General features: G+C 42.6%; 60 protein-coding genes and 1 pseudogene (2 of these 61 only partly in view). 31 read left to right on the plus strand and 30 right to left on the minus strand.

Annotated features, from left to right (window positions below; all coding sequences use genetic code 11):
* Nucleotides 1-1,417: the 3' portion of a TonB-dependent receptor gene (locus tag A587_RS0110495; protein ID WP_017217550.1), read on the plus strand. The gene continues 1,184 nt to the left of window position 1, outside the view; the window shows 1,417 of its 2,601 coding nt (coding positions 1,185-2,601); its start codon lies off the left edge, out of view; it ends in the stop codon at nucleotides 1,415-1,417.
* Here the strand turns inward: A587_RS0110495 and A587_RS0110500 are convergent.
* Nucleotides 1,400-2,305 (minus strand): LysR family transcriptional regulator, encoded by a 906-nt coding sequence (locus A587_RS0110500; protein ID WP_010379313.1) that lies wholly within the window; start codon nucleotides 2,303-2,305, stop codon nucleotides 1,400-1,402. The genes A587_RS0110495 and A587_RS0110500 overlap by 18 nt on opposite strands.
* 96 nt (nucleotides 2,306-2,401) lie before the next feature.
* On the opposite strand from A587_RS0110500, the gene A587_RS0110505 reads away from it, so the two are divergent.
* The 4 genes from A587_RS0110505 (at nucleotide 2,402) to A587_RS0110520 (ending at nucleotide 6,817) form a co-directional block, all read left to right on the plus strand.
* Nucleotides 2,402-2,707, plus strand: a complete 306-nt coding sequence (locus A587_RS0110505; RefSeq protein WP_017217551.1) for a hypothetical protein — start codon at nucleotides 2,402-2,404, stop codon at nucleotides 2,705-2,707.
* 134 nt (nucleotides 2,708-2,841) lie between these two features.
* Nucleotides 2,842-4,896, plus strand: a complete 2,055-nt coding sequence (locus A587_RS0110510; RefSeq protein WP_017217552.1) for a S9 family peptidase — start codon at nucleotides 2,842-2,844, stop codon at nucleotides 4,894-4,896.
* A gap of 174 nt (nucleotides 4,897-5,070) precedes the next feature.
* A complete protein-coding gene (locus tag A587_RS0110515) occupies nucleotides 5,071-5,667 on the plus strand; it encodes a GNAT family N-acetyltransferase (RefSeq protein ID WP_332306257.1) in 597 nt (198 codons plus the stop codon).
* 229 nt (nucleotides 5,668-5,896) lie between these two features.
* Complete coding sequence (locus A587_RS0110520) at nucleotides 5,897-6,817, plus strand: acetoacetate decarboxylase family protein (protein WP_017217554.1); 921 nt, start codon at nucleotides 5,897-5,899, stop codon at nucleotides 6,815-6,817.
* 44 nt (nucleotides 6,818-6,861) lie between these two features.
* Here the strand turns inward: A587_RS0110520 and A587_RS0110525 are convergent, their stop codons facing one another.
* The 3 genes from A587_RS0110525 to A587_RS0110535 form a co-directional block, all read right to left on the minus strand.
* Entirely contained in the window at nucleotides 6,862-7,113 is a 252-nt protein-coding gene (locus tag A587_RS0110525; RefSeq protein ID WP_082086201.1) for a TIGR03643 family protein, read from the minus strand.
* 80 nt (nucleotides 7,114-7,193) lie between these two features.
* On the minus strand, nucleotides 7,194-7,331 hold the full coding sequence (locus A587_RS25165) for a hypothetical protein (protein ID WP_017217556.1): 138 nt from the start codon (nucleotides 7,329-7,331) through the stop codon (nucleotides 7,194-7,196).
* A gap of 78 nt (nucleotides 7,332-7,409) precedes the next feature.
* Nucleotides 7,410-8,291 (minus strand): LysR family transcriptional regulator, encoded by an 882-nt coding sequence (locus A587_RS0110535; RefSeq protein ID WP_017217557.1) that lies wholly within the window; start codon nucleotides 8,289-8,291, stop codon nucleotides 7,410-7,412.
* 124 nt (nucleotides 8,292-8,415) lie between these two features.
* Between A587_RS0110535 and A587_RS0110540 the strand changes: the two genes are divergently transcribed.
* The 4 genes from A587_RS0110540 to A587_RS0110555 all read left to right on the plus strand — a co-directional run bounded on the left by A587_RS0110540 (nucleotide 8,416) and on the right by A587_RS0110555 (nucleotide 10,331).
* Nucleotides 8,416-9,030, plus strand: a complete 615-nt coding sequence (locus A587_RS0110540; RefSeq protein ID WP_017217558.1) for a glutathione S-transferase family protein — start codon at nucleotides 8,416-8,418, stop codon at nucleotides 9,028-9,030.
* Between the two features lie 7 nt (nucleotides 9,031-9,037).
* Nucleotides 9,038-9,406, plus strand: coding sequence for a nuclear transport factor 2 family protein (locus A587_RS0110545; protein WP_017217559.1), 369 nt, complete (start codon nucleotides 9,038-9,040; stop codon nucleotides 9,404-9,406).
* 10 nt (nucleotides 9,407-9,416) lie between these two features.
* Complete coding sequence (locus A587_RS0110550) at nucleotides 9,417-9,629, plus strand: tautomerase family protein (RefSeq protein WP_017217560.1); 213 nt, start codon at nucleotides 9,417-9,419, stop codon at nucleotides 9,627-9,629.
* A gap of 255 nt (nucleotides 9,630-9,884) precedes the next feature.
* Nucleotides 9,885-10,331: an Hsp20 family protein gene (locus A587_RS0110555; protein WP_017217561.1), complete on the plus strand. Its 447-nt coding sequence runs from the start codon at nucleotides 9,885-9,887 to the stop codon at nucleotides 10,329-10,331.
* A gap of 338 nt (nucleotides 10,332-10,669) precedes the next feature.
* On the opposite strand, the gene A587_RS0110560 is transcribed toward A587_RS0110555, so the two are convergent.
* The gene (locus tag A587_RS0110560) at nucleotides 10,670-11,098 is read right to left on the minus strand and encodes a MarR family winged helix-turn-helix transcriptional regulator (protein WP_026000958.1); all 429 of its coding nucleotides are present in this window, start codon (nucleotides 11,096-11,098) and stop codon (nucleotides 10,670-10,672) included.
* A gap of 94 nt (nucleotides 11,099-11,192) precedes the next feature.
* Between A587_RS0110560 and A587_RS0110565 the strand changes: the two genes are divergently transcribed.
* Nucleotides 11,193-11,636: a DUF2798 domain-containing protein gene (locus A587_RS0110565; RefSeq protein ID WP_017217563.1), complete on the plus strand. Its 444-nt coding sequence runs from the start codon at nucleotides 11,193-11,195 to the stop codon at nucleotides 11,634-11,636.
* Between the two features lie 14 nt (nucleotides 11,637-11,650).
* Nucleotides 11,651-12,088, plus strand: coding sequence for a cupin domain-containing protein (locus tag A587_RS0110570; RefSeq protein ID WP_017217564.1), 438 nt, complete (start codon nucleotides 11,651-11,653; stop codon nucleotides 12,086-12,088).
* 430 nt (nucleotides 12,089-12,518) lie between these two features.
* Here A587_RS0110570 and A587_RS0110575 read toward each other — a convergent pair whose 3' ends face one another.
* The 6 genes from A587_RS0110575 to A587_RS0110600 form a co-directional block, all read right to left on the minus strand.
* Nucleotides 12,519-12,740, minus strand: a complete 222-nt coding sequence (locus A587_RS0110575) for an EF-hand domain-containing protein (RefSeq protein WP_017217565.1) — start codon at nucleotides 12,738-12,740, stop codon at nucleotides 12,519-12,521.
* Between the two features lie 57 nt (nucleotides 12,741-12,797).
* Nucleotides 12,798-13,019, minus strand: coding sequence for an EF-hand domain-containing protein (locus A587_RS0110580; protein WP_017217566.1), 222 nt, complete (start codon nucleotides 13,017-13,019; stop codon nucleotides 12,798-12,800).
* A 58-nt stretch (nucleotides 13,020-13,077) separates the two neighbouring features.
* A complete protein-coding gene (locus tag A587_RS0110585) occupies nucleotides 13,078-13,299 on the minus strand; it encodes an EF-hand domain-containing protein (protein WP_017217567.1) in 222 nt (73 codons plus the stop codon).
* A gap of 57 nt (nucleotides 13,300-13,356) precedes the next feature.
* Entirely contained in the window at nucleotides 13,357-13,578 is a 222-nt protein-coding gene (locus A587_RS0110590; protein WP_017217568.1) for a calmodulin, read from the minus strand.
* Between the two features lie 65 nt (nucleotides 13,579-13,643).
* Nucleotides 13,644-13,865 (minus strand): EF-hand domain-containing protein, encoded by a 222-nt coding sequence (locus A587_RS0110595; protein ID WP_017217569.1) that lies wholly within the window; start codon nucleotides 13,863-13,865, stop codon nucleotides 13,644-13,646.
* A 43-nt stretch (nucleotides 13,866-13,908) separates the two neighbouring features.
* Nucleotides 13,909-14,130 (minus strand): EF-hand domain-containing protein, encoded by a 222-nt coding sequence (locus tag A587_RS0110600; RefSeq protein ID WP_010369619.1) that lies wholly within the window; start codon nucleotides 14,128-14,130, stop codon nucleotides 13,909-13,911.
* A 373-nt stretch (nucleotides 14,131-14,503) separates the two neighbouring features.
* Between A587_RS0110600 and A587_RS0110610 the strand changes: the two genes are divergently transcribed.
* From A587_RS0110610 to cspE, 8 genes are all read left to right on the plus strand, one after another.
* Nucleotides 14,504-15,874: a sensor histidine kinase gene (locus A587_RS0110610; RefSeq protein ID WP_017217571.1), complete on the plus strand. Its 1,371-nt coding sequence runs from the start codon at nucleotides 14,504-14,506 to the stop codon at nucleotides 15,872-15,874.
* Nucleotides 15,871-16,407, plus strand: a complete 537-nt coding sequence (locus tag A587_RS0110615) for a hypothetical protein (RefSeq protein ID WP_010369621.1) — start codon at nucleotides 15,871-15,873, stop codon at nucleotides 16,405-16,407. Before A587_RS0110610 ends, A587_RS0110615 begins: the two co-directional genes overlap by 4 nt.
* Nucleotides 16,404-17,732 (plus strand): sigma-54-dependent transcriptional regulator, encoded by a 1,329-nt coding sequence (locus A587_RS0110620; RefSeq protein ID WP_017217572.1) that lies wholly within the window; start codon nucleotides 16,404-16,406, stop codon nucleotides 17,730-17,732. The genes A587_RS0110615 and A587_RS0110620 overlap by 4 nt, the downstream gene beginning before the upstream one ends.
* Before the next feature lie 182 nt (nucleotides 17,733-17,914).
* Entirely contained in the window at nucleotides 17,915-19,867 is a 1,953-nt protein-coding gene (locus A587_RS0110625) for a methyl-accepting chemotaxis protein (RefSeq protein ID WP_017217573.1), read from the plus strand.
* Between the two features lie 115 nt (nucleotides 19,868-19,982).
* Nucleotides 19,983-22,151 carry a S9 family peptidase gene (locus tag A587_RS0110630; RefSeq protein ID WP_017217574.1) on the plus strand — a complete coding sequence of 723 codons (2,169 nt, stop codon included), beginning with the start codon at nucleotides 19,983-19,985 and terminating at the stop codon, nucleotides 22,149-22,151.
* A gap of 288 nt (nucleotides 22,152-22,439) precedes the next feature.
* Nucleotides 22,440-23,237, plus strand: coding sequence for a substrate-binding periplasmic protein (locus A587_RS0110635; protein ID WP_017217575.1), 798 nt, complete (start codon nucleotides 22,440-22,442; stop codon nucleotides 23,235-23,237).
* Between the two features lie 76 nt (nucleotides 23,238-23,313).
* A complete protein-coding gene (locus A587_RS0110640; RefSeq protein ID WP_017217576.1) occupies nucleotides 23,314-24,174 on the plus strand; it encodes an MBL fold metallo-hydrolase in 861 nt (286 codons plus the stop codon).
* 357 nt (nucleotides 24,175-24,531) lie between these two features.
* Entirely contained in the window at nucleotides 24,532-24,744 is a 213-nt protein-coding gene (gene cspE / locus A587_RS0110645; protein ID WP_010369631.1) for a transcription antiterminator/RNA stability regulator CspE, read from the plus strand.
* A 57-nt stretch (nucleotides 24,745-24,801) separates the two neighbouring features.
* Here the strand turns inward: cspE and A587_RS0110650 are convergent, their stop codons facing one another.
* From A587_RS0110650 to A587_RS0110675, 6 genes are all read right to left on the minus strand, one after another.
* A complete protein-coding gene (locus A587_RS0110650) occupies nucleotides 24,802-26,136 on the minus strand; it encodes a magnesium transporter (protein ID WP_017217577.1) in 1,335 nt (444 codons plus the stop codon).
* A gap of 3 nt (nucleotides 26,137-26,139) precedes the next feature.
* Nucleotides 26,140-26,961 carry a magnesium transporter MgtE N-terminal domain-containing protein gene (locus A587_RS0110655; protein WP_010369637.1) on the minus strand — a complete coding sequence of 274 codons (822 nt, stop codon included), beginning with the start codon at nucleotides 26,959-26,961 and terminating at the stop codon, nucleotides 26,140-26,142.
* Nucleotides 26,962-26,970: 9 nt separating this feature from the next.
* Nucleotides 26,971-27,828 (minus strand): mechanosensitive ion channel family protein, encoded by an 858-nt coding sequence (locus tag A587_RS0110660; protein WP_010369641.1) that lies wholly within the window; start codon nucleotides 27,826-27,828, stop codon nucleotides 26,971-26,973.
* Between the two features lie 216 nt (nucleotides 27,829-28,044).
* Complete coding sequence (locus A587_RS0110665) at nucleotides 28,045-28,509, minus strand: pyridoxamine 5'-phosphate oxidase family protein (RefSeq protein WP_010369644.1); 465 nt, start codon at nucleotides 28,507-28,509, stop codon at nucleotides 28,045-28,047.
* A 62-nt stretch (nucleotides 28,510-28,571) separates the two neighbouring features.
* On the minus strand, nucleotides 28,572-29,126 hold the full coding sequence (locus A587_RS0110670) for a type 1 glutamine amidotransferase domain-containing protein (RefSeq protein WP_010369647.1): 555 nt from the start codon (nucleotides 29,124-29,126) through the stop codon (nucleotides 28,572-28,574).
* A gap of 173 nt (nucleotides 29,127-29,299) precedes the next feature.
* Complete coding sequence (locus tag A587_RS0110675) at nucleotides 29,300-31,303, minus strand: alpha-amylase (protein ID WP_017217578.1); 2,004 nt, start codon at nucleotides 31,301-31,303, stop codon at nucleotides 29,300-29,302.
* A gap of 265 nt (nucleotides 31,304-31,568) precedes the next feature.
* Between A587_RS0110675 and A587_RS0110680 the strand changes: the two genes are divergently transcribed.
* Entirely contained in the window at nucleotides 31,569-32,528 is a 960-nt protein-coding gene (locus A587_RS0110680; protein WP_017217579.1) for an MBL fold metallo-hydrolase, read from the plus strand.
* A gap of 32 nt (nucleotides 32,529-32,560) precedes the next feature.
* Here A587_RS0110680 and A587_RS0110685 read toward each other — a convergent pair whose 3' ends face one another.
* Nucleotides 32,561-33,295, minus strand: coding sequence for a substrate-binding periplasmic protein (locus tag A587_RS0110685; RefSeq protein WP_017217580.1), 735 nt, complete (start codon nucleotides 33,293-33,295; stop codon nucleotides 32,561-32,563).
* Between the two features lie 297 nt (nucleotides 33,296-33,592).
* Here A587_RS0110685 and A587_RS0110690 point away from each other — a divergent pair, with 297 nt between their 5' ends.
* Nucleotides 33,593-36,199, plus strand: a complete 2,607-nt coding sequence (locus tag A587_RS0110690; protein WP_017217581.1) for an ExeM/NucH family extracellular endonuclease — start codon at nucleotides 33,593-33,595, stop codon at nucleotides 36,197-36,199.
* 178 nt (nucleotides 36,200-36,377) lie between these two features.
* On the opposite strand, the gene A587_RS0110695 is transcribed toward A587_RS0110690, so the two are convergent.
* The 5 genes from A587_RS0110695 to A587_RS0110715 form a co-directional block, all read right to left on the minus strand.
* Entirely contained in the window at nucleotides 36,378-36,887 is a 510-nt protein-coding gene (locus tag A587_RS0110695; RefSeq protein WP_017217582.1) for a GrpB family protein, read from the minus strand.
* Nucleotides 36,888-36,938: 51 nt separating this feature from the next.
* Nucleotides 36,939-37,403 (minus strand): GNAT family N-acetyltransferase, encoded by a 465-nt coding sequence (locus A587_RS0110700; protein WP_017217583.1) that lies wholly within the window; start codon nucleotides 37,401-37,403, stop codon nucleotides 36,939-36,941.
* Nucleotides 37,404-37,466: 63 nt separating this feature from the next.
* Complete coding sequence (locus A587_RS0110705) at nucleotides 37,467-37,937, minus strand: energy transducer TonB (RefSeq protein WP_017217584.1); 471 nt, start codon at nucleotides 37,935-37,937, stop codon at nucleotides 37,467-37,469.
* 152 nt (nucleotides 37,938-38,089) lie between these two features.
* Complete coding sequence (locus A587_RS0110710; RefSeq protein ID WP_082086199.1) at nucleotides 38,090-38,617, minus strand: GNAT family N-acetyltransferase; 528 nt, start codon at nucleotides 38,615-38,617, stop codon at nucleotides 38,090-38,092.
* Nucleotides 38,618-38,700: 83 nt separating this feature from the next.
* The gene (locus A587_RS0110715) at nucleotides 38,701-39,867 is read right to left on the minus strand and encodes an MFS transporter (protein WP_026000962.1); all 1,167 of its coding nucleotides are present in this window, start codon (nucleotides 39,865-39,867) and stop codon (nucleotides 38,701-38,703) included.
* A 101-nt stretch (nucleotides 39,868-39,968) separates the two neighbouring features.
* Between A587_RS0110715 and A587_RS0110720 the strand changes: the two genes are divergently transcribed.
* Nucleotides 39,969-40,856 (plus strand): LysR family transcriptional regulator, encoded by an 888-nt coding sequence (locus A587_RS0110720; RefSeq protein WP_017217587.1) that lies wholly within the window; start codon nucleotides 39,969-39,971, stop codon nucleotides 40,854-40,856.
* 166 nt (nucleotides 40,857-41,022) lie between these two features.
* A complete protein-coding gene (locus A587_RS0110725; RefSeq protein WP_017217588.1) occupies nucleotides 41,023-43,314 on the plus strand; it encodes an InlB B-repeat-containing protein in 2,292 nt (763 codons plus the stop codon).
* Between the two features lie 332 nt (nucleotides 43,315-43,646).
* Here A587_RS0110725 and A587_RS0110730 read toward each other — a convergent pair whose 3' ends face one another.
* Complete coding sequence (locus tag A587_RS0110730; RefSeq protein WP_017217589.1) at nucleotides 43,647-44,285, minus strand: LysE family translocator; 639 nt, start codon at nucleotides 44,283-44,285, stop codon at nucleotides 43,647-43,649.
* 93 nt (nucleotides 44,286-44,378) lie between these two features.
* On the opposite strand from A587_RS0110730, the gene A587_RS0110735 reads away from it, so the two are divergent.
* Nucleotides 44,379-45,245, plus strand: a complete 867-nt coding sequence (locus A587_RS0110735) for a LysR family transcriptional regulator (protein WP_017217590.1) — start codon at nucleotides 44,379-44,381, stop codon at nucleotides 45,243-45,245.
* Between the two features lie 33 nt (nucleotides 45,246-45,278).
* On the opposite strand, the pseudogene A587_RS25260 reads toward A587_RS0110735, so the two are convergent.
* A pseudogene (locus tag A587_RS25260) lies at nucleotides 45,279-45,571 on the minus strand (transposase); the annotation flags it as partial.
* A 265-nt stretch (nucleotides 45,572-45,836) separates the two neighbouring features.
* Between A587_RS25260 and A587_RS0110740 the strand changes: the two are divergent.
* Together A587_RS0110740 and A587_RS0110745 are read left to right on the plus strand one after the other, a co-directional pair.
* A complete protein-coding gene (locus A587_RS0110740) occupies nucleotides 45,837-46,976 on the plus strand; it encodes a S8 family serine peptidase (protein WP_017217591.1) in 1,140 nt (379 codons plus the stop codon).
* Nucleotides 46,977-47,138: 162 nt separating this feature from the next.
* A complete protein-coding gene (locus tag A587_RS0110745; protein ID WP_017217592.1) occupies nucleotides 47,139-47,828 on the plus strand; it encodes a DUF4386 family protein in 690 nt (229 codons plus the stop codon).
* A gap of 59 nt (nucleotides 47,829-47,887) precedes the next feature.
* On the opposite strand, the gene A587_RS0110750 is transcribed toward A587_RS0110745, so the two are convergent.
* The 3 genes from A587_RS0110750 to pdxR are packed head-to-tail and all read right to left on the minus strand — an operon-like array spanning nucleotide 47,888 to nucleotide 50,077.
* The gene (locus A587_RS0110750) at nucleotides 47,888-48,292 is read right to left on the minus strand and encodes a lysozyme inhibitor LprI family protein (protein WP_017217593.1); all 405 of its coding nucleotides are present in this window, start codon (nucleotides 48,290-48,292) and stop codon (nucleotides 47,888-47,890) included.
* Nucleotides 48,293-48,309: 17 nt separating this feature from the next.
* Entirely contained in the window at nucleotides 48,310-48,627 is a 318-nt protein-coding gene (locus A587_RS0110755; protein ID WP_017217594.1) for a hypothetical protein, read from the minus strand.
* Complete coding sequence (gene pdxR / locus A587_RS0110760; RefSeq protein ID WP_017217595.1) at nucleotides 48,620-50,077, minus strand: MocR-like pyridoxine biosynthesis transcription factor PdxR; 1,458 nt, start codon at nucleotides 50,075-50,077, stop codon at nucleotides 48,620-48,622. The genes A587_RS0110755 and pdxR overlap by 8 nt, the downstream gene beginning before the upstream one ends.
* Before the next feature lie 96 nt (nucleotides 50,078-50,173).
* On the opposite strand from pdxR, the gene A587_RS0110765 reads away from it, so the two are divergent.
* The 5 genes from A587_RS0110765 (at nucleotide 50,174) to A587_RS0110785 (ending at nucleotide 53,564) form a co-directional block, all read left to right on the plus strand.
* Nucleotides 50,174-50,749 (plus strand): GNAT family N-acetyltransferase, encoded by a 576-nt coding sequence (locus A587_RS0110765; RefSeq protein WP_017217596.1) that lies wholly within the window; start codon nucleotides 50,174-50,176, stop codon nucleotides 50,747-50,749.
* Entirely contained in the window at nucleotides 50,746-51,327 is a 582-nt protein-coding gene (locus tag A587_RS0110770; protein ID WP_017217597.1) for an FMN-binding negative transcriptional regulator, read from the plus strand. The genes A587_RS0110765 and A587_RS0110770 overlap by 4 nt, the downstream gene beginning before the upstream one ends.
* 71 nt (nucleotides 51,328-51,398) lie before the next feature.
* Nucleotides 51,399-52,412, plus strand: coding sequence for a DUF5924 family protein (locus tag A587_RS0110775; RefSeq protein ID WP_026000964.1), 1,014 nt, complete (start codon nucleotides 51,399-51,401; stop codon nucleotides 52,410-52,412).
* Between the two features lie 98 nt (nucleotides 52,413-52,510).
* Nucleotides 52,511-52,954, plus strand: a complete 444-nt coding sequence (locus tag A587_RS0110780; RefSeq protein ID WP_017217599.1) for a DUF2000 domain-containing protein — start codon at nucleotides 52,511-52,513, stop codon at nucleotides 52,952-52,954.
* 52 nt (nucleotides 52,955-53,006) lie between these two features.
* Nucleotides 53,007-53,564 (plus strand): hypothetical protein, encoded by a 558-nt coding sequence (locus tag A587_RS0110785; protein WP_010603642.1) that lies wholly within the window; start codon nucleotides 53,007-53,009, stop codon nucleotides 53,562-53,564.
* 279 nt (nucleotides 53,565-53,843) lie between these two features.
* Here the strand turns inward: A587_RS0110785 and A587_RS0110790 are convergent, their stop codons facing one another.
* Together A587_RS0110790 and A587_RS0110795 are read right to left on the minus strand one after the other, a co-directional pair.
* Complete coding sequence (locus A587_RS0110790) at nucleotides 53,844-55,619, minus strand: FAD-binding oxidoreductase (protein ID WP_017217600.1); 1,776 nt, start codon at nucleotides 55,617-55,619, stop codon at nucleotides 53,844-53,846.
* On the minus strand, nucleotides 55,612-57,109 hold the 3' portion of the coding sequence (locus A587_RS0110795) for an alpha-keto acid decarboxylase family protein (protein ID WP_017217601.1). The gene runs 266 nt beyond the window's last position; only the last 1,498 of its 1,764 coding nucleotides appear in the window; its start codon lies beyond the right edge, outside the window; it ends in the stop codon at nucleotides 55,612-55,614. The genes A587_RS0110790 and A587_RS0110795 overlap by 8 nt, the downstream gene beginning before the upstream one ends.

Raw genomic sequence — 57,109 nt, forward strand, 5'->3', positions numbered from 1 at the left:
CGTCACGTCACAGTTTTCTGCTAATACCCGTTTTCACGTTGATACGTCAATGCGAAAAAATATCGTCGCAAGTTATGGGACTTCACCGTTAGATGCGGCGAGTTGGTTTATCACCGAAGCTCGAAATGACAGCCAAGATGGCAAAGATAAATCATACTTCGCGCAAGCCGATTTTGCGTACGATATCGACTTTAAACAGGTCGACGCGATTAAATTTGGCATTAAACTCAAGGATCATCAACGGGACTTTTTGCGCTATCGCTCCAAAGATGGAGGGCTTGATGGTTTAGCCGGCGAGCTTGGCACTACACTGGCCGCCTATCCGGGCACTTTTGTGGATGATTATTTGCGCGGCGTAGGTAGTGCAAACACCTTAAAAAACTACAGTTATGCCGATATTACGCTGCTCGCCAAAGACTTCGATACGCTCAATTTTGAACAAGAGATAGAAAAGGCCAGTCGTTTTCATATTACAGAAAAAACTGCCGCCGCTTACGGTCAAATGCAACTCGCTGGTGAATCCTATGCAGCCAACATTGGGGTACGGGTGGTCAAAACCTTTCAAGACTCTGCCGCATTTAAACGTGTCGCCTCCCCCATCGAAGCGCCCGACAGCTATGTTTGGCATGAAGAATCCCGGGATTACATCGATATTCTACCCAGCGCCAATATCAAGTTTGATTTAAGCGAGAGTCTAGTTGGCCGTTTTTCCGTTGCGCGCGTCATGTCACGAGCGCAATTTCACCACCTTATGCCCTCAACCAATTACAACGTGACCCAAGCTCAAGGACAAGGTGGTAACGCCAGCCTAGATCCATATAGAGCGGCGCAGTTTGATGCCAGCCTTGAGTGGTACTTTGACGATGCCGGACTCGCCTCAATCGCCTTATTTAATAAGGATGTGGAGTCTTTTATTGAGTTTGAGCGGAAACTTGAGCGTCACGAAGGCATTTTGATGTCTATCGATAGACCCAGTAATGGCGCTGGCGGCAGTATCCGTGGCGTTGAACTAAGCTACCAGCAAACACTTGCGTACGGATTTGGGTTAATCGCCAATTACACCTACGTTGATGGCGAACGTGACAACGCTGACGTTGGCTTACAGGACAAAGTGCCAGGCACCTCAAAACACAGCGCTAATCTCACCGCTTACTACGAGAACCACCAATTTAGCGCACGGCTTAGCTATAATTATCGAACCCAGTTTGCCACCGGTGTAGGAGAGACCATGATGGATAATTACGGCCAATTAGACGGCAGCCTCACGGTGAAATTAAGTGATAACCTTGATGCGCAATTTGAGTTTATTAATTTAACCGACGAACAAATCTATACCTATGATCGCAATGAGTACGCACCAACAGGGGTATATGTGAATGGTCGGCGCTACTACGCGGGGTTAAGATACCAATTCTGATTTGCATGATAATTGCGCCTGTACAAACCCTAAGAATAGGTCCAGCTTTGCAGAATGCTCTCGTTTCACTTTATATATGGCATGCAAAGTAACTTCGGGTCTATTTTGCTCGGGGAACAGTTCAACCAAAGCGCCCGAATCGATATCTCGTTGGCAGAAATAAGACGGTAGCATGGCAATCCCCAATCCTGCCAACACCGCCTCTCGAATGTGAAAGCGACTGTTCGCTATCAAATTACCTTGCAGAGCATAACTTCGAGCTCCGTCATGCCAACTATCTTCAACATGATTAAGTTTAGATAACAACATGTTATGCCGACTCAGTTCGCTCAATTGCTCGGGCTTCCCGTGCGTGGCCAAATAGCTCGGCGTGGCTACAAAAGTCGAGTTTATATTGATTAATTTCAAAACATAAAATTGACTGTCTTTGAGTGCAGCAGACAGCCTAAAAGCCACATCAATCTCATCTTCGATAAGATCCTGATTTGCTGCGGTAAACATCAGCTCTAACTTTATTTGTGGATAGCGCTTTTGAAAATCGATACAAATTTGGCTCAGTAGCATACGCCCTATCGTATTTGGAAAGGTTATTTTTAGGTGACCAGATTGATGCACTCCAACCTGTTCGACTTCTTCTTCCAAATCGCGTAGCGCACGAAGGATCTTTTTCCCTTTTTCGTACACCAACTTACCGGCATCAGACAATGCGAGTTTACGGGTTGTTCGATTTAAAAGTACTTGTCCATAAGATGACTCTAGCTGAGCTATCGATTTACTCACCGCTGATGTCGTGGTACCGAGCTGCTCTGCAGCTCGGCTGAAGGAGTGCTGCTCAGCGACACAACATAATATTTTAAGTAAGTGAAGTTTATCGTATTCCTTTCTCATTATTTCCTCTTAGGAAAAAGTCTTTACACCAAATGAATATATATTAACTAAAAATAAAAAGTAAACTTAACTCAAAAGAAAATAAAGGACATCAACATGATCACCACGTCGTGCCACTGCGGCCAGATCCACTATCGTATTTTCACCACGACAACAGCCAACGAAATATGCACTGGTGTGCAGTTTATTCAGGCTCATGGTCTTATCGAAAATCCTTGTAAATCTCTCGAACGATTTGTGGTGCCGCATTCGAAAGCTCAAACCATCCAAGAGCATGGTTTTTGCAAACATTGTGGTGCTTCTATCTACATCATGGATGACAAAGCCAACATTTCGTATGCACTTAATCACCTTATGCCGTTTCAGGTTGATTATTCAGGGGCGCTGAATTTTGGCCTATAAAAGATAACGGCTTCGCTTTATCAGGCTTAACCGACAATTAATCGCAAACATTGGTTTTTATTCTAGTGACAAGTAGAATGCCTAAAAACTTCATCTTGAAGTTACAACAAGTGAATGAAAATTTAGGATAAATAATGAAACTACTTAAGTCTGCTTTGGCTTTAGCAATGGGCTTCACCAGTGCTGCAAGCCTCGCAAGCGATACCATCACTATTGAAGACATCCCAAAGATCCAATCGGTAAGCTCAACGTCGGTGAGTCCTGACGGCGAACTCGTTGCTTTTACTCGCTCTGTACCGCGCGAGCTTTACGTTGACCAAAATGGTTCTAATTATAGTGAACTTTATGTGATTGACGACGAAGGGGTAGAGCGCCCATTTATCACTGGTAAAGTGAGCATCTCAAGCATCTCTTGGTCGGCCGACGGTCAGTTCATTTATTTCCTAACCAAGAAAAAAGAAGACAAGCAACGCGCTCTTTATCGCATCGCGGTAAACGGTGGGGAAGCACAGAAAGTGCTTTCACTAAAAGGAACTGGGATCTCGGCTTATAGCCTAAGCCCTGATGGCAAACAGGTTGCAATCCTTGCAATGCCAGCTGCCGATAAGTCAGAAAAAGAGCTGAAAAAGCTTGGTTTTATGGCTGAAGTGTATGAACTGGGTCTAAAGAACAAACAGCTTCATATCATTGATCTTGCAGCATCAGAAAAACCGCTGACTCCAGCGGCACTGAACATCGAAGGCTATGTTAGTGAAATCAACTGGGCTGACGATGCCTCTAAATTACTGGTAAAAACCCAGCCAACAGCGCTTATTGATGATAAGTACATGAAATCACAATGGCATGTACTCGATGCGAAAACACAACAAATTACCACGTCATTCAAAACAGAAGGTAAGCTTGGTACCGCAGAGTTTTCTCACGATGGTAAATACATCGCTATTTTAGGCGCTGAAGATAAGCACGATCCGGCAACAGGTCGCTTATACCTTGCCGATGCACAAAACGGCAAAGTAGAAGAGTGGATCCCAAACTTTATGGGTCACATCGGTGATTTTGAGTGGTCAAACCGTAAAAACCAGCTGACTTTCATTGCAAACGTCGGCGCTGAGAGTTTTGTTGGCCAAATTAAAGTTGGCTCAAACAAATACAAGAAACTTATCAAAGAAGGTAAGTTTATCGCATCGAATCTATCAATCTCTGATTCAGACAAAACCATTGCCCTACGTGCAAATACCGCTAGGCACCCAAATGAAGTGTTTGTGATCCGCTCAAGCAAAGCAACTCGTCTATCAAACTCAAACCCGTGGTTAGACAACAAACGTTTTGCAAAACAAGAGGCTATTAACTTCAAAGCCCGCGATGGTGTTGAAATTGGTGGCGTATTAATTTATCCACTTGATTATCAAGAAGGTACGCGTTATCCACTGATCATGTCAGTGCACGGTGGTCCTGAAAGCCACGATAAGAATGGCTGGCTCACGAGCTATTCAGATCCGGGTCAAATGGGCGCAGCACGCGGCTATGCGGTATTCTATCCAAACTACCGTGGTTCGACAGGTAAAGGCGTTGATTACTCAAAACTTGGCCAAGGCGACTACGCAGGTAAAGAGTTTGACGACTTAGTAGATATGAAAGAATACCTAGTCAATACCGGTTTAGTAGACACCAAGCGTGTTGGTATTACTGGTGGCTCTTACGGCGGTTATGCCTCTGCTTGGGGTGCTACAAAACTAACTGAACACTTTGCGGCAAGCGTGATGTTTGTTGGGGTAACTAACCAACTATCTAAGTTTGGTACTACCGATATCTCAAACGAAATGTACCTAGTGCACGCTCGCTCTTACCCTTGGGATAAATGGCAGTGGTACCTAGAGCGCAGTCCGATTTACTGGGCTGGTCAATCGAAGACGCCATTACTAATTATGCATGGTAAAGATGACCCACGTGTACACCCTGCACAATCTATGGAGCTATATCGCTATATGAAAGTGCAAGGTAAAGACGTACGTCTAATTTACTATCCAGGCGAAGGTCATGGTAACCGCAAAGCAGCGGCTCAATATGACTACAGCTTGCGCTTGATGCGCTGGATGGACAACTACCTAATCGAAGGCAAAAAAGACATGCCAGATTATGAAATTGACCACGCGGCGAAGCTAAAAGCCGTTAAAGACGCGAATAAATAAGTAAGCTAGCTTATTGTTTGAGGGCGCTAATTGGCGCCCTTTTTTATCAAGGAAAAAAGATATTGCAATTAATACCAATTGAATTAATTCTCTAATCAATTTGAAGGGTGAAATAGCATATTAGCTTCTTTAAAAATTTCTCATTTAGAACAACTAAATAGCAAAATTTTTGCCTTGCTACTAAAGCTATTTCCCCGCTTCAAGATAGATCATTTACTTAATACAACTGGTATAACTACAATCAAACTCGACACCGAGCGATTCACACTTAGACCCCTAACTTTACAAGATGCCGAAGCACTATTTGCCATATTCTCGGACGCAGACGTCATGCGCTATTGGAACACGCCACCTTGGGAATGCCTTGACGATGCAACGCAATTTATCAAGCAATCACACGAAGACTTGACTACGCAACAAGCGATCACACTGGCAATTGTTTCAAAAATTGATGAAGCATTAATTGGCAAGTGTTTACTGTTTAGCTGGGATAAAGAGTCACGTCGCGCCGAAATTGGCTTTGGTATTGCCAAATCTCACTGGGGGCAAGGTGTCATTCAAGAAGCAGGCTCTGCACTCATTGACTATGCTTTTTCAACACTACAGTTAAGGCGTATTGAAGCAGAGATTGATCCCGCTAATACCGGCTCAGCCAAAGTACTGGCAAAACTTGGGTTTACTAAAGAAGGTCACTTACGTGCTCGCTGGGAAATTGCTGGCGAAGTTTCAGACTCTGCACTATATGGCTTACTTGCAAGCGATGTAAACTAACCAAACTAATAGCCTTTTCCCTAAATTAAATTAGTGACTTAATCACTTTAAATCAGCGACATACTTAATGTCGCTTTGAGAGCTAACCACCAATATACTCTATCAACTAAAGCACTTTGATTTTTCACATTCCGCTGTTAACATAACATCCCTAAAAAGGAAACAATTACTCAACTTGTCTTGAATTAGACAATCTACTTTGTTGATCTCACTACTTAAGGAAAGCAAAATGATAAAAAATGCAGTCGTGCTAGGACTCATCTTTAGCGCCCACACTCTCGCCTTTGACCTCGAAAATACATACCCAACCACTGAAATAAAATACTTGGATGACGGCACTGAAATCTCTGTCCCCTTTCATGTCAAGGGAGAAGCAACCAGTGCAGTCCTCGGTTTAGTTAATGCAAAACGAGCAAAACGATTTTTATGGAATGACGGTTGGAAAGTTGTTACGCCAAAATGTGATGGCAAAAGCTCCGGAAAAGGTATTGCGGCTTTTTACACTCAAAAAATCACAGAAAGTCCAGCAGGAGCATACAACGAAACGGTCGCGACGTTTTTTATTCAACGCAGAAATGCGCCAGATCTCGATTTACCTTGTCCAAGCGACCTGAACTCCCTTGAAGCACAGGTAAACTATGCAATGGCTGCATTTACAACTATCAATACTGCCAATGCTGAAAAGCAGTCGATGGGGCTCCCTCACGACTACGCCTCATTCAACTTTCATTTGATGCTGGACAATGCGAAAGCGGTTGAGGCCGGTGAAATATGGGGTTACCCCAAACAATTGGCCCAAGTTGACATCACCCTAAGTGAAAATACACATCGTCTTGAGCTGGCCAAGAAAAATGGTAAGCCTTTGCTCAGTGCTGAATATCAGCGCAAAATTGGCACAAACACGCCACTGTACTCAGTCGGTGACAACGTTGTGCCCAGCTTTAACCTTCCCGATGACTCTAAGATCCCTCAACTAAGTGGAGTATTGGCCTCTGCTAGCGGCTGGATCTTGCCTTTCGTTGGTAAGTTTACGATTCACTCACCAAAAAGTATCACCACGCGATTTTTACGCAAAACGCAGTTTACTCCTATCGCGGTATTAGAATTCACTAACGTTGAAGGCGTTGCGCTACCGCTTTACGATAGGTAACCTTCATTAGTATAGGCGGAGGCTTAACGGCCTCTGCATTTTAATTACCTTTGCTTGTATTGCGTTTTGCAATATCCGCGATTTACCGCTTTGCTTCTGAGTTTAATATGCTTTGTGTTACGGCCATTTACTCGTCGCCGCCATAGCTTAAAACTACTGGATTTTAAGCTGCTACGCATCAACTTGATCACTTCAGGTTCACTAAGCTCAAACTGTCGCTCGATAGCTTCAAATGGCGTCCTATCTTCCCACGCCATTTCAATGATCCTGGAAATTTCTGAGTCACTATATTGCACTTGCTTAACCTTGTTGTATTCTAATTAGAATCACACGTACGCACCAAGTGCCAAAATAGATTAAAAATACTTACGACCAATCAATATTCCATAGCAATGCCGATAGGCAAGGTATACATGATCTGCCCTGATGCAACGCCCACGGCTGTGCCTATTCCCGCGCCTATAGCAAGCCCCAGACCTATTTTTCGATTGGCATTTTGTTTATCACATTTCATTGATTGTTCCATCATCTAAACCAGTAGTTAATGTGGCAAAGTAATGAAGTAATGTAAACCACCTTATTTGCTTAACAATCAGTGCCCTTCACGCTTAAACCAAGCCTGCAAAAACTCGATACATTGAAGCACCGCGGCTGGTACAAATTGGCGTGCGGGATACAGTGCATATAAGGCTAGAGTTGGCTTGTCAGCGTGCTGTAATATACTAACTACCTCGCCCTTTTCAAGTGCTTCTCTACAGGCAAATTCAGGTAAAACTCCTATTCCCAAATGGCTTTTAATTGCCTGCAACATAAAAAGGACATTGTTCACTTTAAGAGAGCCTTTTATTCGCACACCTTCGTCTAATGGCCATAAGTTCTTGCGTTTTGAATAGCTGTATTCAAAACAATTATGATGGATTAAATCTTGTGCTGATTCGATTGCAGGGTGACTAGCTAAATATTGTGGTGAGGCGCATACATGATAGTTAAATTGAGTAATTTCTTTACCTATATAACTTGAGTCAAACGGGCGACTAGAAGCCCGAAAACCTAAATCGAACCCCTGTTCAACTAAGTCGATATCCTCATCTCCTAAATGTATTTCAAGATCGACATCGGGATACGCTTGCATAAAATCAGCGAACATTGCAGCCAAGTCAGTGATCCCAAGCACCATTGGCACATTCACCTTTAGCTTGCCTTTTGGTGCTTGCTGCGACTCTTGTATGAAGGTATTTGCATCCTCTAACTTATTGAGAATATCCTTAGCACGCTGCAAATAGCCTTCTCCCACATGTGTGAGCTGCAAATTGCGCGTGGTGCGATGTATAAGCCGTGCACCAAGCTCAGCTTCTAGTCGGCTGATCTCCTTACTGATCATGGATTTGGACGTATTATATTGCTCTGCAACACGAGTAAAACTGCGTACCTCAGCCAGTTTTACAAACATTTCTATCGCTCTTAGCTTGTTCATACTTTCCTTGATTATTGTTTCCGCTATGTGAACTCTTGGTTCTCATTGTAGCTATATATCAAACAGCATCTAGTTTATACACTGAGCTTGTCTTTTAGCCAAGAAGCAAATAAGGAAAACCATTATGTATACGTTATATTACTTACCTGGTGCTTGCGCGCTTGCAACGCAAGTCATATTAAGAGAACTAAAACAACCCTTCGAACTGGTTGACAAACGCGGTGTTGATAACTTTTTAGCCATTAACCCAACAGGTAAAATCCCGGTTCTTAATGATGGCGAAAACAGCTTAGTAGAAGGAGCTGCAATCTTACTTTATCTACTCAATAAACACGAAAATAACCTTCTTCCTCAAGCTGATGTTTTTCAAAAGCAAAAAGCGATAGAAAACATTCTGTTTGCTAATGCTACGATGCACCCGGCTTACAATCGTCTGTTTTTTGCCACAGGTGCGATTGCTGACGAGCATGCACGCCAGCCATTTTTAGAAGCGGCAGCGGTTGCCATCAACGAATTATGGGTGTTAGTCGAGAAAAAGTTAGCGCAGCAAGCATTTCTAGGCGGCGATCAGGTTTCCACTGCGGATATCATGCTGGCTGTATATGCGCGTTGGGGCGCCTATTTTCCAGTCGACATTGTCATTCCAGAAAAAGTCAGCAAAATGTTAGCTGCAGTTGAAGCAAGGCCCAGCTTTATCGCCTCGATAGCAGCTGAACAAGCACACAGTAAAGACGCATGAGCTTAATATGACTAAGCCTATTTTCAAACTACAGGATTTAGACAAAGTAACTGCGGTTATTCAACAATATTTTGAAGGGCTACACCAAGGAGATATTAAAAAGTTGGATGCGATTTTCCACGCTGACGCGGTGCTCAAAGCTCCAGGGGTGAGGCGCACCAAATCACAGTGGCTAGATTTGATTTCATCTCGACAAACGCCCGAAAGCCAAAGCGCTGCTTTTAATTACCGTATTTTGTCGGTGGATGTTGTAAACCATCAAGCAATGGTCAAGCTGTATTGCCCACTATTTGAACATCACTATATCGACTTTATCGGTTTACTTAAGGAAGATGAGCAATGGCGTATCGTCAACAAAATGTATGATGATCTGTAGGAGATAATCAATGCCTATCATCAATATTAAAATCACAAAGGAAGGCGTTACACCTGCTCAGAAGCAAGCCCTAATAAAAGGTGCAACTCAGCTTATGGTGGATGTCCTTGATAAAGCGCCACAAGTTACTTTTGTCGTCATAGAGGAAGTTGAAACTGACGACTGGGGAATAGGGTTTGATCAAGTCTCTATGTTGCGGCAGCAACACTTAAGTCCTAAATAACGCACTAAAAAGAGGCATCAAATGGTGCTTCTTCATCTGCAAAGACAATTTTCTTGAAAAAGAATCTTATAAAATTCAGGTAAATAAAAACTTTTTTAAAAAAGTTTCTTGAAAAGTATTTGCCTCGTCCATAGATAGTATTGTGAGGACGCCGACAGGGTCCCAACCCAAACTAAGTAAATGTTTTATATGCTATTTATTGGCTTTAATTGAAGCAATAAATAGCTTAATTATCGCTTTATGAGGATACAAATTATGCGTACAGTAGACCTATCTCCACTTTATCGTTCATTCATCGGTTTTGACCATTTAGCACAGTTAATGGATGCAGCATCACGCAACGAAAAGCAGCCAAGCTTTCCACCATATAACATTGAAGCTACCGGTGAAGACAAATACCAAATTACCATGGCTGTTGCCGGATTTACCGAGCAAGAGCTTAGCCTTGAGTCAGAAAACAATACTCTGACAGTCAAAGGCGAAAAGCAAAACAAAGAAGACAAAGCTGAGCGCAGATTTATCCATCAAGGCATCGCAGAGCGTAACTTTGAGCGTAAATTCCAACTTGGTGATCACGTAAAGGTGATTGGCGCAGGACTTGAAAACGGCCTGTTAGTCATTGACCTTGAGCGCGAGATTCCAGAAGCACTCAAGCCAAGAAAGATTGAAATTGGCAAAGGCAATCTCATCGAAAATAAATAATCGATTGAGGTCACTTCCCCCTGTTTTTACATGATGTCACGTTTCCAAGTCGCCCTCGGGCGACTTTATTGTTTTGAGTTGCTAGTTTACCCATTTTATAGCGTTGAGTAGGTTTTAAGCTAGCAGCGTTAAACTCAGTTCCAATCGCCAACTCGATTCGCCTTGCCTACAAAGTGTAGGCACCTTAGTGCGAGCAGAAAGCTTAGTTATCTCCAAAGCGTTCTGAACGGCAAACTGGTATCTATAGATAATTTGGGGTCGCTCTCACAGGCGTTCATCTCAAGACATCCAACATACAATTCATAATAAAACACCGATAACAACAGTTAAGCCAACATCTATGGTTCTCTTGTCAAATTAGCTGTCATGATCACCGCAATATTGTTAAATACTTCTACTTGTTCGTGAGATAGGCCAGTACACATTTTTTGTATCAACTCAGCCTCTATGACAAGCATTCGTTTCAATATCGCTTTGCCATCCTTTGTTAAACCTAAAAAATGGCTTCGAGTATCATTTGGATTTTTTGTCTTTTCTATTAACCCCTTCTTTGACATCTCTTTAATCAATCTCGCTAATTGACTTTTATCTCTATCCATTAGTTCTGACATCAGAGCAGCTGTACAGTTTTCTGTTCTATTAATTAGATGAAGCGACTGAATTTCCATAGGTACCACATCAATCCCCTGCTCTCTAACTGCTTTTAAAACTAGAGATTTAAACTTAAAGGTTAATGCTAAAAAGCTATCTGGAAGTTCTCTGTTCAAAATCCACTCCTTCATTGGTTGACATTATCAACAATAACACCTAACCTTTACAGCATCAATAGTTGATAATATCAACTTTAATGGAGAGGCGATTATGAATTTAATTAAAAAGGTACTTGTTGCGGCCCCTATGGTAGTCGCATTGGTGGGTATATTAACTTTCGTGATGACCTATCAAAATATAGGGTTTACCAACCGGTTTGTTGAGCAATGGCTGACCTCTACTTTATTGTCTGCCACAACTATTGCTCCAATTGGCTTTGCCATGGTTATGGTAATCTCAAAGGTTGCTGAATCACTGATGCCAAACACAGCAAAGATCATTAAAAATACTGTGATTGGTATATCAATGGCCATTATCATGGAAGGAATTATGGCCGCGGTCACAACTATTAATAATGTCCCTTACAGATCCATGAGTGAATTTATCAACACTTGGTTTCATGCATTTACCATCGCGCTGCCTGTCGGGTTGTTAATTTCAGTTTTTATGACATTGACTGTGAAGCCTCGCCTTGAACGATTTATGGCTAGCTGAAAAAGAAGCTTGTTATGAGATACAAATACATTAAAGCTAATAGCGCAGAAACTCATCGTCTTGTTGGTGGAGAAATAACATCACTACTTGTTACGGGAGAAGATACCAACAATAGAGTCTCAATATTTGATAGCCTGATACCACAAGGCAATGCCGCACCTTGGCACTACCATGAAATAGATGATGAAATTTTCTATATCATCCACGGCTCTATAGAATTTGGTGTTGAAAATGAGGTTATTACTGCAGGTAAAGGTGACTTACTTGTGGCTGGTCCTAATGTGAAGAGGCGCTTTAAAGCGTTGACCGATAGCCATTTACTTGTCATAAATTTACCTTCAGGACCGTCGGAAAATTTTATTCGAGATATCGCAAGGTTGTCAGATGGAACAGCCTTGAGTAAACAAGACAGACTTAAGTTTACCAAAAAGTACAAAATTCATTTTTGTTAGCTTGCGCTGCCACAGCTAATGATTGAAAAATATCAACTTTAAGTGCTATCCACAGAGTTACATTTAACACCTTACAAAAATCAATACACTCAAAACAAAAAAAGCTTGGCTATCAAGCCAAGCTTTGGGTGCGGTGCGAATAACCGCCTTACTCTTACCGACTATGATCCTTCACTTTACTTCCCTAATGACATCCAAACTCTCAATTTGGAGCTCAAAGATTCTGATAGCGATGCCTCGCTGTAAGTATTCCTTTATACCAGTTTGTTTAAACGTGCCCGAAAAAAGGCGCTTAGTTGAACAAATCAGTAATGTTGCCAAGTAACTCAACAATAATCATAATCTTTGAACTCTATTCCCTGCTCCCTGACATCAGTTCCTTTTCCTCTGTCACTCCCTTGCGCAGGTAAATCTACTTCTCGAGCTCTAATTAGCCTTTAAAGTTTGCGAATTCTGTTTCGCTTAGCTCGCCATTTGCATCAACGTCTAGCGCTTTAAATTGCTCAGCAAGTGCAGTATGCGCTTGCGCTTCACTCATGCTGATTGTGCCGCTTTGATCTGTATCTAGCGCAGCGAAGTCTTCACCCGCCATTGCATTAACAGACGCGAAAGATAAACCTGTGATTGATAGTGCAATTAGTACGTTTTTCATCATTTATTCCTCAAAAATTTAAATACTGTTCGTTTTATGAAATTGGGGGGCTACTACTTAGCCTTTGAAATTTGCGAATTCTGTTTCGCTTAGCTCGCCGTTTGCATCAGCGTCTAGCGCTTTAAATTGCTCTGCAAGTGCCGTGTGTGCTTGTGCTTCGCTCATGCTGATTGTGCCGCTTTGATCTGTATCTAGCGCTGCGAAGTCTTCACTCGCCATTGCATTAACAGACGCAAAAGATAAACCTGAGATTGATAGTGCAATTAGTACGTTTTTCATCATTTATTCCTCAAAAATTTTAAACTCTGTTCGTTTTATGAAATTGGTGGGCTACTGCTTAGCCTTTAAAATTTGCGAATTCTGTTTCGCTTAGCTCGCCATTTGCATCAGCGTCTAGCGCTTTAAATTGCTCTGCAAGTGCAGTATGCGCTTGTGCTTCACTCATGCTGATTGTGCCGCTTTGATCTGTATCTAGCGCCGCGAAGTCTTCACTCGCCATTGCATTAACAGAAGTAAAAGACAAACCTGTGATTGATAGTGCAATTAGTACGTTTTTCATCATTTATTCCTCAAAAATTTAAATACTGTTCGTTTCATGAAACTGGAAGGCTATTACTTAGCCTTTGAAATTTGCGAATTCTGATCCACTTAACTCGCCGTCAGCGTTACCGTCTAGCTGAGTGAATTGCGCAACCAGATTTGGATTTACTTTCGCTTCGCTCATGCTAATTGTGCCACTACCATCGGCGTCATATTTGGCAAAGTCGTCACCAGCCATTGCATTAACGGACGCCATTGACAGGCCAGCAAGGGATACTGCTACTAGTAGATTTTTCATCATATTCTCCTTAAAATTCAGTCTTGGCGGAGAGTCCGAAGACTCACCGATATCGAGCTTTTAAATTAGCCTTCAAAGTGCTCGTACTCTGACTCGCTCAGCTCGCCATTACCGTCAACATCAAGTGTCTTAAATTGCTCAACTAACTTAGGATTAACCTGTGCTTCAGCCATGCTGATTGTGCCGCTGCCATCAGTGTCGTACTTTTCGAAGTCGTCCATCGCCATTGCCGATGCTGAAACCAATGTCATACCTGTGATTGATAGTGCTGCTAGTAAATTTTTCATAATCTTCTCCTTAACGATTTAAATAATGTGATAACTCGGCAAATTAACCTTCGTAGTTATCAAATTCTGCTTGGCTTAGTTGACCATCTTGGTCAGCATCTAGCTCATTAAATTGAGCAAGAAGGCCTTCATCTGCTTTTGCTTCTTCAATAGAGATGTAACCGTCACCATTCATGTCTAATTTGTCGAAGTCCGTGTTTGCGTGTGCACCTACTGATGCCAAAGTCATTACTGCTGCTGATACTGCGATTGCTAGATTTTTCATCGTGCTTTCCTCATAAGATTAAAAACTAAATTCTGTGTTAAACGTTTTGCTATTAAAGCTAAAACTGATTTTGCATTTGTTTTTGCGTTTCGTTTTTCGCTTTCGAGATAACTATTCCAACTTTGATGCCAACATTGAAAAAACACCGTTTATCAACAAGTTAAGAAAAACCACTTAAAAAGATTAAGGTTGGATTAAGGCTGACTGTTGCTAAATGGCAACAGTTAAAAAAGCGAAAAATAAAAAGTCTTTATTTTTCTTAAAGTTAGATTGTCGCAGCTTTGCAACAGGTAAATTTTGGGGTAGAAAATTTTGCAAATCTCGCAACACCATTTGATTGAAATTTGTGCACCCTTTTAAAGGATTTAGCATCGTGAAAAAAATTTTTTCTCAGTCATTACAAAAACAGGCACTTATTGCCATGTTTATTGGTGTGCTTCCAATACTCACACTGACTTTGTGGTACGCCCAAGCACTGTCCAAAAACCAACAAAAAACACAGGATATTTATAATAAAAATCAAAAGCTTATTCTTGAATACAATTTTGTAAAAGCAGATATCAGTGCGCTTGAAAAAGCACTGCAAAATAATCAGCTGCTGCAAAGTGAAACACTGCAAGAAAGCATCGAGCAGAAGTGGCAAAACACCAAAAAACGCATTCAATTATTAAAAATAAACCTACCCGATTCGCTGTTTGTTGCTAAATGGCGACAGTTCGCTCCCGATGAGATCAATGCCACTTCAAAAGCTGAAGAGTTTCAACAGTTGGTTAAGGTGCTTAATCAATTCGAGGAAAGCTTTCAGCAAACGCTTAATAAGCGCTTAGCTGATCAAGAAGCCCATTTCGTGCAGCTGCAAACATGGTTTATGTTCGGTCTCGTTATCTTGCTACCCACCCTTATCGTGATCAGCATCTTTTTGATCAACCGGATTTGTCAGCAGCTTAATCAGGTAGAATCTGCGGTATCTGAGGTAGGTAAAGGTAATTTTGATAAGTCGATAGAACTCTCTGGCAGTCATGAATTGCAGCAATTGGGTGACAGGTTAAATTGGTTAAGGCTCGAACTTAAGCGTATTCAACAACAAAAGGAAACCTTCTTGCGCCATGTTACTCATGAGCTTAAAACCCCTTTGGCATCGCTAAACGAAGGAAGCAGCTTATTAAATAGTGGATTACTAGGAGATGTTAATCCAAAACAACAACGTATTCTCATCATTATGGAAAACTCTGTTGCAAAGCTTGGCTCATTGATCGATGATTTGCTCAGCTATAGTGCAGCCAGTCACCCAGATAGTCTACATCACGACGCCGAAATGAATCTTATCCAAGAAGAAGTCTCAAAGCATCTTAGCGATAAGCTAGGAAAGACTGATGTGATAGTGAACTGGCAAAATCATGATGAGCTAAAAGTACCTTATCTTCCGTGCAAATTAGTGTTAACTCAGTTAGTGAGCAATGCCATCGATCACGCTAAAAGCAATGTCACTATTTCAATTGAAGAAAAAAATGGCGAAGTATTGTTGATAGTCCGTGACGACGGTGATGGCATCGACATCAGTGAAGCCGATTCATTATTCCAGCCATTTGTTCGTGGTGAGAAAAATAAAAATAATAATGGCAGTGGCTTAGGTTTAGCCATTGTCTCTGAGTGTGTGAAGCAATTAAAAGGCGATGTGAAATGGCTATCAGTAGAATCTGGCGCCAGTATTCAAGTCGCCTTTCCAAAAAGGGATCCAAAATGAAATACATCGCATTAAGTATCACGCTATTTTTGCTCGGTGGTTGTGCCACAACGGAGCAAAACGTCGAGCAAACAAAGCAATTTATTGGCCCTGTAAAAACAGAAACCAGCGCTAAGTTTGTGCCTTTAGCTGAGGTGATCAAAGCCTTAGTCAGCCAATGCGCCAAAAAACATAACGTGACATTTAACGATTACTATAAAGGTGCACTGCACTTACAGGGCTTTATTCACACCTATTGCGGTACAGACTCAACCACCAAGCAACTTAAAGCCATTGAAGAAGTAAAACTACAAGATTATTGGCCAGACGATTACAACATTTGGTTTGAATCGCTAGCTTGGCACACTCAAAGCCTTCGTGAGCAAAAAATCAGTAATTATTACTCTGACAATAAGGCGCAACAGCACCAAGAGCAATTGTTACAAACCCAAAAACAGCTTGCCGAGCTAAAACAAAAGCTTGCCGACATAGAAAAACAACGTTTAGAAACCGATCTTTCTGAAAACCCATCACTTGAGGAGGATTCACTATGAGTCAAACACAACAAGGCGCAAAGTTACTTTTAGTGGATGACGATACGTCTTTAACTGAGCTACTGGCAATGCGTTTAGAAAGCCACGGCTACGAAGTTGAAGTAGCTCATCGTGGTACACAAGCGTTAAATATCCTCAAGCAAATGCCTATCGACTTGGTCATTACCGATTTGAAAATGGCGCACATGAATGGCTTTGAACTTAATGAGCAAATAAAAAAGTATTACACTGGCATGCCCGTTGTGATGATGACCGCTCACGGCTCAATTCCTGACGCTGTTGACGCCATGCAGCAAGGCTTTGTGAGCTTTTTAACCAAGCCCATTGACTCTCAGCAAATGCTCGATGTCATCAATGAGGCGCTTGCAGGAAAAGTGAGAACCGCACAAACTTCGGATCCAAATAACTTCCATGGGTTGTTATTCCAAAGTGCCGCAATGCGTCAATTGGTACAACAAATTCAAGCACTTGCCAGCAGTAATGCAAACATTCTCATCCAAGGCGAGAGTGGTACCGGTAAAGAAGTGACGGCAAAAGCAATCCATTTGGCCAGTAACCAAGCGCAAGGTCCGTTTATTGCGATTAACTGTGGCGCAATGCCCGCTCACCTGCTGGAGTCTGAGCTATTCGGCCATAAAAAAGGCGCGTTTACCGGCGCAGTGAGCGACAAAGAAGGTTTAGTACAAGCAGCGGATGGTGGCACCCTATTCCTCGACGAAATTGGTGATATGCCGCTTGATTTGCAAGTTAAGCTACTGCGTGTTTTACAAGAGCGAACCGTTCGTCCTGTGGGTGGCCAAACTGAGCATAAGGTCAATGTTCGTTTTGTCTCTGCAAGCCATAAGAACATTCAAAGCGCCGTTGCCGAAAAGCAATTTCGTGAAGATTTATACTATCGATTAAACGTAGTGTCTGTTGAAATCCCAAGCTTAAGAGAGCGATTGGAAGATATTCCACTACTTGCATCACGCTTCTTAAGTGCACTTAGCGATGGCGAAAAGCAATTTAACCAACAAAGTATTACGCATTTGTTGAATTATCATTGGCCGGGCAACATCCGTCAGCTCCATAATATTGTGGAGCACTGTGTTGCTATTACGCCAGGTAAAATGATCACTGAAGATATCGTACAAAAAGCCCTGCCTAAGGATAAAGAGCAGAATGCGTTTACAGGATTAAATGAGGCGAAACGCCAGTTTGAGTATGACTACATCCAAAAAGTACTGGCACTTTGCGAAGGGAATGTGTCGGAAGCTGCAAAACTTGCACAACGCAATCGCTCTGATTTTTACAAATTACTTAAAAAACATGAGATCCAGTGCTAAACCTATTAGAGGGGTAACATTAGTTTTAATTTCTGAAGCACGTTGCTTGGTCAAATTTACCACGGCAAAGAGCTTGTTATACGGACTTGAACGAGCCACGCCCGTGGCTCAAGTTTGCCCCGAGAATATGCGCTCCTCCTAGGAGCATAATAAAAACACTCGGATAGTTAAGGGTTGTCTGTATGAAAATGCGCAAAAAGCTCATTATTAGCTTTGTTCTCACTGTGATCATTCCTATTTTAGCGATTTCTGTGGTCAGCATTTCTCAGACCAAAAGTGACTCTCTCGATAAATTCCTTGATGCTTCTGGCAATGAGATAAGACAAGCCGAACAGTCTTTTGTACTGTTTTTTGAGCAGATGAAGAAAAATGCTCGCTTCCTCGCCGAGTCCAAGGCCGTGCAACAAGTGGGTCAAGACACCACCACTTATTTTGGTGCAGAGAAACCAATGACTCCGCTACAGAATGGTCAAACAGAAGCCAATATTTTTGAGCTTTACCGCGCATTTGGACAAACCCACGAAGAATTATTGTTTGTATATCTTGGCACTGGTTCTGGTGGTTTTATTCAGTATCCTGCGGAGCCCCTTGGCGATTACGATCCAAGAAAACGCCCTTGGTATCAAAATGCCTCTAAAGATCCCAGCAAAGTTATCCTTACTGAGCCTTATCAAGGAGTAACAGGACAAGCCATGGTTTCTGTTGCCACAGGTATAAAACGTGACGGCAAAGTAATTGGCGTACAATCATTAGACGTAACGCTTGCTACACTGACCGATATTGTTAGCAATATTCGTCTTGGGGAGTCTGGGTATTTAATCCTTCTTGATGCCGAAGGCACTGTACTTGCCGATCCTAAAAATAAAAATCATAACTTTAAACACATTAAAGATCTCACCAGCCCACTTTACAAGGCCATTCGCAGCGCCACAAACGAACCCTACCTTACCATTGAAACTGATAACAAAACCTATGATGCTAAGATTTATCGCTCTGACACACTCGGTTGGCAATTTATCGCGGTGATCGATGAAGATGAAATCTTAGCTTCAGCTTACGATATGACGATTAGTATCACTATTATCGCAGTCATCATGGTGATTTTATTTATTATTATTGCAATCACACTTGCCAATAAAATAGTTGAACCTATTGAAATGGTGTCTGATGGTTTAAAAGAAATAGCACAGGGTGAAGGCAACCTTTCCAAACGTTTAAAAGTCATCACCAATGATGAAATTGGAGAGCTGGCCGCGTGGTTCAATAAATTCTTAGACTCAATTAACTCGCTCGTAAAAGATATTCAAAGCAATGCCTCAACATTGAATGATGCTGCATTAGGGTCACAAAAGAGTATCAATGATATCCGTAATCAATGCCATGCGCAGGCTGAAGACTCCGCCAGTGCTACCACAACCACTGAAACCGTAGAACAACTTGCCACTGAAATAAGTGAAAGCTGCGGTCATACTTTGGAGGATGTTGTCACTGCGGACGGACACGCACAGCGTGGTAACAGCACAATAGAAAGTACAGTATCGCAGGTTGCGAAGCTTAATCATTCGTTGGCTGAGTCCGCCAACGCCATGAACCAGCTCGAAAGTGAAAGCCAAGATATCACTAATATTTTAGGCGTGATCCGCTCTATCGCAGAGCAAACTAACCTTTTAGCGTTAAATGCAGCGATTGAGGCTGCCCGTGCAGGTGAACAAGGTCGGGGCTTTGCGGTGGTTGCTGATGAAGTAAGAACCCTTGCGCAGCGCTCACATGACGCCACGCAGGAAATAGAGCAAGTGTTAACCAATCTTATCGCCCAAACGAGGACGGTATCAGCCCAAATGACGTCAAGCGTAAGCGAGTCAGAGACGACTATCAAACAATCACAAAGCGCGCAGCAAGCATTTACTGATATCGCGCAGGCAGTATCAAGAATTAAAACTTCGGTTTCAAATATAGCATCACAAGCTTCATTACAAGGAGAAAATGCAGGCCACACTAGACGTTTGATTGACTCGGTGGATGTTTCTGTACGACAAGTCGGAGAAGAAACAGCCGCATTAAATGCAGGTGCTGACCAATTAGTTAGCTTAGCCAAAGACTTAGAGCGTTTGGTTGGCCGCTTTGATATTGACTGAATAGAAAACTAATATCTTGTTTTTCGCAATTGTTACAAAATATCGTCTCAATTAGTTGTCCTCATAATAAGAACTAGTTAGACTCGATAAATTGATTTATTACAGAAGAATAAAAATGAAGAAATTTAAATTTACATTAGTAGCAGCATCTTTGGTTGCTGTACTCGGTTGTCAAGAAGCGCCGTCACAACACACAAAGTCTGAAGTCACAGCTGATCAAGCCTCAGCTGTAACTGCACCTGTAGCTGAAAAGATCCCACACAAGACCACCATTCACGGTCAAGAACTTGTTGATAATTATCACTGGCTACGTGACGATACCAGAAGTGACGAAAAGGTGTTGTCACACTTAAACAAAGAAAATGCTTATACCGACAGTAAGCTTGTAAACACAGAGCAACTCCAACAAACCTTATTTGACGAAATTAAAAACAAAGTGGTCAAAGATGACCGCAGCGTGCCAGTATTAAACGGCAGTTATTATTATTTTAGTGCCACTGAGGGTGACAAAGAATACTTCACTTATTACCGCAGCGAACACCAAGATGGTAAAAATGCGGAAGCTATCTTTGATGCGAATATCCGCGCTGAAGGTCAAAACTATTATGGTGTCGGTGGTCTTTCCATTTCAACCAACGAAAACCTGTTAGCTTTTGCTGAAGATACATTAAGCCGTCGAATTTATACTATCCGAATCAAAGATTTAACGACAGGTAAGTTATTGGACGATACGATTGAAGGCGCTTCGGGTCCTATCGTTTGGGCAAATGACAACAAAACTATCTATTACATCAAAAAAGATCCGGTTACTTTGCTTGGTTATCAAGTGTTCCGCCATACTCTAGGCACAGCACAAAGCACAGATGAATTAATTTACGAAGAAAAAGATAACAGCTATTACACGTATATCTCGAAGAGTAAAGACAAGAGCAAAATATACATTCACCATTCAAGTACCGAGGCGTCAGGTGTATCTTTACTCGACGCTGATAATGTAAAAGCAACTCCTGAGCGCTTTATTCCAAGAGAAAGTGGTCACGAATATAGCATTGCTAAACTTGGCGACTGGTATTACATCCACACCAATAAAGATGCCGTAAACTTTAAGCTGATGCGCGTTAAAGCCAGTGATGCAAGTGACGTTTCAAAATGGCAAACCGTTGTACCGCACAATGCCGATGCAAAACTAGATAGCTTTGAGCTATTTAATCAGCACCTAGTTTACGAAACGCGTGAAAATGGCCTTAGCCAAATCACTGTATTAAATTTAGATAATAACGAAAGCAAGCGTTTAACCTTTAACGACCCGGCTTACGCAGTGTATTTAACTAGTAACGAAAACCTAGATGCAAATGCGGTAAGAATTGGTTATCAGAGTATGACGACCCCGGCTTCTGTGTATGATGTCAACCTTGCTAGTTTGGACAAAACATTATTAAAGCAAGACAAAGTATTGGGCGACTTTGCACCTGAAAACTACCAATCTGAACGTATTTTTATCACCGCACGTGACGGCATAAAAGTACCGGTTTCAATTGTTTATCGTAAAGATAAGTTTAAGCAAGATGGTTCAAACCCGTTACTACAATATGGTTATGGTTCATACGGTTCTAATGTTGAGCCAACCTTTTCAATAAGCCGATTAAGCCTTTTAGATCGTGGTTTTGTCTATGCTATTGCACACATTCGTGGTTCAGAAACGCTTGGCCGTCCTTGGTATGATAATGGCAAAAAGTTAAACAAAAAGAACACCTTTAACGACTTTGTTGATGTCACAAAAGCACTCGTTGAGCAAAAGTATGGGGATGCTTCACGTATTTATGCTAGAGGTGGCAGCGCAGGTGGCTTATTAATGGGTGCAGTCATTAACCAAGCGCCAGAGTTGTACGATGGTGTGCATGCGGCAGTTCCATTTGTAGACGTGATCAATACCATGCTTGACGAAACGCTACCGCTAACTACAAATGAGTACGACGAATGGGGCAACCCAAATGAGAAGACGTATTTTGATTACATGCTGTCTTACTCACCTTACGACCAAGTTAAAGCCCAAGCATATCCAAACCTGCTTGTAACCACGGGTTTGCATGATTCTCAGGTGCAGTACTTCGAGCCTGCGAAATGGGTCGCTAAGCTACGCGAATATAAAAAAGATGATAATCTACTGCTGCTAAAAACTGATATGGAAGCCGGCCACGGTGGTGCGTCTGGTCGCTTTAAGCGTATTCACGATGTCGCATTAAGCTATAGTTTCTTTATCGCACTTGCTGAGAATAAACTGTAGTCAACGTTCACATTATACAAAGGAGGCTTCAGCCTCCTTTGATTGCTCTTGCCCAACTATTCAACTGACTTTCTTTAGTACACATCTTCCCTAAAAAGATCTAAATATACTTTAGCAGTGTCAATACCTAAGTGCTTCAATCTAAGCATTGATGAAGCATATTAAATACATAAATATTGGGAATTTTTAGCCCAAGTTCTCCATAACACAAGTTTAGTACCCTCTCCTAACAAACTAGCTATTTGTTGGCTATATTTAAAAAATGACTACTCCGTACATAAGTGAAAAATGAATTTATTTCGCTTTGTTTTTATTTGCTGCTGTATCTCTCTGCCGCTTTTATCTAACGCTGCTCCCCATAAACCTGAATACTCAGTACCTATTAAAGTAACCATTTTGGTCGACGATGCTTACCCGCCTTATAGTTATCAAATTAACGGCGAGCTTTATGGCATCTATGTCGATATAGTGAAGCAAGCTGCGCGTTTGCTGAGTCATGAATATCAAGTTAACTTGCAAGCGGTACCTTGGAAGCGAGGTGTTTCCTCTATGGCATCCGGTGATGCAATGGCTTTAATGCCACCTTATATTCATATCAAAAAACGCCCCTATATCTGGCCGTATTCAATTCCTCTTCAAGAAGAGGTGGTGGTTGCCTTTTGCAATCAGGGGATCACGTTAAAAAACTTGCCTCATGTAAAACCAGAAAGAGTGCTTAATATTGGTATTAATGCCGGTTATATCATCTTAGATGAAAGCCTAATGGAAGCGCAAAAACAAGGACTTATCCAACTTTGGGAAAACAAAAGCACACGTTCAAATATCGAAAAGCTCGCACGTGGGCGCGTTGATTGTTACGTCAATGATCGCCTTTCCACGTTACTTGGTATTAATAAAATGTCACAGATAACACCAAGTTTAAACACCAGTAATATTGTTGAAGATAAAATAGTAATGCGTCGCACTGCCCACATTGGGTACTTAAAAGGGTTTGAAGAAAAATATCCATTTAAGCAAGATTTTATCCTAAAGATGGATGCTGCATTGAGGCAGGTAATAGACAACGCAGCAGCGGCAGAAGAGTGAACCTGCACGCATGATAAAACACCTTAAGCCACTGCTTTATAGAAATAAACAGAAAATAGAACAAAAAGGATGGATCATGATTAAATTAGCAAGAAATTCGTTCGCTGCCATTGCGTTTGGATTGATAAATACTTCAAACGCACAAGCTGATGCCGTTGAGTTTAAGTTGCAAGAGGTAACAAAGGGCCTTCACGTGCTATTTGGGCAAGGCGGTAATATTGCCATAAGTTCAGGCTCAGATGGCGTTTACATTGTCGATGATCAGTTCGCTAAACTCAGCGAACAAATTAAAGCAAAAATCAAAACTATCCAACCCAATGCACCTGAGTTTGTGATTAATACCCATCATCATGGCGACCATACAGGAGGCAACGAAAATTTTGCACAAGCAGGCAGCCATGTTATCGCGCATCACAATGTATATAAGCGGTTGGAGCAAAAACACGGTGATGGATCTGACTACTTGCCAACTTTGACGTTTGGCAGTGATATGAAGCTCCACTTTAACCAAGAGCATGCTCACTTGTGGCATTATCATCACGCCCATACCGATGGCGATGCAGTGATCTTTTTTGACCGAGCAAATGCCGTACATATGGGCGATATCTATTTTAATTTAGGCAGCTTACCTTTTGTCGACGTCGACAGCGGCGGCTCCTTAGATGGAGTCATTGCAGCGGTACAAGATGTGATAAAGAAAATAGACGACAAGACCACCGTCATACCAGGCCATGGCCCTGTAACAGATAAACAAAATTTACAAGATTATCTAGCACTATTACAAAAAGCGAAAACGATTATGCTAGATGCAATGAAAAATAATACAAGCTTGGAAGAAGTTGTAGCCGCGCGCCCACTACAAGTACTTAATCTTAACTATGCTAATTGGCTACCAGAAGAGCGCGTTACCACTTTATTCTATCGAAGTTTAAAATAAGCAAGCTGAAGAATACAGAATACGATGGACAGTTTGGTAAGATAAAGCGAAGAAAACACATGTTTCAAATTTGTCCATCCCAATCAAAGTTACACTAATAAATCCGCTCAAAATTTATTTTCGCTCACTTTTTAAACAAAAAGTTGCAAACTTCATTGGACAGCGCCTTAAGAACGCTATACTATATGCAGGCTTTAGATACTTAGAGCACTTACTACTGCTGCACTGTTTTTTCTTGATACTCTTTTTTTTAAAAAGTCGTTTATAGATATACCAATGCGTTACTAGCTAAGTTTTATCTATCGCTTTATCGGTGATTTTCACCACATATTTAATTTTTTGAAAAAGGTTTCAATTATGTCTAACACAGTAAACGGCACAGTTAAGTGGTTCAACGAAGAGAAAGGTTTTGGTTTCATCACTCAAGAAAACGGCGGTAAAGACGTATTCGTACATTTCCGTGCTATCGTTTCTGACGGTTTCAAAACTTTAACTGAAGGCCAATCAGTGTCTTTCACAGTTGAAGAAGGCCAGAAAGGTCCTCAAGCAAGCAACGTAGTAGTTAACTAATACGTATTGCTCAGAGCTAGTGCCTGCACTAGCTCTACGAACTTCCCCACTCCTCACTTAGCCTTTCGGCAACATATCTGACAGTAACAACGCAATCCCCAAAAATGACATAAAACCCGCTATATCTGTAATTGTCGTAAGTACAATTGATGAAGATTGCGCAGGGTCGAGTCCAAATTTTTTCAATGCAATTGGTACAATGGCACCTGAGCTTCCCGCAATGACAAGAGACGATATCATCGCCAGCGCAATAACAAGTGCAAGGCCGAGTGATTGACTCCACAAATATACGCCAATGCCACAAGTAACCGCTATTGCTATGCCATTTAACAGCCCAACCATCATTTCTTTTAGCATCACCTGATACCAGTGTCGCGTTGAAATTTCTCGTAGTGTTAAGCCTCGCATCGTTACAGCCAAAGCTTGAGCCCCTGCGTTACCCGACTGCCCAGCTGCTACTGGCAGCAAAATAGCTAAAGCGGTAACTTGAGCAATCAATCCCTCAAATGCCCCCACGACGGCAGCGGCTGCAAATGCGGTTAACAAGTTAATTTGTAACCACGGAAGCCGTTTCTTTACTGCAAACCAACTACTTGATAGGGCTTTTTCGTCTTTACTCGCACCTACCATGGTCTGCATATCACTCGCTAAATCTTCTTTAGTTGACTGATAGGCATCAAAGAATCGGATCTGCCCAACTAGCTGTTGCTGCGCATCAAGTACCGGAATTGCTCGCACTTTGTGCCCTTCAAACGCTTCCACGACCTGATCTTTATGATCCATTACATTTAGCGTGACTCGGATCGGTGTCGCAACCTGCATTAGAGTTTTACTTGAGGAGCTTCCCACTAAAACATTGAGTGTAGTCTCGCCTACTAAATCCTGCTGTTCGTTTAATACGTAGATAACGTCTGGCACTTTTCCGTCTAATCGTTTCAGTTGCGCGAGCACTTCACGTAGTGTCGTATCTGAGTAAAACGCTTGCACTTTTTTGTTCATCATTCTCGCAGCGGTATTTTCAGGAAAAACCAGCAACTCACTGAGTTCATCCGCTATGGTTGAATGCTGCTCCTTCAATTTAGCAAGTAGCACCTGCAGCGCTTCCTGCGACTGTTTATTCAGTAGCCCAACCGCAATATGACTATCTAGGCTCGCAATAAACTGCGCTTGATAATCCACCGGAAATTGCATAAAAATATGTTCAGCGGCTCCCGGCGGCAAATATTTCCATAAACGATAAATGATATGTTGTGCCTGCTGCTGTAATAATTCAGCAGCTTCGTCAGGAGGTAAAGTGCCAAGAAGCTGCGCACTTTTGAGCGGAAACTTACTTAAAAACTCATCACTGAGCTGCTCTACCGCTGAATCTAATGTATCTTTTGCTGCGCTCATCGCTTATTTCCCCTTGACCTTAACTGGCACCAATGTATCTAACATGCTGGCAAACGAACTGGTGTAGGCATCTAATAAATCTAAAGATTCGCTTGGCTTATCTTGTGTTTCATCCATTCTGCCAAGTGCACTTCTTACTCTGTGATGTGGCAACACGCCAATAAAATCACCACTTCGATTGGCAACTGCAACCTGATCTTGTTGCGCCCAAACGGGCGATTTCAATGCACTATGCAACTCGGTATAACCACTTAGAGAAACAACGTGAGTATCCATCAAATCTGCAATTTTCTGTTGTGGCGCTTTTCGAAGTAAATGTGTTAGTGACAACTGACCCACCACATGGCGATGCTGATTTACCACATAAACGAGCGCAAACCCGATATAGTCACGTTTTTTTAAGCGCAGTAGTGACTCCTCAACTGTCATAGTTTCTTCAAGAATTAATACATCCGTTTCAACCCATGCGCCCACGGTATAATCTGGGTAGCTAATTAACATCTTGCAGAGTGTTTGTCGTCTTACTGAAATGAGATTAAGAAAACGTGCAAGTTCTTCCTCCTGTAAATGCCTTAAGATAGCAGCAATATCAGCCAACTTCATTTTGCCAAGCCATCTCGCAATATCCACATCCGTTTGCGTTATCAGAATTTCCGCTGCACTGCGGGGCTGCATGACTTTAAGCACGTTTAAAGCAACTTCATTTGGTAACGTTTTTAGTAACTCGGCAGCCACATCTGGTGTTTGCAAAGAAAGTAAGCGCGCGGCGCCTGCTGGCTCCTCTTGTAAAAAGTGTTGCGCAATTTTGAGGTTTAATGCTGACATAGAGCCTCCCTACTGCTTACTTGAATGGCTGTGTGTCGCGGTAATATGTGCCGATTCTTTTAAAAATTGCCTTGCCGGTACTAGGGTTCTCCCTTTTTGGGTTTCAATCACTAACATCGTTGCTGTGATTTCGGTGAGCGTGCCTGAAACGCCTGCAATTTCGATTTGATCGTTAATTCGACAGTGACGCAGCGCTTGTTTTGCCGCGACGGTATTTGCGATTAACTCTCGACTCCCAAGGCCAAAGGCCAATGCAACTCCTGCACACAATACGCCTGTCAGCACCACCACCATATTGGTCACAAATTGAATATTGATCCCTAATTGCTCAATACCGATTACCGTTGCGGTAAATAGGATAGCGAGTTTGGCTATGTTACCCGCAACTTCGACTCGCGCAAACCCAACTGACTGCGCTCCGGCTCTTGCCATGGCACTGGCCAAATTACCAAGCAGATAACCACCAACGATAATAAATATACCAGCGAGTAGATTTGGTAAGTAACTAAGTAGCGAGGAGATCCAATCACTGAAGAAGTTTAAGCCAAGGCTGGACGTGGCTGCTGCGATAAAAAACATCATCGTGACCCAAAACACGGTTTTCCCTATTAATCGCGCGTGTTTTAGATTTAGCTGAAGCGTTTGTTCGGTTTGCACTCGTTGGCTCAAGCCCGCCAATGCGCGATTGCAAAGCTTAAATAACGAAATAGTCAGCTTGCTCAATAGCCACGCCACTATCCAACCGACGAGCAGCATGAGTGCCGCGCCCAATAGTTGCGGTGTATGAGTAACAAGTTGATTGATTAATTGCTCGTAACTGGCAGATAAGGCCTGTTGCCAATTATCAAAGGTATCCCCGGTGGCCATGTACACTCCTGAATTCGCTGAAACAACTTACTTTTAAATCAATACATTCATTGTTATCACAGTGTTAGCCGTTGTCCAGAGAATTCCCCAAAGTCCCAAATATTTAAACTACTAACAATACATTTGGGAACATTTTCATGTAAGTGGAAGCAATGAAGACGCAAAAACAAGTACCGTCTTTGCGCCCTAGTTGTTTCTTTATATTGGGTGATATAGCTACCTAAAGCGGATGGTTTCTCGCTCACCCATTTCTTCCGGTTCCACATTTTTGCCCACGGCTAGTTTTAATAAGCCGCTCAAGTCCGGGCTAACATGCCAAATTTCAGCATCATCCAGTTCAAAACGGAGCATGATAAGCTCGGGGTCATCTTTACCCTTTTCAAACCAGCTCTCGGCCTGTCTTGACCAATGAGCATCAAGTACGTCTTGTCGTGTTTCTTCAATTAAGTGTCCGCGAATACAAGCAAATACATTGTGCCCTTTACTGGAAAATTGTGCTGTTGCTTTGCCACACTTAGCAATACGATTTGTTTTACTGGTAAAAAACCAAAACTCGCCGTTGGCGTCTTTATCCAACTGTGCTCGCATTGGCTCATGGTGATTATTGTCATCACTCAAACCAATCATCACATTGGGGCTGCTATCTAGCGCTTCCCAAAAAGTTTTCTTTATGTCTGACATTATCTTCTCCTTATTTATACCAATTAGCGTCTGCTTGAAACGGCACAAACCCACTCTTTCGATTAATTGATAGTATCTTGTTGCAAAGCCTCAATAATTGCTTCATTAAAAGCATCAAGATCATTTGGATTGCGACTTGTGATCAAGTTGTCGTCTACCGCAACTTTAAGGTCAATCCAGTCTGCGCCTGCATTTTTAAGATCGGTTTTGATACTTGGGAAAGAGGTAAGCGTTTTTCCCTCCACCAACTGGGCTTCGATTAACAGCCAAGGGCCGTGGCATATCGCCGCAATTGGACGCTTATTTCCAAACTGTGAAAAGGCCTGAATAAATTTAACCGCCGATTTTTCCTGCCTTAGTCTGTCAGGGTTGAATAACCCGCCTGGTAAAACGAGCCCCGCATATTTACTGGGTTTGGCTTCACCCAAGGTTAAATCAACGGCGACTTTCTCACCCCAATGGTCTTCATCCCAAGCGGTAATATCTCCCTTTTTTAATGAAATGATATCAACATTAAATCCTGCGCTTTCAAGCGCCTGCTTGGGTTTAATCAGCTCACTTTGTTCGAATCCATCAGTGGCTAAGATCGCGACTGAAATATTGTCTGACTCCGTCATCATTCTCTCCTTCAATACGTTACTGATATTGAGATAGAAGCACATGCAGAATTGATACCACCATATAACCTTATGATATATATAAACATTAAAGATTAATGTATTGATTGGATGTAATCTTTACAGAACTGAGGAATGTAAATCTGGACTAGGTTAGCCCTAGTCCATCTTTATTATAATGAAGAGATAGAGACTGAGTTTGTGCCAAACTCAAACACGTTCAATTTTCCGCATTGAGCAAAGTGATTATTGCTCGTGTATGGCGTGTCTTGTTGGTTAATATCCCCTTCCCAGCCTTGACCATTTTTAACGAATGCTTTTACTTCAAACCAACCGTTGAATGTTTTGCTACAGTCCATTTCTACTTCCAGCAACCAGTAATGTGCTCCCCATTGATTGAGTGACATGACGCCAAAACCATCGCTATCGTAACGCTTTTCCGCGCCCCAGCTAGCAGGCCAAATATTGGTTGTCCAATCCAGCGGACTCCCTTCAGCGTCACTAGACTGCCCAGTTTCAGCCGCTAGCCAATCCAGTCTGTTATCAGCTACTTTCCAAGCCGAAGTTGTCATGTTTCGCATGTTCAAATGCTTGATAGGTAAAGAGCAAAGAATAGGATTGGCGCTACAATCAATCCCGCGCTGCAATGCTGCGGCATGATCAAGGCCACCTCGAACGAACATATCCTGGCCAGATTGAGTTTCTGCTTTAATAAAGACTAATGTGCGTTGCCAATCACCAATCTCTGGTGGTGTTGCCAGTTTACTTTGATGATGAATGGCTAAGGCATCCATAGCAGCTAAATTAATTTGTGCGTAACCATTGGTATCAACTTCGACGCTTCTACCCGCGCAGTTTTCTTGGCCGATACCTCCACTTAGCACATCACAATAGGTTCCGGCAGAAAGCCCCGTTTGCAGGCTTTGGACCATACTAGAAGATTCGCGGTTAATGGCGACAAAGCCTAAATCACCTCGAGAAAATGCAATTTGGTTATTACCATTGTCCCACCAATTTGCCACCGTCCAATTGCCATTAGTATGATTTCTAAACTGCATTGCACCTGCAATCATTGGGCGACGATGCTCACACTGCCATAATTGACTGGTGCAATTTAGGTTACCATTTTGATGAACAGGCACCGAAGGGCCACCAGCATCAGTGTCGCCATTAAATTCGTAGCTCGACATCACTTTAGGATAACCATAAGGATATGCCAGCATAAATACATTCGCTAAATCATACAGTTTACCATCATGAAAGGTAACGATGGATCCTGCTCCACCATGGCCGCGTTGGTTGTCATGGTTGTCTGTAAATACCACGGCTTTATAACTTGGCATCATACCCCAAGCTTCGCCAAAGCTTTTTAACCAAGCCAACTTGCCTTGCTTAAATGTCTCGCTCAGTTTAATGCTGTATTTAAACTCAGTGACTAAACCATTTTGATGATATTCAGAAGCAGAAACCGCCTCGCCTCCTTGATCAATCACCTCTTGGAAAACGACCGCTGGTTGATTTAACTTGGCTAACACATCGCCAATATCACTTGCAGGCATGTGCTTGCTTGCATCTAACCTAAACCCTGCCACGCCCAGAGACTGTAAATCGTTCAAAAAGCCCGCTAGGGTATTTTGTACGTAGCTCGCATCGGTGTCTAAATCATGAAGCCCTACGAGTTCGCAGTGCTGTACTCGCCATGCATTATTACCGTAGTCTTCAGGGTTTATTGCACAGGTTTCATGAAAATCTTGTGGACTATAGATAGGATATTGTTTGTTGCCAAAAGTGTTACCCGCAACTCCGGTCCCGCTGCCATGAGCCATGTGGTTTATAACGGCATCAACATAGATATCTACTCCGGCAGATTTACACCTCGCGACCATATCGGCAAATTCGGCTCGACTGCCACTACGACTCGCAATCTCATAACTGACTGGCTGATAACGAGTCCACCATTGATCCCCTGTAATATGCTCATTGGGTGGTGATACTTGCACTGCCGCGTATCCATTTGGCCCCAAAAATGTTTCACATTCCGTAGCAACATCTGGCCAAGACCATTCGAATAAATGAACGAATGTTGTTGGGTCGCCTTCAGCGGCATGTGCTGGTGTAACGCAACTGGATGTTAACAACACTCCCGCTGCAATTTGGTTTAGTTTTATATTTTTCATTATTGCGCCTCTTATTCACACAAGATTAACAATATAGAATTCCTAGCTAAACAATCTATTGAATACGTATGCATAAGATCATCGATGTTCGACTGCTGAACGATAATTTGAGGCTTTAAAAAGCGAGTTTAATAAGGTGACACGCTTGCTTACACTTTAAGCAGCGTAAGCGCTTGAACTCATTTTGGAGAAAATGTAGTTTCAATTGGCCTTTGAAGTAGACAGCTTCAAGCACTGATATAAATAATAACAATATGGATAAACGATGCTAAATCGAATCAAATCAGGGCTCATGATTGTTGGGCTCTTCTGTGCTCACGTCAGTGCACAATCTCAATCACTTGAGTTAGAAGCCGTTTCGGTCTCAAAGAATGTCTATAGCGTAATATCTCCTTTTTATGGCAGACCAACAGTTGAAAATAAAGGGTGGAATTCAAACAGTCATTTTATTATTACGACTCAAGGTGTGTTAGTGTTCGATTCTGGTTCATCCGAGCACATTGGTAACGCTATTATCGCAGCAATTAAACGTGTAACTGAACAGCCAATTCGCTGGGTAGTCAACTCTCATAGCCATGCCGATCATTGGCTTGGTAATGCCGCTTTTGCAAAGCTCGGTGCAGAGCTTATCTCCACCTCTTTGTCCGCTGAGACGATGAAAAGCGATGGACCGGTTGATGTTAAGGCATTTTTTAATATGACTAAAGGCGCAACTGGTGAGAGCACACTCGTCATCCCTACCTCAATCATTTTACATCAACAAACCCGTACTTTTGGTGATACTGAAGTTGAATTTGTATTCGCCAACGATGGCCATTCGCCAGGTGATGTTATGCTTTGGCTACCCAAACAACGCATTCTAATTGGTGGTGACGTAGTAAACTCCAACTTTATGCCCATCATGACACCTAGAGGTAACATTACCCAGCTCATTTCGGTACTCAAAGAAGTGGAGCAATTAAGCCCTCTCCTCGTACTAACCGGACACGGGGAAAATACCTCGGTGAAATCAGTTTCTAGAGATATTCAATTTTTAACTTATGCCTGGAATGCAGTACATGAAGCGCTAGCAAAAGGTACAACGCCAGCAAAGATACAAGAATCATTACAAGTTACATTGCGTAAAAAGTTCGGCAAAGCGTATCAAGATTTTGATACCAGTATTTCGTACCTATTGGAAATGATGATAGATAAACAGCAGCTTCAGTTTGCCCCAATTACATAAATAATATAACAAAAGCGAGTATGCTAGTTTATTCACTCATCTAAATGATACTTTTTAAGTGTTGCCTGATAAATACCATTCGTCTTAAGTTGTATCAAACCCTTATTGAACACCTCAATTATTGCTATTGCATTCGGATGAGATTTGCTAACGCCAATATGGAGCGGCCATTGTGCTATGGTCGGTTGATGTACTTTGAAGCTGCGAAATTCAGCGTGTTGAGATTGTAAATACACAAAAGCAAGCTCGTCGCTAACTACAGCATCTACTCGCGCTTTATTGAGAAGCGACAAACAGGAAGTCAGGTTTGTGAGCTTTTCTAGGCGAATTTGTGGGATCTGAGCGAGTGCAATTTCAGAACGAAAGCCCCGAATAGCACATACACTTAGTCCTTTAAGATCGTCCAACTCTTTAAAATGAATGGTTGGCTCTGTACGTGAAATAAGTACCAGCCTATTACTGTAATAAGCATTGCTAAAAATAAAGCGTTCATCGCGACTTTCAGAACGCCATAAAGCGGGGATCATATCGACCTGCCCTTTCTCAACCATTCGCATGGCACGACTGAATGGCATAATGAGCATTTCAAAATCTTGATTCTCGGCCTTAAATGCCGCGCGAACTAAATCAACAGTAAAACCGGAATGTTCGTTAATGACGTAGGGAGGCCAAACATTATGCGCTCCCACTATGGCATCATTTGCCGATGATGTGCATGACAGGGCAATAAACAGAAGGCATGACTGTTTTACACTCTTTATCGCCATGTTTACGCACTCCCGCCTTCACTTTCAAACTAAGTTGACTGGCAACTTTGCTACAAATATTTGCTCCGTTCCTAATTGAGTATAGCGCAACCGTTGCATCTCGAAATATATACATAATTGCTCACAGGCAACGTTTGAATATGGCATAAAATTCAACGACTTTTGTCCTTCAACACACAATTTAGTGTAAACCAATGTAAACAAACAGTGAAGTTTAATTGAATTGTCATCAATAGCGCTTAAAATACTGCGTCCGAATAAAAATTCGGATAATTCTAATACACGGGAAAATAAAAAATGATTAAAAAATCTATCCTAGCTTCAGCTATTGCATTAGCTTGCCTAAATGCACAAGCAGAGGTGATTATCTCTGAGTATGTTGAAGGTAGTAGTTATAACAAAGCCATTGAGCTCTACAATGGTAGTGATGAAGCTGTCAATCTAACTGGTTACTCAGTCAATTTTTTCTTTAATGGCGCAACAGAAGCTCGCACGAATATAGAACTAAGTGGTGAACTTGCGGCTAAATCAACTTATGTTATTGCTCATGCTGACTCCGCAGCAGAGATCATCGCAAAGGCACAGTTAACAAACACAAGTAGCTGGTTTAATGGTGATGACGCCGTTACACTTACGCTCAATGGTGCAGTTGTTGATAGCCTAGGTCAGGTTGGTGTCGACCCAGGTAGTGAATGGATTGATGGCGATATTAGAACAAAAGATAAAACGCTTGTCAGAGATCCTGCAATAACCACTGGCCGCACCGATGCAACTTCTGCATTTGTTGGCGCTGGACAATGGCTTGCACTTGCTAAAGACGATTTTAGCAACCTAGGTATCCACATTAATGGCGGTGACGTACCTGAGCCAGAGCCTGTTATCTGTGGCGAAAATAATACCTTGATCAGTGCCATTCAGGGCGCAGGTAATGCAAGTCCATTGGCAGGAGAAACGGTTGAAGTTCAAGCTGTTGTCACTGCAAGCCTGCAATCAGATGCAGGACTTGGCGGCTTCTTCATTCAAGAAGAAAACACCGACTATGATGCTGATAGTAATACGTCCGAAGGTATTTTTGTCGTATATTCTGCAACACCAGTAAGCACCGGCGATGTGGTTAAATTACGTGGTAAAGTTGAAGAGAAATATGGTCAAACTCAACTTATTAACGTCGACGCAATTGAGCTATGCGGTTCTGCAACGGCTTCAGCGACTACCGTTACTTTACCTGCAGAGAATGGCCTTGAAGCCTACGAAGGCATGTTGGTTTCGATTTCAAATGAGTTGGTCGTTAACGATACATACGGACTTGCGCGCTACGGCGAAGTACGCTTAGGTACTGAACGTTTATACCAAAGCACTCAAGTAGCAACTCCCGGTGATGCAGCAAACCAGCTAGAAGCTGAGAACAAGCGCAAAGAAATTTTACTTGATGATGGTTCATCAGTACAAAACCCTGACGTTATTCCTTATCCATCACCCACACTAGATGCCTATAACACCTTACGACTGGGCGATTCAGTGACGGGCCTTGAGGGTGTAATGGGATATGGTTACAGCCAATACCGTATTCACCCAACAACAACACCAAACTTTGTTCATACTAATCTACGTACAGAAGCACCTCAGGTAGAAGTGCGTGGAGATTTACGTATTGCTAGCTTCAACGTATTAAACTACTTCAATGGTGATGGTCAAGGTGCAGGCTTCCCAACGTCACGAGGAGCTGACAATCTAGAAGAGTTTGAACGCCAAAAAGCAAAAACAGTTGCTGCAATTTCAGCGCTCGATGCCGATATTATTGGTCTACTTGAAGTAGAAAATGACGGCTTTGGTGAGTTTAGTGCAATTGCCGACCTCGTTAACGCTTTAAATGCAGTAGACTCTGCTAACACTTATGCATTTGTAAACCTTAATGTTGACCAAGTGGGTGGGGATGCAATTACATCCGGCATCATTTATCGTAGTAACAAGGTAGCTGAAGTAGGGACGCCAGCATTTACCGAAACAGTACCATTTGATTACGGTAACCGTCCTCCTGTCGTACAAACGTTCAAAGAGGCAAACGGTGAAGAAATCTTCACTGTGGTCATGGCTCACTTACGCTCTAAAGGCAGTTGCTCAAAAGCAGAAGGCCTAGATCAAGACCAAAATGACGGTCAAGGTTGTTGGAACCAAACTCGAGTCACTGCGGTTAATACCCTAGCGACTTGGCTTGGCACAAATCCGACGGGAGTTGCAGAAGATGATGTGATTATTCTAGGTGACATGAATGCGTACGCTCAGGAAGATCCAATCAACACCTATGTCGAGAATGGTTATGCCAACATCAAGCAAACGCTTCATGGCAATAGCTTAGATTATTCATACGTGTATCAAGGGCGTATCGGTAGCCTAGATCACGCCTTTGCTTCAAACACGATGATGGAAAAAGTAAAGTCGGTAACAGATTGGCATATCAATGCTGATGAGCCCGTCGCGCTAGATTACAACACTGAGTACAAATCAGACACTCACAAAGCAAGTCTTTACGCAACACACGCTTATCGCGCATCGGATCATGACCCAGTGGTTATCGACCTTAACCTTGCTAAAGAGCCGACGATTATCGAAGGCGAGTTTACAGGCCTTGCAGGTTGGTTCTGGTGGCAACATCGCTCAATCGAGCTACCAGCGGGCTTTGATAAACTAGAAGTATCAATCACAGGTCAAGGCGAAGCAGACCTATATGTGCGCCATAAGAAAATGCCAAACTTCTTCAAGTACGACTGTCGTCCATACCTTTGGGGTAGTGAAGAAAGCTGTGTATTTGACGAGCCAGCAGAAGGTAAATGGAATTTCCGCCTGCGCGGTCTATTCCCTTACTACAATGTAACTATCAAATACAAAGCGACAAAAGCGAATTAATTGCTGCTTTAATGTAAAACCCAAGAGCCAAGGCTCTTGGGTTTTTCTTGGTCTTTCAACTTACTATAATCACAACTAATTAATCATACTTTCAGAAAGGACACTTATTCTCTAAGTTAAAAACTATAAAATGTCCGATTATCGCCGTTTCATGTTGCCACGACAGGCTGGGTTAATATCAGCTATAAAATGACGCCAACACTTTCTGAATAAAAGGCCATTTTTGTTGAGTATATTGCTCACGATCATCTTTGTATTCTTGCGCTAATCTTTGCTTTAACGCACAGTACTCAGCGCTTAAATCTGATGACGCTCTTAATTTATCCCTAAAAGAAATGCGCTCTTGCCAAAATGCACTATCGAAGGGAACAAGATGTAAGTGATGAGTTCTAAACTCAGGCGTTGGTTTGCAAAACCAGTGCATTACGTCAGCTTTATAGGGGTAATAACAATAACCGTGTTGAGTAAGGACTTTGATAGCTTCTTTTGACGCTTCTAGCGACTTAACACCCACCATAATATCTATCACCGGCTTAGCAACCATACCAACCACAGCTGTACTACCCACATGTTCAATATCACCTTCAATCCAAGGGCATAGCAAAGGCGCTAACCTTAGCTCTTCATCTTGGAACATCCGTGGCCAATCTTGATTATATTTAGAAAGTGAAATAGCTTGGTCTGCCATTGAAAGGAAGGTCCTGTAATTGCTCTAAGTTTGGTTTGGAACTGTATACAGCTAAAGCAAAGCTTTGCTCATCACCACTACATCAACGCCTCGGTAATTGACGTTTTCGAGCGGTTGCCAGCCGAGTTTTCGATATAACCCGCCCTCAGGATGCTCTGTTTGTAAATATAACGTTTTGACACCGAATTTAATGGCTAACCGCTCCGCTTCTGTCACTAAGCGTGACGCCAACTGCTTTCCACGATAGGGCTTGTCCACATAGACACCACCAATCCAGTGCTCTTTATCTGTGTAGATGCTCATTTCATGAAATTTAAGCTGCACGACTCCTGCGATTGTGTCGCCATCAAGTGCAACGATTACACAAGGAATGGCTGACTCGTTAAGGTAGTCTAAAAGCTTTTGCTCAAAACGCTCTACAGAAGCCTCTTCAACAATGCTCCCCCACTCGTCAAAGTACCACTTAGCAATAATTGGTATCAGCGCTTTGTGCTGTGCTAAAAGTTCAAATTCCATTTTAATTGCCTCAAATCATAAAAGCGCGGATACGTTCGCGCGCTATGCAGTAAAACGCTACACTTAACGCCCCGGAATGGAGGTAAATTCACAGTTTCGCTTTGCTTCATCCAAATTTTTTTGCCCTTGAATTACAAAATAATCAAGCTTCGCATCGATTAATATAGCCTGACGCGCAGGGTTATTATCATCGGGGTTCCAACGCCACTTTCTTATAGCCTGAAGTGCGCTGATATCAAAAACGCCCTCGGGATAACTGCTGGTGATTTTATAGCTTCCCACTCTCCCATCTGGGGTTATACCTAACGTCAAAGAAACACATCCCGATATCCCATCTTTGGCCGCCTCTATTGGATACATAGGTTCTATCCGGCGTTTTTGAACCCAATAACCATCCGCTTGAGTTTTGATGGGTAAATGTCGCATATCTACATAGCGAATATGTTTTAGCTCTTCAGCTGTTAACGGTACAGAAGTGTTACTAGTTTGACATCCGGAGAGTAACAGCAACGCCAGGAAGGTTATTCTTTTCATGTCACGTTTAGTCCTTTAAAATCAAGCACTGTAATTAGTTCCCTTTTATAGGTCAAGCTTCATAAACTCAAGTTAATTTCTATTTAACTGGAAGTTTAGATAAGGAGAGAGACAACTCATTGTTTTAAAATCACTTTTAATCATTTTCTTATCTAGCAACTCTGACTATTTAATTGATAGATATAGACATCATGCTTTTCACCGCCTATATCCAAAAAGGCATTTAGACGGTTTTTGCGTTTCATCCCTAGCTTCAGCATCAACCGCTGCGATTGTTGATTGCCTACAGCGCATATGGCCTGAATGGTATCGACAGAGCACTGTTGAAAAGCCGCCTCTATCAACGCCGCAGCAGCCTCATAGCCGTAGCCGCAACCAATTTCATCCTCCGCTAATCGAAATCCAATTTCACCAACCTTTTTCTCTTCGTCGACATATTTAAAAACTAGCTCGCCAATCAGTTTTCCTTTTTGTTTGTTCACTATAGCCAAGATCAAGCGCTCATCGACGTCACCTTTCCATGGTTGGCAAGCTTGAATTAGTCTCTCTCTTGCCGATTCGAACGTGGCAGGCGCACCGATATATTTTGACGTATTTGGGTTTTTCCGATGGCTGTAAACCGCATCTAAGTCGTCCATTGTCATTCGCCTTATGGATAAACGTTCTGTTTCAAGCTGCATTGTTATTTTTCCCTACCCTAAGATCACATACATAGCCATCAGTTTCATAGATAAACGCTATGTAGCAGAAACCCTGCATTCTATTACTCTTTACAAATCGGCATAAGGACAGTGCGTAAATGCCGCCAAGTTATAAACAGTAACAGTGCACAACCAAAAACGAGTGCCGCGAGTGACTCAACGCCACTCAGTAGCCATCTGTTGACCAACCATGCCACGCAAGAAAAAAATAACAGCTCAACCGCGCCGACTAGCGCATTTGCTGTTCCTGCTTTCTCTGGATGTAACACGCCAATAAGGTGCATGTAACTTGGAAAATAAGCGCCAAATACAAACATAATCGCAGCATAAGCAAGCAAAACAGCAAGCGCACTACCACTTGCAAATAGCAGCAATAACACGCTGACAACGAGCGCCGGCCAAGTCCAAATCACGATATCCAAATAAGTGCGCTTGCGCTGCAATACCTTAGTTAATATTGACCCTATGAGTAAGCCAAACATGGGGATCATCATCGCCTGACCTATTGCGTTGGCTTCCAAGCCAAACTGCCGTGCCAATAAAAACGGCAGATACAGTTGAATGGTGAGATACAAAAAAGTAGGCAACCACTTGAGCGACGCAAGGGAAATAAACGAGCGATTTAACAATAGACTTTGATATTCATTAAAGAGCGCTTTTGGCCTCAGCGACATAGTAATTTTACTGCTCTGCTGCATAGTTTTATAGCCATAAACCAGTATCAGAATATAGTAAGCGAACGCAAACCATGACATCCCCTGCCACCCTACCCAGCCAGATAAAACACCAGCTAAAAATGGACTACAAATAGCAGTAACACTCACCGACATTGATAGCGTCGCCATCGCGCTTTTAAGTTCACTACCTGATAATCTAGCAGCAAGAAGCGTTCTACCAATTAACACCGGCGACGCAGCACCAATGCCTTGCAACACTCGACCGATAAAAAATACCTCGGCGCTAGATGCAATAGAACAAAAAACCGTCCCTAACAGCAAAATACCCAGCCCACTAAAAAATAAAGGTCTATCACCAAACTTATCTCGTAGCGGCCCAACCAGCAGTTGCGCAGCTCCTAGTGTAGTGAAATAGCTAATTACTGCTGCTTGTCCTTGACTAGGCGTAAGCTGTAAGGAATCAGTGATATTAGGTAAAACAGGGATGTAGATTTGGCTTGCGAGCTGAGAGCAAGACATCAGCAAAACAGCTAAAAACACAACTTGAAACACGTCAGCCCCTCTTAACTTAATAAAGGGTAATTTTACTGAGCTTTTAATATCCAAAAAACAAGGTAATAATAAAAACACTTATTCCCATCAGGAAACAATTAATGGATTGGTTAACCGGAGTGCGTAGTTTTAGCAAAGTTGTAGAGTTTGGCAGTTTTACTCGTGCCGCAGATGAAGAGGGGGTTTCAGCGTCTGCAGTGAGCAAGCGAATTGACTGGCTAGAACAACAACTTGGCTTAACGCTATTTATTCGCACTACTCGCCAAGTCAATCTCACTGAGGCTGGTGAACATTTCTTACCGAAGGCTTCTCTATGGCTTGCGCAGTTTGAATGTTTAACTGATCACGGGCAAGCACTGAATCAAGCGCCATCTGGTAGCTTAAAAATCGCTTCAACACTCGCGGTAGGCAGTACCATTTTAATGCCAAATATCGCCTCGTTTTTAGCCAAATATCCTAAATTAAAAATTCATCTTAATGTCATCGCCCCTGGCGCACACCCAGATCTTACTCACGATTTAGTGATCACACGCTACTATGAAGCTTTTGACTCAGCCTCTCATAAAGGCAGCAGACTCATTGATTATCAAATGCAGATCTTTGGTGCTCCTCACTATCTCAAACAACATGAGCCTATCAAGTCCCTTGATGATCTGCGCCAGCATAAAATGTTGTTAAGCAGTTATTATCATAAACTAGGCGGGATTATTTTAGAAAATGGCGACGTCTTCCAATTTGACAACTATAACTTCGTCTCTGATCAACTCGACGCTATGCTGACAGCAGCAGTACAAGGTTTGGGACTGGTATTTATTGCGCCTAGCTACGTGAAAAGAGAGCTCGACCAAGGTTTACTCATACCTGTATTACCTGAAGTAAAATCCGAAACAAAACAATTATGGGCGTATTACCCCAAGACAAACTACACCCCCTATAAAACCCAACTTTTTATCGAACATCTTAAAAATCACCTTAACTCAATGGAGTAGAGAAGAGTGGCTTTCACATTTGTTCACAATTTAAGTACAAAAATTCCTCTAAAGATTTAGAGCCATATGGTAATTTAGGGTGTTTACTCAATTTTGTAGTACTAATCAGTACTAACCGAGTATTTCGCTAAATAGTGCTATACGCAATAACTTTAAAGGACTAACAATGAGTTTTAATCTCTTTAAGAAAACCACACTGGCAACGCTAGTCTCTGGGCTAGCAGCAATGAATGCACAAGCAAGCCAACCGCTTAGTTTAGATACCATCACTAACCCAAAAATAGATTGTGATACAAAAACTGAATTACTAATGGCAAATGCTGAAAATGGCAAAAGTGACAATTTATTGCCCGCCGAGTCTATGTTGGATGTACTCAATACCCACTGCTTCCAAGAACAAAAAACTACAACTGAAACCGAACGAAACCCACCAGAGTTAAGATCAATCCACTTGACCTCCAACTCAGTTAACGTCAACGACGGTGACAAAACCGTTGATATTACATTAAGATTTTATGATGAAAGCGGTGTAAAAGGCACACGCGTTTATTTATCGCCTCCGACAGGATTTAGTTGGGGTGACAATAAATCAGCTGCCGCCGCGAATTGGCAGAAAACAGACGAGCCGGGGGTTTACGAAAGTAAGGTCAGTTTCACTTTTACCGATGCCGACGTTAATGGTAAATGGTTTTTAACCCTAGGTCATATACTTGACGTAAACAACGCTGTCCGATTTTGGCTACGCGAGAGTGAAATTGAAGCTGCGGGCTTTAACCCACATATCATCGTCGCGAATGATAAAGTCTCTGAGGGCGTTAACCCTGAAATAAAATCTATTACGATTTCAGACACTGAAGTTGATGTAAATACAGGCGATAAAACGGTTAATATAGCCGTAGAAGCTTATGACCAATCAACAATGTCTAAAGGTGTAATTAGGGTTTCGCCACCTAGCCAGTATAAATCACTTGCGATAAAACAGGCTGAGTCATCTGATTGGCAAGAAACGGATGTCGAAGGAGTTTATCGTTCGAATTACTCTTTTACCTTTACTGATAAAGATCTACCAGGTGAATGGTTTGTTGCCTCTGCGATGCTCACTGATAGCAATGGAAATATGGGCGCTTACAATCGAGGCCACTTTAATCAGCTCGGTCTACCTTCCGTTATTACGGTTAAAAATCAAACCGAACTAGATATTGTGCCACCAAGTATCGACCATATTGCTTTCTCATCAAACCAGCTAAACTCAACGAATGGTGAGCAAAACGTTACTTTAACCGTCACGGCGTCAGATATATCTGGCATCGCCAAAGGCTACTATTCTCTCAGGGCACCGGAAGGCTCCGAAGCGAAAGATAAACTCTTCACCATAGAACAGTGGCAACAAGGCAGCGATCAGAATGCATTTGTTGGCACTACAAGCCTAAATTTCAGCAATGATGACTTGCAAAAAGGTCAAGGTGTTTGGCAGTTAGATGCCAACATTCAAATAGATTCTGCTGGCATATATAGCCAAGGAGTGAAAGCCCGAGAATTAACAACGTTAGGCGCTACACCTTACATCTTTGTTGATGAAGAACAGATCAGTAAAATCTCAGTGAAGGATATAACGGGAGCAACACAGGTAAAAACCGGAGTAAGCAACCAAGTTACGCTAGAAATAACTGAAAACACATTGTCCAGTTTACCACGCCTATTTGATCTCTATCTAGACTCAGAAGCCGCAGTACAGTTTGATTTTCACTCTATAGATCAAGAATATATGGTCAGCTGTGAAGATCTAAATAATCGTCGTTCATGCCGCTTTAGTAATGGTCCTGATATTAAGTCAGTCCAAGTTTCGTTTACTGTAACACCAAGCGAAGCTGGCGTGTTTGCACCAACGATTCGCTTTTCATCAGAAGTCCCTGAATTAGACTACACAAACAACAAAGTCGCATTTCAGGTAACAGGCTATGAACCACAGCAATTTAGTGTCGTGTTTAAGAACTGGGATGGAAGCGTGCTTTCTACTCAAACTATTGAAGAAAATAGTGCAGCAACGGCTCCTCAAGTTCCGCCCCGAGAAGGTTATACATTTACTGGCTGGAATACAGACTTTAATGATGTCAATCAAGATCTTACCATTACGGCACAATTTGAGATTAACAAGTATCAAGTGAAGTTTGTGGATTGGAATGACACCGTCATCAAAGCAGCAGAAGTTGCTCATGGACAAGCAGCAACGCCGCCCACTGAGCCAAAACGAGATGGTTATACATTTACCGGTTGGGATCTAGCTTTTGACCAAGTCACCAGTGAGCTGGTTGTAAAAGCACAGTACAAAGCGAACTCAACGCCAACGACGACCGATAAGGAAGATAAAGGCGGTTCAGGTGGTGCGTTCGGCTACTTGTTTATTCTACTGAGTAGCGTCATGGTTGCAATTAGACGCAGAACATTACGCTCGCGCTAACTGGAAAACATCTTAAGGGAAGAATAGACTCAACCAAGTAGCCGATTGAGTCTATTCTATTTAGCTGTAGTGGTGTGATTATCAAGGGATACTGACGGTATAAGTACCAAGCGATTTTGACGTAATCACACTATCAACGTTACCTTCATTCTACAAAGCGGCCGTTCAGCCAACCATTTCTGGCCCATTTTAATTTAACGTAATTACTCAATAGCAGGTCGTAGTATAGAAATCACAGTACATTTCCTTATGACTGATAGCTATGGAGTGGTGTTTGAAAGCTCACCAACTTTTTTTCGTTTCTTTGTTCAGCGTGGCATGGAAGCTTTGCTTTACGAGCTTGTTGAGTTCGTGAACGCTAGAGTTGCCCCAAAGGCTACAAGTCCGACACCGCAGGTTTGATTAACTCTGTTTCCAACTTTTTGAAAAACAGATAATACTTTTTCAGAAGTGACAAGAAATGAGATCAAACAGAACCACAAGATATGTAATACAGAAATGTATAGCCCATAAATCAACGCAAAGTATGAACTATTATCATTGTGCGGGGAGATAAGCTGACTAAATATACTTAGAAAAAACAGCATTGTCTTTGGATTCAGCATATTACAAAGAAAACCCTGTGTAAAATATTTGCGTGCGTTGTCATTCTGCAGCGATATCGATACAGTCTTGCAATCAAATTTAAGTTTTGAACAAAAGATGCCTGTAATCCCTAAGTAAATCAAGTAGGCTGAACCCGCGTATTTAATCATGCTAAACAATATTATGTTCTGTGATAATAAGTGACCAATTCCCAATATTGAGTAAGTAATATGAATACAGACACCTATCCCGATACCAAGTCCGGTCAATAACCCAGCTTTCCTTCCATTGTTAATACTGTTTTTTAACACCAAAACAAAGTCAGCGCCGGGACTTACAACGATTAACAATCCCAAAACTATATAGCTTGTTATCTCCACATTCATTCTCTAATATTGTCGATTTAGGATTATTGTAAGTATTTTTTTAGCCAGATATAATCGAAAAAAACGCATAAATTATGTGAGAAAAAATCACAGATGAGACACCTTAAAGCCTTTCATGTTTTTCATATCGCCGCAGAGTCTTCCAGCTATAGTGTGACGGCAGATAAGCTTCACATAACTCATGGAGCAGTGAGTAAGCAGATTAAACTATTAGAAACTTACCTTTCTCTGCCACTGTTTTACAAAAAAGGCCGGGGAATGGTGCTTACCCCAGATGGAGAGTTACTTAAGCAATATACCAATGTGGCTTTTGATGCATTAGATCAAGGTATTATTAAGTTAAGAAGTACCAAAAATAATTATCTTGAAATATCATGCGAGCCTACATTAACCATGCGCTGGCTTATGCCCAGACTTTCGGACTATTACAACCTATCTGGCACTGATATAAGGTTATCTACTGCTGGGGGCCCTATCACGCTAGGAGAAGCTGGCTTGTCGATGGCAATTCGTCGAGATGACTTTGATATACCCTCAGATTATGTAGTACAAAAGTTAGTTGAAGAATGGGTCGGTCCTGTTTGTTCTAAAGAGTACTGGAATAAGGTTCAACATGATTATTCGAATATAACCCTGCTTCACAGTAAGACACGCCCAAGCGCATGGAACAATTGGTTGATGAAATCAAACAATGGAATTCATCTAAACAAGTCTAATCAATCATTTGATCATTTTTACTTCTGTCTACAGGCAGCCGCAGATGGACTTGGAGCTGCAATTGGCTCATACCCTCTAGTTGCAGATGATTTGACTAATGGAAGGCTGGTTGCACCTTTCGGCTTTATTTTATCGGGGCATAATTACGTATTACTGCGGCAATCAAGCGAATTAGGAACGAAAGAGGAGCACTTTCAGCATTGGCTTAAAAATAAGCTTTCTAAGTGTGTACCTGACAATTAGGAGTTTTCCACCTTCGATTCAGACAGAGCAGGCTAAGGTGCTTGCGCGACTGCGCTTGTCTGCTGGAACCAAGCTTTCTTGCAAAGAGCCCTTTAATCGCACTATTTTCTAAGCTGGCTTCAGCATACATTTTTTGAGCTTAAGGTTTTCTTCTACAAGCTTTTTAACATCAGAAGCCTCCGTAACACCATACTTCTACTTCCAGTTGTAAAACGTACCATTGCTAATGCCGTGTTTACGACATACGCCCTCACTTTCATAACTGAGTCAGCTTCTTTTAGCACAGCAATGATCTTTGATTCGGTAAACGTGATTTTTTTATAAATTAGTCTCCGCTTTAATGATTGCAGAAAACTCCAATTATGGATGTCTCATTTTATGGGAAGGTGACAATACAACACTCCAATACAGCGCATAAACTCAACTTGATTGGATAAGTTAAAATCAAAATACTATTCATTTATGCACCTAAATAGGAAAAAGTAGATATTTTTTTCGTTCCACCTTTGACAATTATTAATATACAGCTAACTTTGTTACCAGTCTGTTTCAAAGGTTAATTTTAAAATAATTATAAATAGGAACAATAAGATGAAAAGAACACTACTTACTTTGTCTATCATGTCGACGTTTGGTGCTACTACAGTTTTTGCACAAGATGCAACGTATCAAGGCGCAGCCGTGGATGCGGAAATTGCGAATACCTGCATCGTGCGTTTTAAAGATGATGTTTCAAAGTTTGATGTTGAAGGTAAAGCGCGTGGCATGGTCGCAAAAGCGAATGCACAAGCGAAACATGTCTATAAAAACACCATTAAAGGCATGGCCGTGAACATGAGCTGTGACAAAGCTAAATCTGCGTTTGCAGGAAATAGCGATGTGATGCGCTTTACTCCCGATGGTAAAGTGTATGCAAGCCCAGCAAAGGCAAAGGGAAAACCAGGTGGTGGTGGTAACCCACAAACAACACCTTGGAGTGTAACGCGTGTTGGTGGTCCTGTGAATGGCAACGGTTATACCGCTTGGGTTATTGATACTGGTATCGACTTAGATCATCAAGATTTGAACGTTGACGCAAGCCGCGGTTTCTCTGCATTTTCTAGCGGTAGAAATGCAGGCATGGACGACGGCAACGGCCACGGCACACACGTTGCGGGTACGATTGGCGCGCTCGATAACGGTATTGATGTAGTGGGTGTTGCAGCTGGCACCACTGTCGTTCCAGTAAAAGTGTTAGATGCTCGCGGCTCAGGCAGCTGGTCAGGTGTTTTAGCTGGTGTCGATCACGTTGCGGTCAATGCAAGTCCTGGCGACTGCGCAAATATGAGCTTGGGTGGCGGCTTCAACCAAGAGCTAAATGATGCCGTTGAAAGCGCAGCGCAACAATCTGGTGCTTTCTTTGTGGTAGCCGCTGGTAACGAAAGCCAGCACGCTGCAAATGTGTCTCCAGCTAGTGCGTCACACAACCGCGTATTCACTATTTCTGCGACCGATTCAAATGACCGTTTTGCAAGCTTTTCAAACTATGGCAACCCACCTGTAGACTATGCAGCTCCTGGTGTTGGCATTCTATCACTGAAAAATGGCGGCGGAACAACGACGATGTCAGGCACATCAATGGCTTCGCCTGCCGCATGTGCTGTGATCATGATGCGAAATGGTAACCCAGGTACTGATGGGAAAGCATCGAACGATCCAGATGGCAATGCAGATAGCATTGTTCATCTTTAATATGGCTTAGAGGGCACCTATCGGTGCTCTTCTCCTCTCCCGAGCCCCCCTTCCCAGCTCAATAAACTATTGTTACAAATAAACACGCCCAATTCTGGAGCTGATGCTTAATATGTTGCTAAACTGAGGACAACAATAATAATCAAATTTACTGGAATCGCTATGTCATTACAAAAATGGGGAGGCGTCGCCGCACTCACAGAAGCTGCGACTTATTTATTTGGCTTTGTATTATTTTTTGGGGTTTTGGACTCAAGTGAGCACAATACGCCAGCGCTTTATCTAGATTTCTTTGTGCAAAATCGCGATACCTTTTTTCTTGGTTATATCGTGATTGGGATTATTTTCAGTTTTGCTTTGATTGTGTTGGTGCAGGCAATTCATCAACGCTTTAACACCATGTCACCTGACTGTATGAAGTTTGCAAGCGTTGTTGGCTATATTTGGGCGGCGATTGTCCTTACCAGTACTATGATTTTTTTAACCAGCATTGAAGCGATTGCAAAATTTTATGAGATGGATCCTTCGCTTGCATTAACAGTCAATCGCACCATTTCGATAGTGGTAGATGCACTTGGCGGTGGCATTGAATTGGTTGGCGCGATTTGGGTGCTTACAATCAGTTGCGTCGGTCTCAAGCATAAAATATTTAGTCCACTGCTACATTATTGGGGTTTGCTTGTGAGTCTAGCTGGGATTTTAACTTTATTTTCAGGTTTATCTTACCTTGCCACAAACCCATTTTTTGAGGTTACTACGGCTATATTTGGTCTTGGACAAATCCTATGGTTTATAGGATTTGGCGTGATGCTATTGAGGAATAAGACACCATCAGAGGTTGCTCCCGACTAAGTTAAGGCACAACCACTGCTGGAATAATATCCCCAAAAGTGATCGCCAAAGCCACGCGTTTACTCAGGTTCTGGTAATACTGGTGGAGTGCTATCCATATAAGTCAAAAAGTTAGCCCAAAGTGTATGGGTTCTGGTTTTAACTAATTCCTTACGACACTCGAGCGCCATCACACCGCGAATAGTGCCTTCTCGCCATTGGGTATATACCGCGCCGCAGTGTGCATCGAGGTAGATTTTCCACGCCAACTGCGAGGCTTTTATCGCTTCCACCAGTTGCTCATCAAAAGCATTATGTTCAAGGCTTTTTTGGTAGTAACGTTCAAGTGCTTCGGTTCGCGCGTTAAGCTCGCTCATTGCACACTCGTTGATGTCTATGGTTGAGATAGGGTTTTCACACACATCTCCTCCCGCCAACGCGATTTGACAATTTAATAAAAACAATACAGCCGCAATTAGTTTCATGGTATTTCCTTTTGCGTTTAACCTTTAATGAGTTTCAACATATTACCGATGGAGTCGAGGTTAATTCCACCCATCAGCTCTGGATTATTCAACGCGTAGAGGTAATCCTCTATTGAGGTGCAATCAATCTCGTCACGCAGTTCAACAAACCCAGCCCAATTTTCGAGGTCATCTTCGTCAATTTCACCGCTGAGATATTTTGCTAATACCACACTTAACATCGCCTTGCTGATAGCGAGCGATACTGCGCTGTTATCGCTCAATAGTATATCTAACGCCTGCGCTTTGTGTGGGCCGAATGTAACAAACTCGGCCAGTGCTTGTTGCTTATTCATGATTTTTCTCCAGCTCTGCGACCAAAGCAAATAACTCACTCAGCCCAGCTTGCTGTTGCTCGACTTCTTGCGCCGCAAAGCCTAAGCGAATATGACTTAAACTACTAGCCTTATCGAGAGTAAATTCAGGCTCACATTGTACGTAAATCCCTTTTTCAAGCGCTTTTTCAGATAATTTCGAGACGTCGCGTTTGCTGTTTACCCAATACGCCATACCGCCTTGTGGAATTTCAAAGTCGATATCTAACTTAGCTTTAAGCTCGCTTAGGTGCTGCGCCATCGCATGATGGCGTACTTGATAGAATTTGGTCATGCGGCGTAAATGGCGCTCAAACCCGCCCTCTTCCATCCAGTAAGCCACAGCCAACTGGGTAAGCGCATCATTTTTGTGATTAAGTAGCTGCTTACGTGCCACCAATTGTGCAAGCACATCTGTCCGCGCACTCATATAGCCCACACGAGCACCGGCAAACATGATTTTTGAGAAGGTAGAGATATAAATCACAATACCACTTGGATCGCTTGCCGCCATCGGCTGTAACGGTGGGCAGAGATAATGAAACTCATGGTCGTAATCGTCTTCAATAATAAACACGCCATACTGCTGGCACAGCTGATAAATCGCCATTCGCCTCGGTACGGATAACGTGACCGTCGTAGGGTATTGATGCAGCGGTGTTAAATACAGCAGCTTCACCTTGTTTTGTTCAAGGCAGCGCGCCAAGGCCTCCACTTTAATACCTTCTGCGTCTTGCGCTAATGCAAAAACTTCAGCGCCCGCATTGGTAAAGGCGTGCCGAGCAGGTGGATAACCAAGCATCTCGATGGCAACACCATCACCTGGATTAATAAATGCATTTGCCACCAAAGAGAGTGCTTCTTGGGAGCCATTACAAATCAGCAAGTCATCACATACTAGTCCCCTTGCTCGGCGCAAATACGCCTGAATTTGGGATTTCAGTAACTCGCACCCCGCAATGTCTGAATAGTGAAAGTGACTGACATTGGTTTTGCGACACGCCTTTACCAAAAACCGCTTAAACTCATCATAGGGAAAGGCATGAAGATCTGGTAAGCCCCCTGCAAAACTATAGCGGTAGGCCGTACGCTTAGTGCTGCTTACTGGAGTCAGTCTTTTAGCAAATTGCGGTACGATTTGTGGTGTAGAAGGCACCTCTGAAGTTATCTGTTGGCTACTGAAAATAGGCAGTTCAGTATTGACTCGATAGCCGCTGCGCTCTTTAACCACCAGCCAGCCTTCAGCTACCAAGTTTTGTAGGGCATTCATCACCGTGTGCCGATTCATACCATGTAACTCAGCCAGCTTTCGGGCGGAAGGAAGTTTATCACCGGGGGTGAGTTTACCTTCGGTAATGGCGCAGCGTAAAACATCTGCTAAGCGTTTATGTTTAACATCTTGAGACTGTGTTTTTGGGCTAATAGAAATCAAAACTGGTCTAATTAAATTATTAAGTCTGGTTGTTTTATATCAACCAAAATCAGCGCAATATGCAAGCATTAAAAACACAGAATGAATGGAATATTGATGCTTTCAAAACAAACGCTAGAATCCAATCGCGTTAAGCTCACCCCACTTGAAGCAGCGCATTTACCTGAGTTATTGGCTCGAGGCAAAAAAGCCGAGATCTGGAAATGGGTATTTAACAATTATTGTCGCGATCAAAAAACCATAGAGCAATGGTTTTACGGTTCAGCGCAGTTTGACGAAAGCGAACAACTTGTTGTTGCAATCATCGATAAAGACTCAGGTAAACTGGCTGGTAATAGCCGCTTGTTTAGACTTGATAAACTCAACCTAAGTGCCGAGATCGGCCATACTTTTATTGGTACTGAATTTCAACGCACGCATGTTAATACCCACGCCAAATACCTGTTGCTCAAATATGCCTTTGAGGCGATTGGACTAGTACGTGTGCAATTTCAAACGCATGAATCTAACCATAAGTCTCGTAATGCCATCGCACGTCTCGGTGCCCATTTTGAAGGATTGTCGTTAAAAGATAGGCGCCTGCCCGACGGAAGTTACCGTAATACAGCACGATTCGCCATCACCGACGAGATGTGGCCTGAAGTGAAAGCGAGGTTGGAGGAAAAGTTATGAGCTACCCTAGAAACTACTACGTTGAAAGCAATCCAAACATACTCAGATCTGTGATCACAAAACACCCGCTGGCCACGCTGACGGTGATACAGGAAGGCAAGATAAACACCGTTTTTGTACCGCTAACATTAAGTGATGATCATGCTTATTTTCTCGGACACGCTACAAAAGACAACCCAATTTTCCACGCGGACGGTATTATTCAAGCAGTTTTCCACTGTGAAGATTATTACCTTTCACCTGCGGTTATCCCTGACATTAAGCTCCCCACGTGGTTGTACGCAAATGTGATAGTTGAAGGTGAACTCGCGCTTATTGCTACTGATGATGAAAAATACGCGTCAATACAAGCGCAAATAACGCATTTTGAGCAGTTTTCAAATAGTGATTGGCATCTTGATAGCGTGCCTGCCAATCAACGCCAATCGCTGTTTAACGCCATTAACTTTTTCAGGATTAAAATCAATTCGATGCATGGCGCTTTTAAGTTAAGCCAAAATCAATCGAGTGACACTCGCGCAATAATCAAAGCACATTTAACGCCATCCAAACCAATGTTAGCTAGTTATGTGCGTTAACTACTAAACTCATACTGCATTCATGGTTGAAGTGCTTGAATCTTAAAGACCAGCAAGCAATTTCTATTTCAATGCGTTATTTCAAAAACCTAATAACAAAATTTATTTTGATGATGCAAAAGTGGCCGGGCCTGATGGCAGTGCTAGCTTTTTGTAGCGGTATAGCAAGCTTTATTTTGGTTGAACGGAAAGAGTCGTTTTCACAGGTCATCGCTCTACTATTACTCACTAGTTGGCTGTGGCTTATTATTGATAACTGGCTTCGCGACCAAGTAGAGCAACGTTTTGGTATTGTGTTGTCACCCAACTTTATGCGCTTTGCCCTACAAATGGTGCAACAGGAAAGTCTATTCTTCGCACTGCCTTTTTTCTTGGCTGCCACAACATGGAATCATCCACAGGCTGCGTTTACCTGCTTAATTGCACTCTGCGCGTTTATCTCCGTTGTGGACCCGATATATTACAAAAAGCTGGCTCGGCACAATGTGCTGTTTATGGTATTCCATAATTTTGCTTTGTTTGTTGTGATTTCAGTTACGCTACCTATTTTGCTTCACCTGACAACCGACCAAAGTATACAAATAGCGCTAGTCACCGCCATTATTCTTACCCTACCGAGTCTTGGCAATGTCATGCCACACGCAAGATGGTGGCGTTTTCCCTTATTGGCTCTGCTACTAAGTGCGCTTAGCACTGGCTTGTGGCAGCTACGTAGCTGGGTTCCCCCTGCGGCCTTAAGACTCACCGACATAGCATTGGCTTATGAAGTTGATAGGCAGCAGCGAAAACCGATGAACAGTATCCAACACCTCGATACCCATTCGCTTCACGAACAAGGCTTATACAGTTGGAGCGCGGTAAAAGCACCTCGGGGACTAAACGAAAAGATATTTCACGTGTGGGTACACAACAAACAAATGGTTGACCGAATTCCGTTAAATATTAGCGGTGGACGCGAAGAAGGCTATCGAGCTTGGAGCCATAAAACCAACTTTCCGGCCGACTCAACAGGTAAGTGGGAGGTGCACGTTGTCACCAATTCAGGACAACTGATTGGCCTTACAAAGTTTACTGTATCTCCTTAGGAAGTTTTAAGGAATTACAATCAATTATCGACACCGAAGCGCCGTGATAGCTTTATTATGATATGGTTAAGTGCCTCTTTTTTAACTCAAGGAAGTCTATGACTGATTTTTCCGTTTTACCGGACGAAAACTCAAAGCGATTTGTTGCTGTGCTCAATAAAAAAGTTGAACTTGGTCGGCTTTTTAATGCGCTTGGCCATCTGACCGCTGGCCTCATTGACCAAATTGGTAATACCGATGAGCTTTGCTTTTTACCGTATCAAGACAAAGATGGCGGCATTCACCCTTCGATTTCGCACTACCCTTTTATTGTGCTTAAAGCGGATAATAGTAATAAAATCAGAAAAGTGCGAGCAGAGCTTGTGGCTCGTAACATCCCCTTTACCGATTTTACAGATACCATGATTGTTGGCACATCCGAACAGCAAGTAAGCGCCACCGCTGAAACACCAGAACAAGATTTAGAGTACTTTGGCATTTGCATGTTTGGCGATAGCACAGAGCTTAAAGAATTTACTGGGAAATTCAGTTTGTTTAAATAACCCGAGGCTTATTTTTGGTATTACTGATTTTGTTATAGTTTAGATTTAATTTATGAAACGATTTTCAAGTATTGCGTTGGTAATTGTTGTATTACTAGTCATCCTTAATATGAGTAATTTGCCTTGGGAGTTAAGATTTGCAGCTCCTCAGCATAATTACCTTTTCGTTATGATACTGGCCATCATCTTACCCGCTTCAGTGTTGTTGTGGTCGTTATGTCGACGCACCAAGTTACTCAAAGTGTCTGGCTTCTTAGTCGCTTTGGCAGCAGCAGTGCCGAGTTTCATCGTATTCATCTTTGCCGCTGGTGATTATTCCGAGATCAAACAAAGCGGCGTTGACAACTCCTTTGCCGAACTTAATCGACTGAATGTCAATGACGATAACTATGTGCTTTACCGAACCGACCGCGGAGCCACCACCTCATATGGTTTAGTTTTACGCTTAGAGCGAGAAATCGGATTTGGTATTCATGCAGTAAAGGTCGTTCACAGCAAATACAAAGCCGCAGAAGGTCAGCTGGAGTTGCTTTCTGAGAGCCAAATAAAAATGCAGATCCAGCCTTATGATACGCAAGACCAAATGGAAGTGGTGGTGTTAGATATTTAAAATACTTTCTATCTCTATTGCGTGAAATACATGATAAAAGCAACAAGATCGCTGTGTGAAACAGCTCCTACTGCGTAGCGTAAATACGCGTGTAGGAGGCGGTTTGTCCACCGAGGGTTTATGTGCTTCGACAAATACTCGTTGAAGAATTTATCCCTCTAACCTAAGCCCAAAGCCCGACATAAAAACAACAAGATCGCTGTGTCAAACAGCTCCTACCTCAAGGTGAAACCAAGCAAAAAGCCGATACTGGCTTTTTGCTCTTCACATTTAACACTGTTAAATAATTGTCTTACGGGTTCTTAGGCGATTAAAGTTAACGTAAACCTTTTTACCACAGTCTAATTTAACTGTGAAACCCGAATGCTCCTCTTTGATTTCAATGAGTTTTTCATAATTCTCTTGGAAGTAGGTCTTCGTCGGGATGGATGCGTCTTTAAAGCTGATAAACGCGCCGTATGCCCCTTCAATAGTGGTGTCGCGGCTAACTTCAATCCAATCAAGTGCACGGTTTACATAGCGGTATACTGGATTTGCTTGACCAAGGCGTTTGCTGTCGTAACTGCCGTCGTATTTTAACTCGGTATTCCACCAAGTTTGGTATTGAATGGTGTACTGCGCAGTAGTATAAGGAAAGGCAACACGCTTCTTAGCATCATCACACGTATCATTGGCATAAAACTTACCCGAAATGGCTCCTAAAGTGACGTAACTAAATAGTCCAAGTGGGGCATTTTGTGCAAACAGTAAAGGCGATGTGAGTGAACGCAATAGCGCCAACTTGCCTTGTTCAGTAAGGCCAGACTCACGCACTAGCTTTGAGGTGATCTTGTGTGGCGCTGGGGCATCAAAATCTGGTGTAAATGGTTCCCCATCAAGGCTTGCAGCTAACGTTCCTTTTAATCCCAGTTTTTTGAGATTAGCCAAGGAGTTTCGTGACCAGTCAGACATCAATGCTTCACTATAATTCTGCTTGGTGTCCGTGCCCGTCACCTGCACTTTAGCAGCAGGAAAATACTGCTTAGCAAACTGAACCAGCGCCTTTTCGGAGCCTTGCCAATAGCCGTACATAGTGCTTGGGTGCGCTAACGCTTTTTCGTAACCAGATGATTTTTTACACTCGCTAACATCTGGTATGGCGTTGATTTTTAGGTTAGTACCAACTAAGTTCTCGGTATCCTTTCCCGTATCGTTAATCGCACCTTCCCACTGGCTGAGCAGCTGCCAAGTTGCTAAGTCTGTAGAGCCAACCGCCTCATTATTCCAGTTAATTTCAAAGCGGTGGATTTCATCAGGTAGCTCAAAAGCTTTAACTCTAAACTCCGTCACTATTCCATAACTTAACGCCCCGCCTCCGCGTAGCGCCCATAAGATATCTTCGTTTTCAGTTTCAGATACCTCAACTCTCGAGCCATCTTGCAAAATAACAGTCGCACCAACGAGTGACTCACAGCACATCCCTTTTGCTCGCGTCCACGGGCCCCAACCACCGCCTTGAATATACCCAGCTAACCCAACCGTGGCGCAAGTGCCGTGCGGAATGGTTAACGGCGGAATATCTTTATAACCAGATTCTGCAAGCTTTGGGACTAATTGATAAAAGCGATATCCAGAACCAATATGAGCGATATAGTCATCGCCTTCTTTCTCAATGGAGAAGTCTTTTAAACCGCTTAAATCCAGTAGCACCACATCTGTGCCGCTACACTCCCCTTCGTGATCATGGCCGCCAGAGCGCACCCGAATGGGTAAGTTAAACGCTATCGCCTCTTGATAGGCGCGCATTACATCATCGGTGTTATTACACATCACAATCACCGAGGGCGAAAACTGAAACCGTGTGTTAAAGATAAGCGCTTTAGCTTGATATTCTCTAAAGCGCTCCATCGAAGTCCCCCCCGTTGGCAATAAAGTAAGCAACTGCTTTGCAGAAAAGCCATGCTTGCTTTCTAACGCGAGTATAAATCCTTGTGTCGCGCGCCAATAGCGGTCGATACGCTTTTGTGCTTCTTCTAACTGAGATTCAGGGATTGGTTTATTGGATTGTTTAGGCATTGTTGTTTCCTTGCGCTGTGCTATTTCCACATGGACAGTCGTCCACTTTGTTACCCGTAATGGCTTCGGCGAGATCTTGTATCGCCGGTGCGAGATCTTTTTTATCAATATTGACTTTAATGAGATATGGCTTACATGGGTTTTCATGAAGCGCAGCAAAAACCCCATTTAGATCCGCGACGGTCTCTACATTCAAATATTCGACAAAATACGCATTCGCTAATGATTTATAGTCCCAACGATGCAGATCATCAAATGGTGCAAATGCGCCCGCAGGAGTAAACGCACAGATATCAACGAACGACTGCTCAATTGCATACACTTGGTTACTCATTACAAACACTGCAGTATTGAGTTTGTTATGGCTAATGGTAGACAGTGTTTGACACATCATCATAAACCCACCGTCGCCGGCAACCACGACACTACGCCGATTGTCAGCCAAGGCTGTGCCGAGTGAACAACCGGTTTCATGACCTAACGACCCCCAAGCAGCGTCACTAATAAAGCGACTTTCATCAATACCAGTTAAACGAGCCGCCATATAAAGCGAAGAGCTTTCACCTAAAATAAGGTTGAAGTCACGCACCTTTTGGCATTGGGCTAGCTGCTTTTGGTATGTGTAAAAGAAGTTTTCGTAGCTGATGGTATCGCAATCTTGTACGGGACTTTTCAAATAGGGGTTTTCCGGCAACGAGCAAAGCGCACGATGCTGCATCGGGTAATGCTCAATATACACCGTTAAATCATCAATAAACTGTGCTAAATCGATACCACTAAAGCGCTCGCAGTTACCAATTCTTGCTTTGCCCATATTCACGCGGATCAATTCGTTACCTTGCGTTTTTAACATGGTCAGGTAATCGTCGGTGAATATCGCGCCCAACGCTAAAATGCAATCTCGTTTACTAACAAAATCAAACGTTTCAGGCCATGATGCTTCACCCGCATAGGTGCCAACAAACAACTCCTTCCCAAGCCCTTGCGCCTCACTTAGTACTGATTTGGCTAGCGTGGTCGTGGTATACGGAATATTGAGAGTACAGAGCAAGCTCTCGACTTCCCTTTGTATGCCCAGCCGCGTGATCTCAATGCCTAATAATACCAATGGCTTCTCAGCCTCTTTGAGTCGGTTGATTACTTTATCGAGTAAACTTGCCATCATCGCAGGATTAGAAGCCGGTTTTGGGATCACTAAATGGCCATCTGGTTTATCACAAGCTGCGCCCCACACGTTTTGCCATGCTTCTAGATAAATAGGCCGCTTTTCACTCATGGCAAGGCGTAACGCATTATCAATAATCTTAGGAGCAGAAGCAGGATCCGAAAGAATTTCACTGGCGACAGTGACATTTTCAAACACCTTTTTATCAGCGCTATAGTCACCGGTAGAGTGATGAAATAACACGCCTGTTTCTTCAATATCTACACGGTTTTCAGCCGATGGGCTTGCCGATATAACGACAACAGGATTACGCTCGACATAAGCG

This window comes from Pseudoalteromonas sp. NJ631 (genome assembly GCF_000276645.1).
In the GTDB taxonomy this organism is placed as follows: Bacteria; Pseudomonadota; Gammaproteobacteria; order Enterobacterales; family Alteromonadaceae; genus Pseudoalteromonas; species Pseudoalteromonas piscicida.

What these genes read in the sequence shown, in the direction of transcription:
- A587_RS0110615 (WP_010369621.1), top strand. Translation starts at nt 15,871, where the DNA reads ATGAAATACATCGCATTAAGTATCACGCTATTTTTGCTCGGTGGTTGT.
- A587_RS0110540 (WP_017217558.1), top strand. Translation starts at nt 8,416, where the DNA reads ATGTATACGTTATATTACTTACCTGGTGCTTGCGCGCTTGCAACGCAA.
- A587_RS0110725 (WP_017217588.1), top strand. Translation starts at nt 41,023, where the DNA reads ATGAGTTTTAATCTCTTTAAGAAAACCACACTGGCAACGCTAGTCTCT.
- A587_RS0110565 (WP_017217563.1), top strand. Translation starts at nt 11,193, where the DNA reads ATGAATTTAATTAAAAAGGTACTTGTTGCGGCCCCTATGGTAGTCGCA.
- A587_RS0110685 (WP_017217580.1), bottom strand. Translation starts at nt 33,295, where the DNA reads ATGGCGATAAAGAGTGTAAAACAGTCATGCCTTCTGTTTATTGCCCTG.
- A587_RS0110630 (WP_017217574.1), top strand. Translation starts at nt 19,983, where the DNA reads ATGAAGAAATTTAAATTTACATTAGTAGCAGCATCTTTGGTTGCTGTA.
- A587_RS0110620 (WP_017217572.1), top strand. Translation starts at nt 16,404, where the DNA reads ATGAGTCAAACACAACAAGGCGCAAAGTTACTTTTAGTGGATGACGAT.
- A587_RS0110570 (WP_017217564.1), top strand. Translation starts at nt 11,651, where the DNA reads ATGAGATACAAATACATTAAAGCTAATAGCGCAGAAACTCATCGTCTT.
- A587_RS0110575 (WP_017217565.1), bottom strand. Translation starts at nt 12,740, where the DNA reads ATGAAAAACGTACTAATTGCACTATCAATCACAGGTTTATCTTTCGCG.
- A587_RS0110770 (WP_017217597.1), top strand. Translation starts at nt 50,746, where the DNA reads ATGAGCTACCCTAGAAACTACTACGTTGAAAGCAATCCAAACATACTC.
- A587_RS0110580 (WP_017217566.1), bottom strand. Translation starts at nt 13,019, where the DNA reads ATGAAAAACGTACTAATTGCACTATCAATCTCAGGTTTATCTTTTGCG.
- A587_RS0110695 (WP_017217582.1), bottom strand. Translation starts at nt 36,887, where the DNA reads ATGGCAGACCAAGCTATTTCACTTTCTAAATATAATCAAGATTGGCCA.
- A587_RS0110710 (WP_082086199.1), bottom strand. Translation starts at nt 38,617, where the DNA reads ATGCAGCTTGAAACAGAACGTTTATCCATAAGGCGAATGACAATGGAC.
- A587_RS0110625 (WP_017217573.1), top strand. Translation starts at nt 17,915, where the DNA reads ATGAAAATGCGCAAAAAGCTCATTATTAGCTTTGTTCTCACTGTGATC.
- A587_RS0110545 (WP_017217559.1), top strand. Translation starts at nt 9,038, where the DNA reads ATGACTAAGCCTATTTTCAAACTACAGGATTTAGACAAAGTAACTGCG.
- A587_RS0110655 (WP_010369637.1), bottom strand. Translation starts at nt 26,961, where the DNA reads ATGTCAGCATTAAACCTCAAAATTGCGCAACACTTTTTACAAGAGGAG.
- A587_RS0110680 (WP_017217579.1), top strand. Translation starts at nt 31,569, where the DNA reads ATGCTAAATCGAATCAAATCAGGGCTCATGATTGTTGGGCTCTTCTGT.
- A587_RS0110505 (WP_017217551.1), top strand. Translation starts at nt 2,402, where the DNA reads ATGATCACCACGTCGTGCCACTGCGGCCAGATCCACTATCGTATTTTC.
- A587_RS0110555 (WP_017217561.1), top strand. Translation starts at nt 9,885, where the DNA reads ATGCGTACAGTAGACCTATCTCCACTTTATCGTTCATTCATCGGTTTT.
- A587_RS0110590 (WP_017217568.1), bottom strand. Translation starts at nt 13,578, where the DNA reads ATGAAAAATCTACTAGTAGCAGTATCCCTTGCTGGCCTGTCAATGGCG.
- A587_RS0110585 (WP_017217567.1), bottom strand. Translation starts at nt 13,299, where the DNA reads ATGAAAAACGTACTAATTGCACTATCAATCACAGGTTTGTCTTTTACT.
- A587_RS0110775 (WP_026000964.1), top strand. Translation starts at nt 51,399, where the DNA reads ATGCGTTATTTCAAAAACCTAATAACAAAATTTATTTTGATGATGCAA.
- A587_RS0110735 (WP_017217590.1), top strand. Translation starts at nt 44,379, where the DNA reads ATGAGACACCTTAAAGCCTTTCATGTTTTTCATATCGCCGCAGAGTCT.
- A587_RS0110660 (WP_010369641.1), bottom strand. Translation starts at nt 27,828, where the DNA reads ATGGCCACCGGGGATACCTTTGATAATTGGCAACAGGCCTTATCTGCC.
- A587_RS0110720 (WP_017217587.1), top strand. Translation starts at nt 39,969, where the DNA reads ATGGATTGGTTAACCGGAGTGCGTAGTTTTAGCAAAGTTGTAGAGTTT.
- A587_RS0110750 (WP_017217593.1), bottom strand. Translation starts at nt 48,292, where the DNA reads ATGAAACTAATTGCGGCTGTATTGTTTTTATTAAATTGTCAAATCGCG.
- A587_RS0110600 (WP_010369619.1), bottom strand. Translation starts at nt 14,130, where the DNA reads ATGAAAAATCTAGCAATCGCAGTATCAGCAGCAGTAATGACTTTGGCA.
- A587_RS0110785 (WP_010603642.1), top strand. Translation starts at nt 53,007, where the DNA reads ATGAAACGATTTTCAAGTATTGCGTTGGTAATTGTTGTATTACTAGTC.
- A587_RS0110700 (WP_017217583.1), bottom strand. Translation starts at nt 37,403, where the DNA reads ATGGAATTTGAACTTTTAGCACAGCACAAAGCGCTGATACCAATTATT.
- A587_RS0110740 (WP_017217591.1), top strand. Translation starts at nt 45,837, where the DNA reads ATGAAAAGAACACTACTTACTTTGTCTATCATGTCGACGTTTGGTGCT.
- A587_RS0110675 (WP_017217578.1), bottom strand. Translation starts at nt 31,303, where the DNA reads ATGAAAAATATAAAACTAAACCAAATTGCAGCGGGAGTGTTGTTAACA.
- A587_RS0110730 (WP_017217589.1), bottom strand. Translation starts at nt 44,285, where the DNA reads ATGAATGTGGAGATAACAAGCTATATAGTTTTGGGATTGTTAATCGTT.
- A587_RS0110705 (WP_017217584.1), bottom strand. Translation starts at nt 37,937, where the DNA reads ATGAAAAGAATAACCTTCCTGGCGTTGCTGTTACTCTCCGGATGTCAA.
- A587_RS0110650 (WP_017217577.1), bottom strand. Translation starts at nt 26,136, where the DNA reads ATGAGCGCAGCAAAAGATACATTAGATTCAGCGGTAGAGCAGCTCAGT.
- A587_RS0110640 (WP_017217576.1), top strand. Translation starts at nt 23,314, where the DNA reads ATGATTAAATTAGCAAGAAATTCGTTCGCTGCCATTGCGTTTGGATTG.
- A587_RS0110765 (WP_017217596.1), top strand. Translation starts at nt 50,174, where the DNA reads ATGCTTTCAAAACAAACGCTAGAATCCAATCGCGTTAAGCTCACCCCA.
- cspE (WP_010369631.1), top strand. Translation starts at nt 24,532, where the DNA reads ATGTCTAACACAGTAAACGGCACAGTTAAGTGGTTCAACGAAGAGAAA.
- A587_RS25165 (WP_017217556.1), bottom strand. Translation starts at nt 7,331, where the DNA reads ATGAAATGTGATAAACAAAATGCCAATCGAAAAATAGGTCTGGGGCTT.
- A587_RS0110635 (WP_017217575.1), top strand. Translation starts at nt 22,440, where the DNA reads ATGAATTTATTTCGCTTTGTTTTTATTTGCTGCTGTATCTCTCTGCCG.
- A587_RS0110665 (WP_010369644.1), bottom strand. Translation starts at nt 28,509, where the DNA reads ATGTCAGACATAAAGAAAACTTTTTGGGAAGCGCTAGATAGCAGCCCC.
- A587_RS0110595 (WP_017217569.1), bottom strand. Translation starts at nt 13,865, where the DNA reads ATGAAAAATTTACTAGCAGCACTATCAATCACAGGTATGACATTGGTT.
- A587_RS0110670 (WP_010369647.1), bottom strand. Translation starts at nt 29,126, where the DNA reads ATGACGGAGTCAGACAATATTTCAGTCGCGATCTTAGCCACTGATGGA.
- A587_RS0110690 (WP_017217581.1), top strand. Translation starts at nt 33,593, where the DNA reads ATGATTAAAAAATCTATCCTAGCTTCAGCTATTGCATTAGCTTGCCTA.
- A587_RS0110500 (WP_010379313.1), bottom strand. Translation starts at nt 2,305, where the DNA reads ATGAGAAAGGAATACGATAAACTTCACTTACTTAAAATATTATGTTGT.
- A587_RS0110755 (WP_017217594.1), bottom strand. Translation starts at nt 48,627, where the DNA reads ATGAATAAGCAACAAGCACTGGCCGAGTTTGTTACATTCGGCCCACAC.
- A587_RS0110745 (WP_017217592.1), top strand. Translation starts at nt 47,139, where the DNA reads ATGTCATTACAAAAATGGGGAGGCGTCGCCGCACTCACAGAAGCTGCG.
- A587_RS0110520 (WP_017217554.1), top strand. Translation starts at nt 5,897, where the DNA reads ATGATAAAAAATGCAGTCGTGCTAGGACTCATCTTTAGCGCCCACACT.
- A587_RS0110535 (WP_017217557.1), bottom strand. Translation starts at nt 8,291, where the DNA reads ATGAACAAGCTAAGAGCGATAGAAATGTTTGTAAAACTGGCTGAGGTA.
- A587_RS0110510 (WP_017217552.1), top strand. Translation starts at nt 2,842, where the DNA reads ATGAAACTACTTAAGTCTGCTTTGGCTTTAGCAATGGGCTTCACCAGT.
- A587_RS0110780 (WP_017217599.1), top strand. Translation starts at nt 52,511, where the DNA reads ATGACTGATTTTTCCGTTTTACCGGACGAAAACTCAAAGCGATTTGTT.
- A587_RS0110790 (WP_017217600.1), bottom strand. Translation starts at nt 55,619, where the DNA reads ATGCCTAAACAATCCAATAAACCAATCCCTGAATCTCAGTTAGAAGAA.
- A587_RS0110550 (WP_017217560.1), top strand. Translation starts at nt 9,417, where the DNA reads ATGCCTATCATCAATATTAAAATCACAAAGGAAGGCGTTACACCTGCT.